Annotated in this window: 57 protein-coding genes, 1 tRNA gene and 1 pseudogene (2 of these 59 only partly in view); 27 read left to right on the forward strand and 32 right to left on the reverse strand. The window is 62.1% G+C overall.

Translation table 11 applies throughout. The features are described from left to right. The 3 genes in view from aroB to ACFPWW_RS20585 are tightly spaced (at most 59 nt apart) and all read left to right on the forward strand, a layout consistent with a single transcriptional unit that may run on beyond the window. Positions 1 to 163, forward strand: partial view of a 3-dehydroquinate synthase gene (gene aroB / locus ACFPWW_RS20575; RefSeq protein WP_112571799.1) — the final stretch only. 968 nt of this gene lie to the left of the window's left edge; the window shows 163 of its 1,131 coding nt (coding positions 969-1,131); the start codon falls outside the window, past its left edge; the stop codon is at positions 161 to 163. Further along, on the forward strand, positions 163 to 1,473 hold the full coding sequence (locus ACFPWW_RS20580) for an HlyC/CorC family transporter (protein ID WP_377313094.1): 1,311 nt from the start codon (positions 163 to 165) through the stop codon (positions 1,471 to 1,473). Before aroB ends, ACFPWW_RS20580 begins: the two co-directional genes overlap by 1 nt. Positions 1,474 to 1,532: 59 nt before the next feature. Further along, a complete protein-coding gene (locus ACFPWW_RS20585) occupies positions 1,533 to 2,012 on the forward strand; it encodes a DUF2938 domain-containing protein (protein ID WP_112571795.1) in 480 nt (159 codons plus the stop codon). A 3-nt stretch (positions 2,013 to 2,015) separates the two neighbouring features. On the opposite strand, the gene ACFPWW_RS20590 is transcribed toward ACFPWW_RS20585, so the two are convergent. Continuing rightward, complete coding sequence (locus ACFPWW_RS20590) at positions 2,016 to 2,297, reverse strand: BolA family protein (RefSeq protein WP_112571792.1); 282 nt, start codon at positions 2,295 to 2,297, stop codon at positions 2,016 to 2,018. Positions 2,298 to 2,402: 105 nt separating this feature from the next. Here ACFPWW_RS20590 and ACFPWW_RS20595 point away from each other — a divergent pair, with 105 nt between their 5' ends. The 5 genes from ACFPWW_RS20595 to ACFPWW_RS20615 all read left to right on the forward strand — a co-directional run bounded on the left by ACFPWW_RS20595 (position 2,403) and on the right by ACFPWW_RS20615 (position 7,900). Then, complete coding sequence (locus ACFPWW_RS20595; protein WP_112571790.1) at positions 2,403 to 3,023, forward strand: J domain-containing protein; 621 nt, start codon at positions 2,403 to 2,405, stop codon at positions 3,021 to 3,023. Positions 3,024 to 3,334: 311 nt separating this feature from the next. After that, complete coding sequence (gene cobS / locus ACFPWW_RS20600) at positions 3,335 to 4,327, forward strand: cobaltochelatase subunit CobS (protein ID WP_112571788.1); 993 nt, start codon at positions 3,335 to 3,337, stop codon at positions 4,325 to 4,327. 12 nt (positions 4,328 to 4,339) lie between these two features. Then, positions 4,340 to 6,241 carry a cobaltochelatase subunit CobT gene (cobT, locus tag ACFPWW_RS20605; protein WP_112571786.1) on the forward strand — a complete coding sequence of 634 codons (1,902 nt, stop codon included), beginning with the start codon at positions 4,340 to 4,342 and terminating at the stop codon, positions 6,239 to 6,241. Positions 6,242 to 6,266: 25 nt separating this feature from the next. Beyond that, entirely contained in the window at positions 6,267 to 7,265 is a 999-nt protein-coding gene (locus tag ACFPWW_RS20610) for an esterase-like activity of phytase family protein (RefSeq protein WP_377313095.1), read from the forward strand. Between the two features lie 71 nt (positions 7,266 to 7,336). Continuing rightward, positions 7,337 to 7,900, forward strand: coding sequence for an AAA family ATPase (locus tag ACFPWW_RS20615; protein WP_112705816.1), 564 nt, complete (start codon positions 7,337 to 7,339; stop codon positions 7,898 to 7,900). A gap of 183 nt (positions 7,901 to 8,083) precedes the next feature. Here the strand turns inward: ACFPWW_RS20615 and ACFPWW_RS20620 are convergent, their stop codons facing one another. Continuing rightward, entirely contained in the window at positions 8,084 to 8,719 is a 636-nt protein-coding gene (locus tag ACFPWW_RS20620) for a VUT family protein (protein ID WP_377313096.1), read from the reverse strand. 126 nt (positions 8,720 to 8,845) lie between these two features. Then, positions 8,846 to 9,142, reverse strand: a complete 297-nt coding sequence (rpmB, locus tag ACFPWW_RS20625; RefSeq protein WP_112571780.1) for a 50S ribosomal protein L28 — start codon at positions 9,140 to 9,142, stop codon at positions 8,846 to 8,848. Between the two features lie 241 nt (positions 9,143 to 9,383). Between rpmB and ACFPWW_RS20630 the strand changes: the two genes are divergently transcribed. Both ACFPWW_RS20630 and ACFPWW_RS20635 read left to right on the forward strand, forming a co-directional pair. Further along, positions 9,384 to 10,166 (forward strand): DUF3108 domain-containing protein, encoded by a 783-nt coding sequence (locus ACFPWW_RS20630; RefSeq protein WP_112757149.1) that lies wholly within the window; start codon positions 9,384 to 9,386, stop codon positions 10,164 to 10,166. A 33-nt stretch (positions 10,167 to 10,199) separates the two neighbouring features. After that, a complete protein-coding gene (locus ACFPWW_RS20635; protein ID WP_112757151.1) occupies positions 10,200 to 11,087 on the forward strand; it encodes a DMT family transporter in 888 nt (295 codons plus the stop codon). 2 nt (positions 11,088 to 11,089) lie between these two features. Here ACFPWW_RS20635 and ACFPWW_RS20640 read toward each other — a convergent pair whose 3' ends face one another. Both ACFPWW_RS20640 and gloB read right to left on the reverse strand, forming a co-directional pair. Then, positions 11,090 to 11,527, reverse strand: a complete 438-nt coding sequence (locus ACFPWW_RS20640) for a cupin domain-containing protein (RefSeq protein WP_112571775.1) — start codon at positions 11,525 to 11,527, stop codon at positions 11,090 to 11,092. Positions 11,528 to 11,530: 3 nt separating this feature from the next. Further along, positions 11,531 to 12,301, reverse strand: coding sequence for a hydroxyacylglutathione hydrolase (gene gloB / locus ACFPWW_RS20645; protein WP_377313097.1), 771 nt, complete (start codon positions 12,299 to 12,301; stop codon positions 11,531 to 11,533). 54 nt (positions 12,302 to 12,355) lie between these two features. Between gloB and ACFPWW_RS20650 the strand changes: the two genes are divergently transcribed. The 4 genes from ACFPWW_RS20650 (at position 12,356) to ACFPWW_RS20665 (ending at position 15,673) form a co-directional block, all read left to right on the forward strand. Then, on the forward strand, positions 12,356 to 13,132 hold the full coding sequence (locus ACFPWW_RS20650) for a class I SAM-dependent methyltransferase (RefSeq protein WP_112571771.1): 777 nt from the start codon (positions 12,356 to 12,358) through the stop codon (positions 13,130 to 13,132). A 98-nt stretch (positions 13,133 to 13,230) separates the two neighbouring features. Continuing rightward, a complete protein-coding gene (gene hisC / locus ACFPWW_RS20655; RefSeq protein ID WP_377313120.1) occupies positions 13,231 to 14,328 on the forward strand; it encodes a histidinol-phosphate transaminase in 1,098 nt (365 codons plus the stop codon). Continuing rightward, positions 14,325 to 15,251: a prephenate/arogenate dehydrogenase family protein gene (locus ACFPWW_RS20660; RefSeq protein WP_112756597.1), complete on the forward strand. Its 927-nt coding sequence runs from the start codon at positions 14,325 to 14,327 to the stop codon at positions 15,249 to 15,251. Before hisC ends, ACFPWW_RS20660 begins: the two co-directional genes overlap by 4 nt. A gap of 2 nt (positions 15,252 to 15,253) precedes the next feature. Next, entirely contained in the window at positions 15,254 to 15,673 is a 420-nt protein-coding gene (locus ACFPWW_RS20665) for a GNAT family N-acetyltransferase (protein WP_112571765.1), read from the forward strand. On the opposite strand, the gene ACFPWW_RS20670 is transcribed toward ACFPWW_RS20665, so the two are convergent. Next, positions 15,670 to 16,686, reverse strand: coding sequence for a DUF2125 domain-containing protein (locus tag ACFPWW_RS20670; RefSeq protein ID WP_112571763.1), 1,017 nt, complete (start codon positions 16,684 to 16,686; stop codon positions 15,670 to 15,672). The two genes, ACFPWW_RS20665 and ACFPWW_RS20670, sit on opposite strands and share 4 nt — an antisense overlap. Before the next feature lie 50 nt (positions 16,687 to 16,736). Here ACFPWW_RS20670 and ACFPWW_RS20675 point away from each other — a divergent pair, with 50 nt between their 5' ends. Then, a complete protein-coding gene (locus ACFPWW_RS20675; RefSeq protein ID WP_112571761.1) occupies positions 16,737 to 17,270 on the forward strand; it encodes a gamma-glutamylcyclotransferase in 534 nt (177 codons plus the stop codon). Between the two features lie 39 nt (positions 17,271 to 17,309). Here the strand turns inward: ACFPWW_RS20675 and ACFPWW_RS20680 are convergent, their stop codons facing one another. From ACFPWW_RS20680 to ftsE, 4 genes are all read right to left on the reverse strand, one after another. Next, complete coding sequence (locus tag ACFPWW_RS20680) at positions 17,310 to 18,107, reverse strand: lysophospholipid acyltransferase family protein (protein WP_113500663.1); 798 nt, start codon at positions 18,105 to 18,107, stop codon at positions 17,310 to 17,312. A gap of 91 nt (positions 18,108 to 18,198) precedes the next feature. Further along, positions 18,199 to 18,912: a YdcF family protein gene (locus ACFPWW_RS20685; protein ID WP_377313098.1), complete on the reverse strand. Its 714-nt coding sequence runs from the start codon at positions 18,910 to 18,912 to the stop codon at positions 18,199 to 18,201. 67 nt (positions 18,913 to 18,979) lie between these two features. Then, the gene (locus ACFPWW_RS20690) at positions 18,980 to 19,927 is read right to left on the reverse strand and encodes a cell division protein FtsX (protein WP_377313121.1); all 948 of its coding nucleotides are present in this window, start codon (positions 19,925 to 19,927) and stop codon (positions 18,980 to 18,982) included. Between the two features lie 67 nt (positions 19,928 to 19,994). Beyond that, positions 19,995 to 20,654 (reverse strand): cell division ATP-binding protein FtsE, encoded by a 660-nt coding sequence (gene ftsE / locus ACFPWW_RS20695; protein ID WP_007825071.1) that lies wholly within the window; start codon positions 20,652 to 20,654, stop codon positions 19,995 to 19,997. Between the two features lie 205 nt (positions 20,655 to 20,859). On the opposite strand from ftsE, the gene ACFPWW_RS20700 reads away from it, so the two are divergent. From ACFPWW_RS20700 to ACFPWW_RS20710, 3 genes are all read left to right on the forward strand, one after another. Continuing rightward, on the forward strand, positions 20,860 to 21,519 hold the full coding sequence (locus tag ACFPWW_RS20700) for a hypothetical protein (RefSeq protein ID WP_377313099.1): 660 nt from the start codon (positions 20,860 to 20,862) through the stop codon (positions 21,517 to 21,519). Positions 21,520 to 21,629: 110 nt separating this feature from the next. Beyond that, the gene (gene hpt, locus ACFPWW_RS20705) at positions 21,630 to 22,172 is read left to right on the forward strand and encodes a hypoxanthine phosphoribosyltransferase (protein ID WP_112571753.1); all 543 of its coding nucleotides are present in this window, start codon (positions 21,630 to 21,632) and stop codon (positions 22,170 to 22,172) included. Between the two features lie 119 nt (positions 22,173 to 22,291). Further along, the gene (locus tag ACFPWW_RS20710; RefSeq protein ID WP_112545534.1) at positions 22,292 to 22,651 is read left to right on the forward strand and encodes a response regulator; all 360 of its coding nucleotides are present in this window, start codon (positions 22,292 to 22,294) and stop codon (positions 22,649 to 22,651) included. Positions 22,652 to 22,704: 53 nt separating this feature from the next. On the opposite strand, the gene ACFPWW_RS20715 is transcribed toward ACFPWW_RS20710, so the two are convergent. The 4 genes from ACFPWW_RS20715 to argH form a co-directional block, all read right to left on the reverse strand. Continuing rightward, positions 22,705 to 25,329, reverse strand: a complete 2,625-nt coding sequence (locus ACFPWW_RS20715) for a TIGR02302 family protein (RefSeq protein ID WP_377313100.1) — start codon at positions 25,327 to 25,329, stop codon at positions 22,705 to 22,707. A gap of 168 nt (positions 25,330 to 25,497) precedes the next feature. Further along, positions 25,498 to 26,766 (reverse strand): diaminopimelate decarboxylase, encoded by a 1,269-nt coding sequence (lysA, locus tag ACFPWW_RS20720; protein ID WP_112571747.1) that lies wholly within the window; start codon positions 26,764 to 26,766, stop codon positions 25,498 to 25,500. A 12-nt stretch (positions 26,767 to 26,778) separates the two neighbouring features. Continuing rightward, a complete protein-coding gene (lptM, locus tag ACFPWW_RS20725) occupies positions 26,779 to 26,973 on the reverse strand; it encodes an LPS translocon maturation chaperone LptM (protein WP_112571745.1) in 195 nt (64 codons plus the stop codon). 127 nt (positions 26,974 to 27,100) lie between these two features. Next, positions 27,101 to 28,504 carry an argininosuccinate lyase gene (gene argH, locus ACFPWW_RS20730; RefSeq protein ID WP_377313101.1) on the reverse strand — a complete coding sequence of 468 codons (1,404 nt, stop codon included), beginning with the start codon at positions 28,502 to 28,504 and terminating at the stop codon, positions 27,101 to 27,103. Positions 28,505 to 28,530: 26 nt separating this feature from the next. Between argH and tlpA the strand changes: the two genes are divergently transcribed. Beyond that, positions 28,531 to 29,193, forward strand: a complete 663-nt coding sequence (tlpA, locus tag ACFPWW_RS20735; RefSeq protein WP_112705829.1) for a thiol:disulfide interchange protein TlpA — start codon at positions 28,531 to 28,533, stop codon at positions 29,191 to 29,193. Between the two features lie 179 nt (positions 29,194 to 29,372). Here tlpA and ACFPWW_RS20740 read toward each other — a convergent pair whose 3' ends face one another. The 7 genes from ACFPWW_RS20740 to ACFPWW_RS20770 all read right to left on the reverse strand — a co-directional run bounded on the left by ACFPWW_RS20740 (position 29,373) and on the right by ACFPWW_RS20770 (position 34,757). Continuing rightward, complete coding sequence (locus ACFPWW_RS20740) at positions 29,373 to 30,254, reverse strand: 3-hydroxybutyryl-CoA dehydrogenase (RefSeq protein WP_112571741.1); 882 nt, start codon at positions 30,252 to 30,254, stop codon at positions 29,373 to 29,375. A 147-nt stretch (positions 30,255 to 30,401) separates the two neighbouring features. Continuing rightward, the gene (locus ACFPWW_RS20745; RefSeq protein ID WP_112756612.1) at positions 30,402 to 31,331 is read right to left on the reverse strand and encodes an electron transfer flavoprotein subunit alpha/FixB family protein; all 930 of its coding nucleotides are present in this window, start codon (positions 31,329 to 31,331) and stop codon (positions 30,402 to 30,404) included. A gap of 22 nt (positions 31,332 to 31,353) precedes the next feature. Next, entirely contained in the window at positions 31,354 to 32,103 is a 750-nt protein-coding gene (locus ACFPWW_RS20750) for an electron transfer flavoprotein subunit beta/FixA family protein (RefSeq protein ID WP_112571737.1), read from the reverse strand. Between the two features lie 183 nt (positions 32,104 to 32,286). Continuing rightward, entirely contained in the window at positions 32,287 to 33,072 is a 786-nt protein-coding gene (locus tag ACFPWW_RS20755) for a rhomboid family intramembrane serine protease (RefSeq protein ID WP_112705832.1), read from the reverse strand. A gap of 37 nt (positions 33,073 to 33,109) precedes the next feature. Then, positions 33,110 to 33,688, reverse strand: coding sequence for a cob(I)yrinic acid a,c-diamide adenosyltransferase (locus ACFPWW_RS20760; RefSeq protein ID WP_377313102.1), 579 nt, complete (start codon positions 33,686 to 33,688; stop codon positions 33,110 to 33,112). A gap of 14 nt (positions 33,689 to 33,702) precedes the next feature. Beyond that, the gene (locus tag ACFPWW_RS20765) at positions 33,703 to 33,906 is read right to left on the reverse strand and encodes a twin transmembrane helix small protein (protein ID WP_112571731.1); all 204 of its coding nucleotides are present in this window, start codon (positions 33,904 to 33,906) and stop codon (positions 33,703 to 33,705) included. A 17-nt stretch (positions 33,907 to 33,923) separates the two neighbouring features. After that, a complete protein-coding gene (locus tag ACFPWW_RS20770) occupies positions 33,924 to 34,757 on the reverse strand; it encodes an SDR family oxidoreductase (protein ID WP_377313103.1) in 834 nt (277 codons plus the stop codon). A 68-nt stretch (positions 34,758 to 34,825) separates the two neighbouring features. Between ACFPWW_RS20770 and ACFPWW_RS20775 the strand changes: the two genes are divergently transcribed. Further along, the gene (locus ACFPWW_RS20775) at positions 34,826 to 35,812 is read left to right on the forward strand and encodes a YihY/virulence factor BrkB family protein (RefSeq protein ID WP_112571728.1); all 987 of its coding nucleotides are present in this window, start codon (positions 34,826 to 34,828) and stop codon (positions 35,810 to 35,812) included. Here ACFPWW_RS20775 and gluQRS read toward each other — a convergent pair. Beyond that, on the reverse strand, positions 35,777 to 36,658 hold the full coding sequence (gene gluQRS / locus ACFPWW_RS20780; RefSeq protein WP_112571726.1) for a tRNA glutamyl-Q(34) synthetase GluQRS: 882 nt from the start codon (positions 36,656 to 36,658) through the stop codon (positions 35,777 to 35,779). The genes ACFPWW_RS20775 and gluQRS overlap by 36 nt on opposite strands. Here gluQRS and ACFPWW_RS20785 point away from each other — a divergent pair. Beyond that, a complete protein-coding gene (locus ACFPWW_RS20785; protein WP_112756622.1) occupies positions 36,657 to 37,343 on the forward strand; it encodes a DNA-3-methyladenine glycosylase family protein in 687 nt (228 codons plus the stop codon). The genes gluQRS and ACFPWW_RS20785 overlap by 2 nt on opposite strands. A 112-nt stretch (positions 37,344 to 37,455) precedes the next feature. Further along, positions 37,456 to 38,013 carry an HNH endonuclease gene (locus tag ACFPWW_RS20790; RefSeq protein WP_112571722.1) on the forward strand — a complete coding sequence of 186 codons (558 nt, stop codon included), beginning with the start codon at positions 37,456 to 37,458 and terminating at the stop codon, positions 38,011 to 38,013. Between the two features lie 9 nt (positions 38,014 to 38,022). On the opposite strand, the gene ACFPWW_RS20795 is transcribed toward ACFPWW_RS20790, so the two are convergent. Continuing rightward, positions 38,023 to 38,538: a disulfide bond formation protein B gene (locus ACFPWW_RS20795; protein ID WP_112571720.1), complete on the reverse strand. Its 516-nt coding sequence runs from the start codon at positions 38,536 to 38,538 to the stop codon at positions 38,023 to 38,025. Between the two features lie 22 nt (positions 38,539 to 38,560). Next, positions 38,561 to 39,151, reverse strand: a complete 591-nt coding sequence (locus ACFPWW_RS20800; protein WP_377313104.1) for a YqaA family protein — start codon at positions 39,149 to 39,151, stop codon at positions 38,561 to 38,563. Positions 39,152 to 39,348: 197 nt separating this feature from the next. On the opposite strand from ACFPWW_RS20800, the gene ACFPWW_RS20805 reads away from it, so the two are divergent. Continuing rightward, a complete protein-coding gene (locus tag ACFPWW_RS20805; protein ID WP_377313105.1) occupies positions 39,349 to 39,651 on the forward strand; it encodes a hypothetical protein in 303 nt (100 codons plus the stop codon). A gap of 55 nt (positions 39,652 to 39,706) precedes the next feature. Here ACFPWW_RS20805 and ACFPWW_RS20810 read toward each other — a convergent pair whose 3' ends face one another. Beyond that, positions 39,707 to 41,452: a cation:proton antiporter gene (locus tag ACFPWW_RS20810; RefSeq protein WP_112571714.1), complete on the reverse strand. Its 1,746-nt coding sequence runs from the start codon at positions 41,450 to 41,452 to the stop codon at positions 39,707 to 39,709. Positions 41,453 to 41,607: 155 nt separating this feature from the next. Between ACFPWW_RS20810 and ACFPWW_RS20815 the strand changes: the two are divergent. Further along, positions 41,608 to 41,903: pseudogene (locus ACFPWW_RS20815) on the forward strand (hypothetical protein). Positions 41,904 to 42,019: 116 nt separating this feature from the next. On the opposite strand, the gene ACFPWW_RS20820 reads toward ACFPWW_RS20815, so the two are convergent. Further along, positions 42,020 to 42,104: transfer RNA gene (locus tag ACFPWW_RS20820), tRNA-Leu, on the reverse strand. An 85-nt stretch (positions 42,105 to 42,189) separates the two neighbouring features. Continuing rightward, the gene (locus ACFPWW_RS20825) at positions 42,190 to 43,485 is read right to left on the reverse strand and encodes an MFS transporter (RefSeq protein WP_112571710.1); all 1,296 of its coding nucleotides are present in this window, start codon (positions 43,483 to 43,485) and stop codon (positions 42,190 to 42,192) included. Between the two features lie 124 nt (positions 43,486 to 43,609). Here ACFPWW_RS20825 and ACFPWW_RS20830 point away from each other — a divergent pair, with 124 nt between their 5' ends. Further along, positions 43,610 to 44,188, forward strand: coding sequence for a TetR/AcrR family transcriptional regulator (locus ACFPWW_RS20830; RefSeq protein ID WP_377313106.1), 579 nt, complete (start codon positions 43,610 to 43,612; stop codon positions 44,186 to 44,188). A 27-nt stretch (positions 44,189 to 44,215) separates the two neighbouring features. Here the strand turns inward: ACFPWW_RS20830 and ACFPWW_RS20835 are convergent, their stop codons facing one another. After that, on the reverse strand, positions 44,216 to 45,010 hold the full coding sequence (locus ACFPWW_RS20835) for a class I SAM-dependent methyltransferase (protein WP_377313107.1): 795 nt from the start codon (positions 45,008 to 45,010) through the stop codon (positions 44,216 to 44,218). A 275-nt stretch (positions 45,011 to 45,285) separates the two neighbouring features. Next, the gene (locus ACFPWW_RS20840; RefSeq protein WP_377313108.1) at positions 45,286 to 46,266 is read right to left on the reverse strand and encodes an aldo/keto reductase; all 981 of its coding nucleotides are present in this window, start codon (positions 46,264 to 46,266) and stop codon (positions 45,286 to 45,288) included. A 223-nt stretch (positions 46,267 to 46,489) separates the two neighbouring features. Between ACFPWW_RS20840 and ACFPWW_RS20845 the strand changes: the two genes are divergently transcribed. Next, entirely contained in the window at positions 46,490 to 48,121 is a 1,632-nt protein-coding gene (locus ACFPWW_RS20845; RefSeq protein ID WP_377313109.1) for an AMP-binding protein, read from the forward strand. Here ACFPWW_RS20845 and ACFPWW_RS20850 read toward each other — a convergent pair. The 3 genes from ACFPWW_RS20850 to secA all read right to left on the reverse strand — a co-directional run bounded on the left by ACFPWW_RS20850 (position 48,118) and on the right by secA (position 53,688). Next, positions 48,118 to 49,395, reverse strand: a complete 1,278-nt coding sequence (locus ACFPWW_RS20850; protein WP_112705845.1) for a GNAT family N-acetyltransferase — start codon at positions 49,393 to 49,395, stop codon at positions 48,118 to 48,120. The genes ACFPWW_RS20845 and ACFPWW_RS20850 overlap by 4 nt on opposite strands. Further along, positions 49,396 to 50,811 (reverse strand): oligosaccharide flippase family protein, encoded by a 1,416-nt coding sequence (locus ACFPWW_RS20855; RefSeq protein WP_377313110.1) that lies wholly within the window; start codon positions 50,809 to 50,811, stop codon positions 49,396 to 49,398. It lies immediately after the preceding gene. 159 nt (positions 50,812 to 50,970) lie between these two features. Continuing rightward, the gene (secA, locus tag ACFPWW_RS20860; protein ID WP_112705847.1) at positions 50,971 to 53,688 is read right to left on the reverse strand and encodes a preprotein translocase subunit SecA; all 2,718 of its coding nucleotides are present in this window, start codon (positions 53,686 to 53,688) and stop codon (positions 50,971 to 50,973) included. Between the two features lie 248 nt (positions 53,689 to 53,936). Here secA and ACFPWW_RS20865 point away from each other — a divergent pair, with 248 nt between their 5' ends. Next, positions 53,937 to 54,604, forward strand: partial view of a peptidylprolyl isomerase gene (locus ACFPWW_RS20865; protein ID WP_377313111.1) — the 5' portion only. Its footprint extends 217 nt past the window's final position; only the first 668 of its 885 coding nucleotides appear in the window; it begins with the start codon at positions 53,937 to 53,939; its stop codon lies beyond the right edge, outside the window.

Consider the following 54,604-nt stretch of genomic DNA (forward strand, 5'->3'; position numbering starts at 1 on the left):
CCTGCCGCCGGCCGAGGTGCTGATGGATGCGATCGCGCAGGACAAGAAGGTCAAGGGCGGCAAGCTTACCTTCATCCTCACGCGCGGCATCGGCCAGTCCTTCGTCGCCGATGACGTGCCGGCTTCCGAAGTAATCAGCTTTCTCAAGGAAAAACATCCCTGATGTCACTCGAGGGCACCCTGGCGTTTTTGTCGGTCTACTGGCCGGAGATCGTTTCGATCGTGGCCCTTGTTTTGATGTCCGCCTTCTTTTCGGGGTCCGAAACGGCGCTGACCGCCGTTTCGAGAAGCCGGATCCATACGCTGGAAGCCAATGGCGACGAGCGTGCCGGACTGGTGCGAACGCTGATCGAGCGCCGCGACCGGCTGATCGGCGCGCTTTTGATCGGCAACAATCTCGCCAACATCCTGTCCTCGTCGCTGGCGACGAGCGTGTTTCTGGCTATTTTCGGCAATTCCGGCGTGGCGCTGGCGACGCTCGCCATGACCGTCATCCTCGTCATCTTCGCGGAAGTCCTGCCGAAGAGCTGGGCGATCTCGACGCCGGAGCGTTTTGCGCTCAACGTTGCCATACCGACGCGGCTTTTCGTTGCTGTGGTCGGTCCGATTTCCTCCTTCGTCAATGCGATCGTGCGCCGGATCCTTGGGCTCTTCGGCATCAACCTGTCGCGCGAGGTTTCGATGCTGTCTGCGCATGAGGAATTGCGCGGCGCGGTCGACCTGCTGCATCGCGAAGGTTCGGTCGTGAAGGCCGATCGCGACCGGCTGGGCGGCGTGCTCGATCTCGGCGAGCTCGAGCTTTCCGACATCATGGTCCACCGCACGGCGATGCGGGCGATCAATGCCGACGATCCGCCCGAGGCCGTCGTCCGGGCGATCCTCGAAAGCCCCTATACGCGCATGCCGCTGTGGCGCGGCACGATCGACAACATTATCGGCGTCGTGCACGCCAAGGACCTGCTGAGGGCGCTGGCCGAACCGAACATGGAGCCGCAGCAGCTCGATATCGTCAAGATTGCCCAGAAGCCCTGGTTCGTGCCCGACAGCACCAATCTCGAAGACCAGCTCAACGCCTTCCTGCGCCGCAAGCAGCATTTCGCCGTCGTCGTCGACGAATATGGCGAAGTGCAGGGCATTGTGACGCTCGAGGATATTCTGGAAGAGATCGTCGGCGATATCTCGGACGAGCACGATATCGACATGCAGGGCGTGCGCCAGGAAGCCGACGGCTCCATCGTCGTCGATGGCGGCGTGCCGATCCGCGATCTCAACCGCGCGCTGGACTGGAACCTGCCGGATGAGGAAGCCACGACGATTGCCGGTCTCGTCATCCATGAATCGATGACCATTCCGGAAGAACGGCAGGCCTTCACCTTCTACGGCAAGCGCTTCGTCGTCATGAAGCGGGAGAAAAACCGCATCACCAAGCTGCGCATCCGTCCCGCCGACGAAGACGAGACGAAACCCGCCTGATTATGACCTTCACGCCGGCAGGGACAGCCCCCATGCCGGCTCATTCCACGGGATCTGACATGTTCGACATCATCTGGCGCTCCGTCGCCATCGGCATCGGCGCAACCGCCCTCATGGATATCTGGGCGATCCTTCTCGCAAGGCTTGGCGTGACGCCATCGCCGAACTGGGCGCCGGCCGGCCGCTGGTTCTGGCATCTCGGCAAGGGCAAGGTCTTTCACGACAATATCGGCGATGCCGAACCCTATGCCAACGAACTGGCGCTTGGGTGGATCGGCCATTACGCGGTCGGAATCCTCTATGGCATCCTGCTGGCTGTCTTCGTCGGCCCGGCCTGGTTTGCCGCGCCGAGCTTTCTGCCGGCCTGGATTCTCGGCATCGTCACCGTCGGTGCGGGCTGGTTCCTGATGCAGCCGGGTCTCGGCCTCGGCTGGGCGGCCTCGAAGACGCCGAACCCGACGAAGGCGCGGGTGCTCAATCTGCTGGCGCACACCGTTTTCGGTTTCGGGCTCTACGCCACGGCGCTGCTTATCCGCTGATCGCTACCAGCGAACGGGCTCGCCGGGGGCGGCCGGCTCGACGGCCAGTGCGTGAAGCCCGGCATCGAGTTCGGGCTTCAGCAGGTCGGTGATCGCCCTGTGACGCTGCAGGCGCGACATGCCGGTAAACTTTTCCGAGACGATGCGAATACGCAAATGCGTTTCGCCGGTGCCCGTCATGCCCGGCTGGTGGCCGGCATGCAGATGGCTTTCGTTGATGACGGAAAGGCGTTCGGGCGCGAAGGTCGCCTTGAGCTTTTCTTCGATGCTGGTCTGGAGTGTCATCGCCGGGTCTTCTGAGTTCACGAAAAAGGTTCCCACCAAGCCAGCAACATTCCCGTTTGTCAATTCTTGTTGTGATCCGTCAGCAGCCCCATAATTAGCGCCGTCATGAGACTTGATTCCAAATATTTCGATCGCATCCGCACGCGCCGCAGGCGAGAGCAGGAGCCCGAACAGGCGCCTCCGAGCTGTCAGTGGGACGGCTGCGACAAAAAAGGCACGCATCGCGCTCCTGTGGGACGCAATGCGGAAGGCCAGTTCTTTTTGTTCTGTTTCGAACACGTCAAGGACTACAACAAGGGCTACAATTATTTCTCCGGCCTCTCGGACGGCGAAATCGCCCGTTACCAGAAGGAGGCGATCACCGGCCATCGCCCCACCTGGACGGTGGGCGTCAACAAGGATGCGAAGAACAGCCCGCTGCATGCCGAAATTCGCTCCGGCGCCTATTCGCGCGTGCGTGATCCGTTCGGTTTCGTCAAGGAAGGTGGCGGCAAGGGCAGTGGACCGCGTTTCCCGCAGGCGCGCAAGCTGAAATCGCTGGAAGCCAAGGCTTTCGACACGATGGGACTTGCAGCGAACGCCACCTCGGCGGAGATCAAGAGCAAGTACAAGGAACTGGTCAAGAAGCACCACCCTGATGCGAATGGCGGGGATCGCGGCTCGGAAGAGCGTTTCCGCGCGGTCATCCAGGCCTATCAATTATTGAAGCAGAACGGTTTTTGTTAATTCCCGTCCTTGCTCTTGAGCTTCAATCGGGTATGGTCCACATCGGCTGAGGCCGCAGGCAACCGCGGCATATATATTTGTGCGTTTCCCGACACCGCCTCTGCCGACCTTCCGGACGCGGCGTTTCTTGTCCGGGACTCTTTCAAGAATGCTCGCCAGCGGTCATCATCCCGCCGAGGTTTCGTTTCAGTCCCGGAGAAGTATCGCCGACGTTCCGACCCTGGAGAGCGCGGAACACAGGCTGCGGCACCATGGTTGCGCAATGGCTGAGATAGTGTGGCCGGGTGACCGTCACCCGCCTTGGAGACATGATGAGCAAGATTGACCTTGATATTTCCGAACTGCCCGACACCACCGTTTCGGTCCGGGAGGTCTTCGGCATCGATTCCGACATCCGCGTTCCTGCCTACAGCAAGGGCGATGCCTATGTTCCGGATCTCGATCCCGACTATCTCTTCGACCGCGAGACGACGCTCGCGATCCTCGCCGGCTTCGCCCATAACCGACGCGTGATGATTTCCGGCTACCACGGCACGGGCAAGTCTTCGCATATCGAGCAGGTCGCCGCTCGCCTCAACTGGCCCTGCGTGCGTATCAACCTCGACAGCCATGTCAGCCGTATCGATCTCGTCGGCAAGGATGCCATCGTCGTCAAGGACGGGCTGCAGGTCACCGAATTCAAGGACGGCATCCTGCCCTGGGCCTACCAGCACAATGTCGCGCTCGTCTTCGACGAATATGATGCCGGCCGCCCGGACGTGATGTTCGTCATCCAGCGCGTGCTGGAATCGTCAGGCCGCCTGACGCTGCTCGACCAGAGCCGCGTCATCCGTCCTCACCCGGCCTTCCGCCTGTTTGCGACCGCCAACACGATCGGCCTCGGCGACACGACCGGCCTCTATCACGGCACGCAGCAGATCAACCAGGCGCAGATGGACCGCTGGTCGATCGTCTCGACGCTGAACTACCTGCCGCACGACCACGAAGTGAACATCATCGCCGCCAAGGTGAAGAGCTTCGGCAAGGACAAGGAAGGCCGCGAGACGGTTTCCAAGATGGTCCGCGTCGCCGACCTGACGCGCGCATCGTTCATGAACGGCGATCTTTCGACCGTCATGAGCCCGCGTACCGTCATCACCTGGGCCGAGAATGCCGAGATCTTCGGCGATATCGCCTTCGCCTTCCGCGTCACCTTCCTCAACAAGTGCGACGAGCTGGAGCGCCCGCTGGTGGCCGAACACTATCAGCGCGCCTTCGGCGTGGAACTGAAGGAAAGCGCTGCCAACATCGTGCTGGGGGCGTAAGGCCCGTCGATCATGGCATCTCGTGGTGACAATTCGAAAGCAAAGCCCGGCGCGCCTGTCGATGTCGAGCCGTTGCGGCGCGCGATAACCGGTTGCGTGCGCGCCATTGCCGGCGACGATCAGGTCGAGGTGGCTTTTGCCAATGAGCGCCCCGGCATGACGGGCGAACGCATTCGCCTGCCGGAGCTTTCCAAGCGGCCGACGGCGCACGAGCTGGCGGTCACGCGCGGCCTTGGCGATTCCATGGCGCTGCGCATCGCCTGTCACGACGAGAAGGTCCATTCCAGCATGGCGCCGCAGGGTTCCGACGCCCGGGCGATTTTCGATGCCGTCGAGCAGGCGCGCGTGGAATCGATCGGTTCGCTGCGCATGGAGGGCATGGCCGCAAACCTGCGCTCCATGACGGAAGAGAAATACGCCAAGGCGAATTTCACCGGCATCGAGCGGCAGGAGGACGCGCCGATCGGCGAGGCCGTTGCCATGATGGTGCGCGAGAAGCTCACCGGCCAGAAGCCGCCGGCTTCGGCCGGCAAGGTTCTCGATCTCTGGCGCTCCTTCATCGAGGAGAAGGCCGGCAGCGAACTCGACAATCTCTCCGGTGTCATCAACGACCAGCAGGCCTTCTCGAAGGTCATCCGCAATATGCTGTCGGCGATGGAAATGGCCGAGGAATATGGAGACGACGACAGCGACCCGGATTCCGACGATCAGTCCAACGAGGACGATCAGCCGACGGGCGACGAGCAGAACGAGGACGAGGTCGACGAGGATGCCGGCAGCGATGCCGCCCCCGTCGAGGACAGCGAAGTCTCCGACGAGCAGATGGAGGACGGCGAGACCGAAGGCGCCGAAATCTCCGACGACGACATGATGGAAGAGGGCGAGGACGATTCGGAAACGCCGGGTGAAACCCGCCGTCCGAACACGCCCTTTGCCGATTTCAACGAGAAGGTCGATTACCACGTCTATACGGAGGAGTTCGACGAGGTCATCACGGCCGAAGAGCTGTGCGATGCCTCCGAACTCGAGCGTCTGCGCGCCTTCCTCGACAAGCAGCTCGCGCATCTGCAAGGTGCTGTCGGCCGTCTTGCCAACCGCCTGCAGCGCAAGCTGATGGCGCAGCAGAACCGCTCCTGGGATTTCGATCTCGAAGAAGGTTATCTCGATACGGCCCGCCTGCAGCGCATCATCATCGATCCGACGCAGCCGCTCTCCTTCAAGATGGAGCGCGACACGCAGTTCCGCGATACGGTCGTGACGCTCCTGATCGACAATTCCGGCTCCATGCGCGGCCGGCCGATCACGGTTGCCGCCACTTGCGCCGATATTCTGGCGCGCACGCTGGAGCGCTGCGGCGTCAAGGTGGAGATCCTCGGCTTCACGACCAAGGCCTGGAAGGGCGGCCAGGCGCGCGAGAACTGGCTTGCGAACGGCAAGCCGCAGACGCCGGGCCGCCTCAACGACCTGCGCCACATCGTCTACAAGTCGGCCGACGCCCCGTGGCGGCGTGCGCGCACCAATCTCGGCCTGATGATGCGCGAAGGGCTGCTCAAGGAAAACATCGACGGCGAGGCGCTGATCTGGGCGCATAACCGGCTTCTGGCCCGGCGCGAGCAGCGCCGCATCCTGATGATGATTTCGGATGGTGCGCCGGTCGACGATTCCACGCTGTCGGTCAATCCCGGCAACTACCTGGAGCGGCACCTGCGCGCCGTGATCGAACAGATCGAGACGCGTTCTCCGGTCGAGCTTCTGGCGATCGGCATCGGCCATGACGTGACGCGCTATTATCGCCGCGCCGTGACGATCGTCGATGCGGACGAGCTTGCCGGCGCTATGACCGAACAGCTTGCTGCGCTTTTCGAGGATCATGCCGGGCAACCGCACGGCGGTCGCCTGCGCCGTGCCGGCTGATAACGGTTTCGGGGAAACGGTTCGCATGGCGTTTGAAAACCTGTCTCGCGCGGCTCTGGTTGTCCTTGGCCTCGCGACAGGTTTCTCAGGCGCTCATGCAGGCGAACCCGCGAAGATCATCAGCCGGAAGATTGCGGATTTCCATATCGGCCGCGACGAAACCCGTTTCGGCCCTTTACAGTTTATCGGCGGGCTGGAGATGGTGTCGGACAATTCCCTGTTCGGCTCGCTCTCGTCCATCCGCATGCGTGCCGATGGCAGGAGTTTCGTCGGCGTACTCGATACCGGGCACTGGCTGACGGGCAGCATCGAACGCGATGCCAAGGGCAGGCTGTCCGGCCTTTCCGATGTCGAAATCACGCCGATGCGGGATCGTGTTGGCCGCACCTATGAGGGCAAGGGGCGCATGGATGCCGAGGGCCTCGCGCTGGATGGCGACCGGATTCTGGTCTCCTTCGAGCAGGACCATCGCGTCGATGTCTATCCGGACCCCGGCTTCCTCGGCTCGCGATCCCTGTCGACGGTCGGGATCCTCATTCCCACCGACGAGATGCGGGCAAACCGGGGAATTGAAACCGTTGTCGTCGCTCCTGCCTCAAGCCCGCTGAAAGGCGCACCCGTGATCGTGACGGAGCGCAGTCTCGACGAGGACGGCAACCGGCTTGCGGCAATTCTGGACGGGCCTCTGAAGGGGCAGTTTACGGTCGAGAGGGACGGCAGCTTCGATGTCACCGACGGCGCCTTCCTGCCTGGTGGCGATCTGCTTCTCCTGGAGCGGCGCTTCAATATGGCCGAGGGCATCGGCATGCGCATTCGCCGCATCAAGGCAGGCGACATCAAACCCGGTGCCGTCGTGAATGGCGAACTGCTTGTCGAGGGCAATTTCAACTACAATATCGACAATATGGAAGGGCTCGATGCGTTCCAGGCCGCCGACGGCACGACGCATGTCATCCTGGTGTCGGACGACAACCACTCCATTCTTCAGCGCAATCTGATGCTGGAATTCCGGCTCGTCGATTGAGCGGCGGTTGAACGGCTGTCATAAGTCTGCGTTATGCGGACATTCCTTTCGCTATCAGCTTTCGAGACCGTATGATGCGCATCCATATCACGGGAGCCTCGGGCTCCGGCACGACCACGCTCGGCCTGGCGCTGGCCGAAACGCTCGGCATCCGTCATCTCGATACCGATCATTTCTTCTGGATGCCGACCGATCCGCCCTTCACGACGCAGCGCGAGGTCGGCGCGCGTATCGCGATGCTCAGGCAGGAGGCGCAGCCCGATGGCAGCTGGGTGCTTTCCGGCTCGGCGCTGAAATGGGGCGCGGAATTCGAGCCGCTTTACGATCTGGTGGTCTTTCTGAGGATCGTTCCGGCCCTGCGCATGGAGCGCATCCGCAGGCGCGAGGAGCAGCGTTACGGCGAGAGGATCAGGCCGGGTGGCGACATGGCGGTTCAGAGCCGCGCCTTCATGGAATGGGCCGAGAGCTACGATACGGCCGGGCCGGAACGGCGCAGTCTCGTCGGGCACGAGGAGTGGCTGGGAACGCTGACGAGGCCGATCCTGCGGCTCGACTCGTCACGGCCTGTCGGCGATCTCGTCGCGGCAGTGCTGGACCATCCGGCGGTCATTGCGCGGCGCCCTCGATCCTCGTGATATCTGCGCGTGGTGGTGCCGTTGGCGGGCGTGGGCTGGCCGCAAAGTCTGCAACCAGCCCCTCCGGCATTCATGACCAAGCGTTTTCCTGGGACGCTCGATCACGAATGATCTTCATGCAAAGCGGGGAGCAAAGGCGGGGGTGCGAATATCCCGATCCGCCGCCCGATTGCGGGCCGGCGCTTACCGTGCCGTCATGGGCTGCATCGGGCGCAGCACGTTCATCAGTGCGCCATAGGGCAGCAGCATGACGAGGCCGACAAGCATCTTCACCAGGAAATCGCCGAGCGCCCAGGAGATCCAGCGCGGGGCCTCCGTCGAGAGGATGCCGAGGATCGGTGCGCTCTCCAGCGCGAAGGGCTCGTTCGGGCCAAGGAAGACGAAGAAGGCGGCGAAGGACAGCGAGAAGAACATCACCGTATCCAGCGCCGAACCGATCAGCGAGCCGATAAGCGGCGCGCGCCACCAGGCCTGACGGCGCAGGCGGTTGAAGACGGCTATGTCGAGAAGCTGGCCGGCGAGATAGGCCGAGCCGGAGGCGATCGCGATACGCGGAACCGAAGTGAAGAAGGACAATGCCACACCGACGACAAAGCCGGCGAAAACCACCTTGCGTGCGGCCTGCGTGCCGAACTGGCGGTTCGTCAGGTCGGTGATCAGGAAGGCGATCGGATAGGAGAAGGCGCCCCAGGTGAGAATGTCGGCGAGATTGATGCCGGCAATCGTGGCGTTCAGCGGAAACTGGACGAGGAAGTTGGAGGCGACGACGACGAGCGTCATCAGGGCGACATAGGCAAGCGTATAGCGGGTCTTCAGCATTTTTTTATCCTGGGTGATGCCACCAGTTCGCATGAAATTTAAGCCGAAAGGCTCTCAAAGCAAAAGGCTTGTCCGGATATTATCCGTGCAAGCCTTCTAAAGCTTTGGAAAGACGTGGACCGACGCTTAGGCAGCGGCGGTTTCAGCCGTCTTCTTGACGATCTGACGACGCAGCAGACGGGCGCGCATCGAAAGTTCGCCTTCGTTTGCCTTCAGCAGGAAGGCGTCAAGGCCGCCACGATGCTCGACGGAACGAAGAGCAGCAGCCGAAACGCGAAGACGGTAACGCTGGCCGAGCGCGTCGGAGATCAGCGTAACCTGGCACAGGTTCGGGAGGAACCGGCGCTTGGTCTTGTTGTTGGCATGGCTGACATTGTTACCAGTCAGGACTGCCTTGCCGGTCAATTCGCACATGCGGGACATGGAACACCTATTCTTGTTTTTCTCGAGCCATTGGGTGACAATCCGGCAACAACCGGCTGCGCAATCCAACAGGCCATGATTGGAAAGTTGCGGTTCTATAGTCAGACAGGTCGCGCGCGTCAAGCCAAACCTTGGCCTTTCCCGCAATTCTGTCAAAAAGCTGCTGTTTTCTTCGGAATGCGGCAGGAGTATAGACCGCAATGCAAGGGCGCAAGCGACCCGGCAAGACAAGGCTCTCACTATGGCTCATCCTGGCAGACGGATATTGGTTTCGGCATTCGCGGCGCTCCTGGCCTTGCCGGCCGGCGCGAGCGAGATTCAGCACCGCACGGAATACAAGGTGGCCCTTGCCGGCCTGACGATCGCGCGGGCGGCCTTCGTCACCAAAATCGAAGACGACCATAGCTACAATATTGACGGCGACATCAAGTCGGCCGGTCTCGCCGACCTCGTGACCGATATCCTGGCCAAGACCAGCGTGACCGGCGTGGTTCGCAACGACCGGCTGCAGGCGGCGAAATACGTTCTCTATTACAAGACCGGCAAGAAGGCGCGGACCTACGAGGTCAGCTATCGCAACGGCAATATCGTTTCGGCCACGACCACGCCTGAGCCGCGCCGGCCGAAGAACTGGATTCCGGTAACGCAGGGCGACATGCGATCGGTGCTCGACCCGATCTCGGGCCTGATCTTTACCGGCGATACCAACGTCTGTGCGCAGAAGCTGCCGATCTTCGACGGCGAGACACGCATGGATCTCGTGCTTTCGCCGAAGGGCGACGAGGATTTCTCCACCGATGGCTTCAAGGGCAAGGCGACCGTTTGCGGCGTGCGCTTCATTCCGCGCTCGGGCTACAAGAAGGGGCGCAAGGACCTCGTCTACCTCAGCAAGAGCAACCGGATGGAAATCTGGTTTGCCAAGGCAGAGGCTGCAAATGTATATGCACCAGTCTATGTCCGTATTCCCACCGAATACGGAACGGTGACGATTACGGCTGTGAAATACAGCAGCGTGAATAGCTGACGGAGGCTCCTCAGGTCTCCGTAAGGGGGACGGGTGAAACTTCGGGCAACGTTGATCGGTTTTGCGGCCATCTTGATGTGGTCGTTTCTGGCGCTCTTTACCAAGGCATCCGGCAAGATGCCGCCGTTGCAGCTTTCGGCCATCTGTTTTGCCATCGGCAGCATCCCCGGCATTCTCGTGCTCGTCTCCAACCCGTCGCGGATGGCACTTTTGAAGCAGCCGGCAAAGGTCTGGATCACCGGAATTGCCGGTCTGTTCGGTTATCACTTCCTCTATTTCACGGCCTTGAGAAACGCGCCGGCGGTCGAGGCGGGGCTGATTGCCTATCTCTGGCCGCTGCTGATCGTCGTCGGTTCGGCGCTGCTGCCGGGCGAGAGACTGCGCTGGTATCACATCGTCGGCGCTCTGGCCGGTCTGTGCGGCACCTTCCTGATCGTCGGGAGCAACGGTATCGATTTCGATGGTGCCTATGCTGTCGGTTATGGCGCGGCCTTCCTCTGCGCCTTCACGTGGTCGGGCTATTCATTGCTGACGCGGCGCTTCGATGCCGTCTCGACCGATGTCGTCACCGGCTTCTGCCTTGCGACATCGGTACTTTCGCTGATTTGCCATGTGATGCTCGAGACGACCGTCTGGCCGGCGAGCGGCTTCGAGTGGCTTGCCGTCGTCGGCCTCGGTCTGTTTCCTGTCGGTGCGGCCTTCTATGCCTGGGATCACGGGGTCAAGAACGGTGATATCCAGATCCTGGGTGCGGCAAGCTATGCCACGCCTCTGCTTTCGACGCTGATCCTGACGATCTTCGGAATTGCCGAGCCGAGCTGGCGCATTGCGTTTGCCTGCCTGCTGATCACGGGCGGGGCGGTGCTGGCCGCACAGGAGATGTTGCGCCGCAAGCCGCAGATGCAGCCGGCGGCGGAATAGGCTTAATCGCCGGGTTTCCAGTCGGGCGGCGCCATCTCGAATTTGGAAAATTCGAAGCCGGGCGCCACCGTGCAGCCGACCAGCGTATAGTCTCCGAGCGTTTCGGCCGATTGCCACCAGTTGGCGGGAATGATGGCCTGCGGCCGTTCACCGCCGGCGATATCCATGCCGAGCGTCAGCGTCTGGCTGCCGGTACCGTCTTCGGAGCGATGCAGCGCGAGCGGCGCGCCGGCATAGTAGTGCCAGACCTCGGCTGCGTCGTGCACGCGGTGCCAGTGCGAGCGCTGGCCCCTGGCAAGCAGATAGTAGATCGCCGTCGAATGGCCGCGCTCGCCGCCGTTGCCGTCGCGGAAGGTTTGCACGTACCAGCCGCCTTCGGGATGCGGCTGCATGCCGAGTTCGCGGATAATGTCCTCGGGAGTGAGGTCCCTGCCCGCCATGTCCTAGAAGTTGTCCTTGCGTTTGCGGATTTCGGCGAAGACTTCTTCATTGGTCTTGCCTTCCATCAGCAGGTTGCGGCGGATGGCAGGATCGGCGGCACGCAGGAAGGGATTGGTTTCCTTCTCCAGCGCCAGGGTCGTCGGGATGGTGAACCTGCCTTCGGCCCGCAGCGCTTCGATTTCGGCCGCACGGCTCTTCAGGCGCGCGTTGTCCGGGTCGATCGTGAGCGCAAAGCGGGCGTTGGAGAGCGTGTATTCGTGGCCGAAATAGACGGCGGTCTCATCCGGCAGGACGGCAAGCTTCTGCAGCGAATGCCACATGTCGGTTGCCGGACGCTCGAACAGGCGGCCGCAGCCGAGCGCAAAGAGCGTATCGGCGGCAAAGAGCAGCTTGTCGTCGGCAAAGTGGTAACAGATATGGCCCGCCGTATGGCCGGGCGTTTCAATGACGTTGACCGTATGGTCGCCGAACAGGAAGCTGTCGCCGTCGCCCATCGTCTTGTCGAGGCCGGGAATGGCCACGGCCTCGTTGATCGGCCCGATGATTTCAAGGCCGTACTGTTCCTTCAGCGCCAGATTGCCTTCCACGTGGTCGATATGATGATGGGTGGTAAAGATATGGGTGATATTCCAGCCGCGGCGTGCGGCGGCAGCTTCGACGGCTGCCGCATCGGGGGCGTCGATCGAGGCAGTCTGGCCGGTCTCGGTGTCATGGACCAGCACGCCGAAATTATCGCTGCGGCAGAGAAAAACGTCTAATTCCAAAGGTTTCATCGCTCAAACAATCCCTTATCCCTCGAACTGACCGGGAATGTAGAGGTTCCGGCCTTGAAGTCCAACCGGTCATTGATAACATTTGGGATAATGCACGCCGATATCGTCGATCTTCGCCAATTCTATCATTCCGAGCTTGGACGCATGGCCGAGCAGTCGATTGCCATGGCATTGTCGTCGCTTTGGGTGCGGCTGCCGCAGGAGCGGCTGGTGGGCATTGGCTATTCCGTGCCCTTCCTCGACCGGTTCCAGGCCGATACGGAACGCACTTTCGCCTTCATGCCGGCCGGGCAGGGGGCCGTGAACTGGCCGGTGGGTTCGCTTTCCTCCACGGCGCTGATCTTCGATGAGGAATTGCCGCTGCCGGATTCCTCGATCGACCGGGTGCTGATGGTGCACTCGCTGGAATTTGCCGAAAGCCCGCGTGAAACCCTGAAGGAACTCTGGCGGGTGCTGGCTCCGGGCGGGCGGCTCGTCATCGTCGTGCCCAACCGCCGCGGTGTCTGGGCGCGCATGGAGCACACGCCTTTCGGTTCGGGCCGGCCCTATTCGCGCGGCCAGCTGACCCATCTGCTGCGAGAGACCAATTTCACGCCGGGCGCTACGGCGGAGGCGCTGTTCTTCCCGCCGTCGAAACTGCGCGCCGTGCTGCGCCTGCGCCGCGGCTTCGAGCGGATCGGCCGCACGCTCTGGCCGGCTTTTTCCGGCGTCATCATCGTGGAAGCGCAGAAACGGCTCTACCAGGGCCTGCCGGTTGCCGCTCGCGCCTCGCGGCGCGTCTTCGTGCCCGTGCTTGCGCCGCATGGCGTGCCGACCACACGCAGCCGCTAGGCTTGCGGCCCTCGACAAAATTGCCGTTCCGTTCTAATTGCACTCAAGTCTTTCGCCGGCTTTCCGGCAGTTCCCAAGGTCGATCCATGAGCGTTGAGATGATGAAGCCCGTTCCGCGTCCCGGTATTCTGGATATTGCAGCCTATGTGCCGGGCAAGGAGCATGCACCGGGTGTGGCCCGCGTCTACAAGCTCTCCTCCAACGAGACGCCGCTTGGCGCAAGCCCGAAGGCGATCGAGGCGTTCAAGGCAGCCGCGGGCAATCTCGAGCGCTACCCGGACGGCCAGGCGCACGAGCTGCGCGAGGCGATCGCTTCCGTGCACGGCCTCAACCCGGCAAACATCCTGTGCGGCAACGGCTCCGACGAACTGCTCGGCCTGCTCTGCCACGTCTATCTCGGGGCCGGCGACGAAGGCATCATCACCGAGCACGGCTTCCTCGTCTACAAGATCCAGATCATGGGCGCGGGCGCCACGCCGGTTGTGGTCAAGGAAAAGGACCATACGGTCGATGTGGATGCGATCCTGGCTGCCGTGACGGACAAGACGAAGATCGTCTTCATCGCCAATCCCGGCAATCCGACCGGCACCTATATTCCCGTCACCGAGATCCGTCGCCTGCAGGCCGGCCTGCCGAAACATGTCGTCCTCGTGCTCGATGCGGCCTATGCGGAATATGTTCGGCGCAACGACTACGAAGCGGGCATCGAGGTCGTCTCCTCGAACGCCAATGTCGTCATGACCCGCACCTTCTCGAAGGTCTACGGGCTGGCGGCGCTGCGTGTCGGCTGGATGTATGCGCCGGCCGAGATCATCGATGCGCTGAACCGCGTGCGCGGACCCTTCAACATGAATGCGCCGGCAATCGCTGCCGGTGCCGCGGCGATCCGCGACCAGTCCTTTGTTCAGCAGGCGGTATCCTTTAACCAGATGTGGATCGAGAAGCTGACGAGCGCCCTCGAGGCCATCGGGCTGAAGGTCACGCCGTCGGTCGCCAACTTCGTTCTCATTCACTTCCCGGATACCGACGGCAGGCGGGCGGCGGATGCCGATGAATTCCTGACGAGCCGCGGTTATATCCTGCGCGCAGTGCGCGGCTACGGCTTCCCGAATTCGCTGCGCATGAGCGTCGGGCCGGAAGAGGCCAACCGCGGCGTCATCGAGGCGCTCGGCGAATTCATGGGACGCAAGGCATGACCGCGCAATTCAACCGCATCACCCTGATCGGCATCGGCCTGATCGGCTCTTCGCTTGCCCATGACATCAAGCGTTTGGGCCTTGCCAAGGAAGTCGTCGTCGCAACGCGCAGCGCCGAGACGCTGAAGCGTGCCGAGGAGCTCAAGCTCGGCGATCGTTATACGACCTCCTCGGCCGAGGCGGTGAAGGATGCCGATCTCGTGATCGTGTCGGTGCCGGTCGGTGCCTCCGAAAGTGTCGCGAAAGAGATTGCCGGCAGCCTGAAACCGGGGGCGATCGTCACGGATGTCGGATCGACCAAGGCGTCCGTGATTGCCCAGATGCAGCCGCATATGCCGAGCCATGTGCATTTCATTGCCGGCCATCCGATCGCGGGCACGGAAAAATCCGGCCCGGATGCGGGCTTCCCCGGCCTGTTCCAGGGACGCTGGTGCATCCTGACGCCGCTGGAAGGAACCGACGCGACGGCGCTGAAAACACTGCGCAGTTTCTGGGAAGCGCTCGGCTCCAGGGTTGACGAAATGGACGCCCAGCACCACGACAAGGTGCTCGCCATCGTTTCGCACCTGCCGCATCTCATCGCCTACAATATTGTCGGAACGGCTGACGATCTGGAGACGGTGACGGAATCGGAAGTCATCAAATATTCCGCCTCCGGCTTCCGTGATTTCACCCGCCTCGCCGCATCCGACCCAACAATGTGGCGCGACGTCTGCCTGCATAATCGTGATGCGATCCTGGAAATGCTGGCGCGCTTCTCGGAAGACCTCGCCTATCTGCAGCGGGCGATCCGCTGGGGCGAGGGCGACAAGATTTTCGAACTCTTTACCCGCACCCGCGCCATCCGCCGCTCGATCGTCCAGGCAGGTCAGGACGTGGACACGCCCGATTTCGGCCGCCCGCATCCGCTGGAACAGAAATAGAGATGGCGGAGATCGCGAAGCCAGTCCGGACGGATAGGGAATGGCTGCTTCGCGAAGATCATCATGTCGGCGAGGCCTGGATTTCGCGCTGCATCGATCTCGGCGAATATCTGATCGCCCGCGAGCAGGGCGAGATTGTCGGCTTCCTGCGCTTCTCCCGCTTCTGGGGCAGAATTCCCTATATGGAAATGATCCGCGTGCTGGAGGGTCATCGCCGGTCCGGCGTCGGCACGGCGCTGTTTCTCGCCTGGGAGAAGGACATGCGCGACAGTGGCGCGCGACTGCTGATGACCTCGAGCGAGTGCGATGAAAGCCGTCCGCAGGATTGGCATCGCCGCAACGGCTTTTTTGAAACCGGATCGATCGGGCTGCCCGGCATCCAGGCGGTGCCGGAAGTCTTCTTCCTCAAGAGGCTTGATTAGACCGGCGGGATCTTGCCGAGCGGAATGAAGCCGCTCACCGTGGCGTTGCCGTGATCGACGATGAGATCGACCGAAACCTTGTCGCCGCCGCCGGCAAGCGCCTTCAACAGCTTGGTTGCGGTATCGACCGTCGAGGCAATGTCGGGGAAGGCCTCCTTGATGCTTTTGCCCCACGGGCCGAGCTGTTCGATCTCCAGCTTGAACTTGCCGGACAGGAAGCCGTTTTCGTCGAAGGCGAAGGGGCCGGAGACGGTCATCACCTTGCCATCGCCGATATCGGCCACGATGCGGCGAAGCTCGCCCTGAGAACCGTGAAGGCCCTGCTCGTCCGTGCCGTCGATCATTCCGGCCTTGCCGATCAGCGTCAGGTCGGCGCTCGCGGAGAATTTCGGGAAGACCTGCGGCCAGTCCTTGATAACAGCGTTGGAATTTTCGACCGAAATCGCGCCGTCAAGGTCCGCCCCGTTCTGCCGCAGGTGGATTTCGGTGCGGGCGGCATTGAAATTGATGGTCTGGCCGGTAAAGGAGGAGATGGCGACGGCCTTCAGCCCGTCGATGACGGTCGATGTGCGGTCGATGCCCTGCGCCTTGGTGACGAGGCTCGATTGCAGATTGTCCCATTGGGCATTGATGGTCAGGCCCTGCGCGGTGCGGATTTCGGCCGGGGAGTCGAGTTCCCAGACGATATGGCCGGGAGCGTAGACCTGGGCGGCAGACCGCAGCGCGCCGAAGGTGGCGGAGATGCCGTTCACATTGTCGTCCACGTCCACCTTGGAGCAGAAAAGGCCGATCCGGAAAGGAAAGCCGCGGAATTCGATATCGGCGCACTCGCCGCTCACACCGGTGTCGGCGCGGGGAGCAATTGCGGTCAGCACCGTCTGTTTCAGCGCGGAGGCTGCATAGAACCAGCCGCCCGTGTAGAGAGCGATCACCAGAAGGATGGCGCCGCCCAGCAACCAGAATTTCCTGCCGCTGCTATATTGGCCGCTGCCGGATTGGCTTGACGCTGCCATGATGTTCTCCAATGGTGAGAGCGAAATCTGATTTTGATCTGGCGTGCGATATGGACGAATTTTGGGTATTTGGCTACGGCTCGTTGATGTGGAATCCGGGCTTCGAATTCGTCGAGCGATCGCAAGCCCTGGTTTATGGCTACCGGCGTTCGCTCTGCGTGCGCTCCTTCGTCCATCGCGGCAGCCGCGAAAATCCCGGGCTCGTCCTCGGTCTCGACAGGGGCGGCGCCTGCCGTGGCATGGCCTTTCGGGTCGCAGCGGAGAAATGGGACGAAGTGATCGACTATCTGCGCGCCCGAGAACTCGTCACCAATGTCTATCTGGAACGACACCTGCCGCTGCAGCTGCAGGACGGCCGCAGCGCGCGGGCCATCGCCTATGTGGTCGATCGCGCCCATGAGCAATATGCCGGCGCGCTCGATGCCACTGCTGCGGCGCGCATCGTCAACGTCTCTGTCGGCCAGTCAGGCCCGAACGACGCCTATGTCTTCAACACGCTCGCGCATCTCAAGGAGATGGGCATTCGCGACCAGTGGCTCGAGCAGGTGGTCGAGGAAATCACGCGGCTGCGGGCTGCGGCATAGATCCCGTCCCAGAGGGTCCACGTCTTCGGTTTCACGCAATTACGCCGTGGCGGCCTTTGCCTTGCGCAACTCGGCCAGCCGCTCCACGGCCGTCGGCGGCAGCGGCACATGCGGGTTGCGTTCGACCGTGTCGATCAGAAGCTGATCGCTGGCGCTTTCCGTCACGTCGATCAGGTGGGCGAAGAAGGCGTCAGGGTCCATGCCGGGCATGATAGGCGGCAGGATCTGTACCTTGAAATGACCAGGATAGCGCATGGTGCTGCGGCGCGGCCAGAACAGGCCGGGATGCATGACGATGGGCACGACCGGCAGCTTCAGGTCGCGATACATGCGGGCGATGCCATATTTGTAGACCGGCTCGGCACCCGGCGGGCGGCGCGTGCCCTCGGGATAGATGATGAGCTGGCGGCCGGTGGCAAGCTCTTCCCTGGTGCGCTTCAGCACCTCGACCATCACCTTGCCTCTTGCGCCGCGATCGACCGGGATCATGCGCTGCTTCTTGGCGTACCAGCCGAAGAGCGGGATCCACATCAGTTCGCGCTTGAGGATGTAGACGGGATCGTCGAGCTCGGGCAGCAGCGCATAAGTATCCCAGAAGGATTGATGCTTCGGCGAAATGATGAAGCTGCCCTCCGGCAGGTTCTCCAGGCCCTCGACCTCGAATGTGGTGCCGACAATCACCCGCATCAGCCAATGGTTCGAACGCGCCCAGTTCTTGGGAACGCTGTAGGCGAGCTTGCGCGGGATGATGAAGTAGATGGGGGAGAGCACGATCATCCGCAGGATGAGGTTGGCATAGAAGATCGTGTTGAACAGAACGGAACGCAGGGCGATCATGAAACTTTCCCGAGGCATGGTCACGCCGACCGGCCTACACGATATTGCCGGCCAGAAAAAGCGTCTGATTGCCGGGGCCCAAGCAAAAGCCTCAGTTCTGGCCCGCCAGGCTGGCGGAACGCAGGCCGGTATGGCGCAGGCCGACGAGGTTGCGGGCGCCTGCCAGCAGCACCTTGGCATATTCGGCCAGCATGACGCGCAAGGCGTTCGGGTCGGTGAACCAGTCGCGCGTCTTCAGATCGGAATTGACGACAGGATAGGGGATGAACTCGATCTCCGGATCCACATAGGCAAGTTCGGCCAGGCTGCGCGGCATGTGGTAGTTGTTGGTGACGACGAGGATGCTCTTATAGCCCCTGGCATGAATCCAGTTGGAGGCTTCCTCGGCATTGCCGATCGTATCGAGCGCGTCGTAGCCGATGTCGACACAGCAGGAGAAAAGATCGGCCGATCCTTGTGTCGTCCTGCGAATCTGCGTCGGCGTGGTGGAGGGATGCGCGCCTGAGATCAACAGCCGCTTGCCGGCGCCCTTCTGCAGGAGTTCGACGGCCTGATCGATACGCTGGTAGCCGCCGGTCAGCACGATGATGGCGTCCGCCCGCGGCTCGGCGGGCGGTTTCAGGGTCGTCACCGAATCTGCGAAGCGCAAAAAACCGCCGAAAATCAGTGCTGCGATCAATATGCAGGAAAAGCCCATCCAGCGCAGAATGCGACGGATCGGGCCACGCCGCGGCGAGACACTCTCGGGGCGTTCAAGCTCCGGGTCCGGGCGAATCGGATTGCGTGTCGTATGGCCCATCGTCATGAGTCGTGATTATACGCTGATTGCGGCGCGGAACAGACGCTTTCATGGCAAAACGGCATGGCTGTGATTAATTCACGATGCCGTCGGCCCGCGTCGGATCGGAACGCAACGTGTCGATCTCATAGATCGTACGCATGACCGTCAGCCGCGCCGTCAGCGTCGTCAGCAGGGCGATCACGATCATCGTCGCGAAGATGCCGAGATAGCCCAAGGCGCCGACCGAAAAAGTGCCGAAGAGGGCCGTTGCCTGATCGGTCTCGGGCGTGGCGATCGTCCTGGCCTGCAAGAAACCGGCGCCGGCGAAGAAGAGGGCAGCCAAAGCGCTGCCGATCGCCGAACCCTTGAGGCTGATCTTCAGGAAATGTTTCTGGAATTCGGTGGCGACGAAAGAACTTTCAGCGCCAACGAAATGCAGGACTTCCACGATGTGGCGGTTGCCCGACAGCACGCCGCGCGTGGCAAAGACCACCGTCAGCACCATGGCGGTGAAAACGAGAAGCAGGATGCCGGTGCCGATCATCACCGTCGTGCGGGCCATGGCAACCAGCCGGTCGACCCAGGTACGGTGATCGTCAAGGAAGGCTTGCGGAATGCTTTCCTTCAGAAGGTCGCGCATTGCCGCAAAGTCGGGCGGGTGGCTCTCGTCGATGGTGACGATGACGAGGCGCGGCACGGGAAGTTCCTTGATGTCGAGCCCGCTGCCGAGCCACGGCTCGAGAAGACGGGCGGTGGCGGCTTCGTCGACGATCTGGCCGCTCTTCGTGCCGACGAAGGTCAGCGCTATGTCGCGGGCCTGAACGAGCGCCTTTTCCATGTCGAGGTTGTCGTCCGGCTTGATCTGGATGGTGACTTCCCGGGAGATCTGGCTCTCCCAGCTTGCCGCCGTCGAGCGGACCATGCTGACGCCGCCGAGCGTCAGGCAGGCAAGGAAGGCCATGATGGCGATGACCACCATCAGCGCATTGCCCTGAATGTTCGAGGGCGGCAAGATCGGCGCCGTCGGGCGCACGCGCATTTCCGGCCGCTTGGGCTGCTGGGCGGGGGCAGCGGCGGGCGCCTTTGCGCGGGTCCTGGTGGGCGTCTTAGTCATAAATATCGAGATGCCCTTCCGAGAGGATCATGCGGCGGGCCTCCACCTGGTCCATCAGCGAGAGATCGTGGGTGGCGATCACCACTGCTGTGCCGAGGCGGTTGAGTTCCATGAAGAGGTTCAGCAGGCGCTTGGCCATCGGCGGGTCTACATTGCCGGTCGGCTCGTCGGCAAGCAGCACTTCCGGCCGATCCATCAACGCGCGGGCGATTGCTGCGCGCTGCTTCTCGCCGCCGGAAAGCACCGGCGGCAGAACGTTGATGCGTTCGCCGAGCCCGACCCATTTCAGAAGTTCCAGCACGTCGGTCTTGTACGTGCTTTCATCCTTGCCGCGCACGCGAAGCGGCAGGGCCACATTCTCATAGGTGGTCAGATGGTCGAGAAGACGGAAATCCTGAAAGACGATGCCGACGCGGCGGCGCAGCAGCGGCAGTTCCGGCCGCGGGATCTCGGATATGTCGCGCCCGAACATGCGGATCAGGCCGCGGGTCGGCTGCAGCGACATGAAGAGCAGGCGCAGCAGCGTCGTCTTGCCGGCGCCGGACGGACCGGTCAGAAACTGGAAGGACTTTTTCGGGATGTCGAAAGTCAGGTCCCGGAGGATTTCCGGCCCCATGCCATATCGCAAACCGACATTTTCGAAGTGGATCAACGGGCAGCTCAGTCTCTCGTGGTTTCACCGCATGACTTGTTAACCAACACCGTTAACAGCGGGTAAATTTTGCCGGAAAAACGCCCGTTTGATGGCGATCTTTGCGAAGCATTAACCATTGAAATTTACGACTGGGCTGGATTCGTTTCAATGCCAAGATTGTCTTGGGCAGCGAAACCATGTGGACATCCGAGAGGTCGCCACCATGGAAGCATCCTCCTTCAGACGACAGGCCGCCGGACGGGCCTATGATTTTCTGCCGCCAGAGCGGGCTATCCGCCAACCCCGCCGCATGCCGCGCAGGGACGATGTTGCAGATGCCGAGTTCGTTGTCGTCGGCAAGCTGCGGCCACAGCGCGCGTCTGCCGGTCCCCGCGATCATAACGACAACCGCCGTCGTGGCGTCCCGCCCGCGACCCGGCCTCCGGTCCTGCTTGCCATGGCGGCCGCGGTCGTTCGTGGCGCGGAGGCCTGGTTGCAGCAGGCTTCGCTGCGGAGCTTTGCGGCGCTGGTTCTTTCGCTTTTCGTGCTGGTCTTCGGGCTTGCCGGCGGATTTTCGGGATTTTCGGGGGGCGGAGCCTCACCGGCCGCTGCGCTGCACTTCTCGCATGTGACGATTACGCCGCGCGACGCCAACGGCATGCGCATCCTGCTGATCAACGGCATCATCGAGAATGACAGCGGCGTCACGCAATCTGTGCGGCCCATTCGCGCCGATCTCATTGCCGACGAGCGGCTGACTGCGAGCATCGTCATCGCGCCGCCGACGGATGCCATTTATGCGGGCCAGAGCCGCGGTTTTTCGGCGCGCCTGCAGCATGCCGGCGGCAAGGTGCCGGAGGTCCGGCTTTCCTTCATGCCTTGAGCGTCAGGAGACGTTTTTAGGTGGGCGGCCGGAAAAACCGGTCCTTCCGGGGTGTTTCGCCGGGATTAATGTGCTAACGGCTACCCTTCATTTTTACGGAGCAAGCCCTTATGCCTGTCGTGCGCGGAAAAAACATCGAGCCGCTCTTTACTGCCGAGCAGATCGCCGAGCGCAACCATTCCATGGCGCAGCAGATCGCGGCCGGCCCGACGAAGGACCTGCTGGTCATTGCCGTGCTCAAGGGCTCCTTCATCTTTGCGGCCGACCTGCTGCGCGCCCTGCACGATACGGGCCTTGCCCCCGAGGTGGAGTTCATCACGCTCTCGAGCTATGGCACGGGCACGGTTTCGCAGGGCGTGCGCATCGTCAAGGATATCGACAGCGACGTGAAGGACCGCGATGTCCTGCTGATCGACGACATCCTCGAATCCGGCCGTACGCTGCGGTTTGCCAAGGAGCTGCTCTACGAGCGCGGCGCGCGCAACGTGACGATCGCCGTGCTGCTCGACAAGCGCGTCAAGCGCAAGGAGGCACTGGAAGCGGATTATGTCGGCTTCGAATGCCCCGATTATTTCGTCGTCGGCTACGGCATGGACGTCGCCTATGCCTTCCGCGAACTGCCCTTCGTCGGCGTGGTTACCGGCGACGCCTGAGGCGTGCTGCTTCAAGACGGCTTGTTAACCATTCCGTCGATCGGCCCGACATGTTTACCGATCGCTAGGGAACCGCATGCGATCTCCGTCGCGGGGCATGACGACGGAGCAATGCACAGATGGCAAAAATTCTGATCACGGAAGACGAGGATTCCCTTCGTACTTTCGTAGCCCGGGCACTACGCCTTGACGGTCATGAGACCGATGAAGCCGCCGATGGGGCGGAAGGGCTGGAAAAGCTGAAGGGCGGCAGCTACGACCTGCTGCTTTCCGATATCCGCATGCCGGTCATGGACGGCATCGAGCTGGCGCATCAGGCGAAAGACGCCTTTCCGGCGCTGAAAATCCTGCTGATGACAGGCTATGCCGAACAGCGCGAACGGGCCGACGACCTCGCTGAAAAGATCATCGATGTCGTGCCGAAACCGTTTGCTCTGCCGGATATCCGCAAGGCCGTGGCGAGAGCGCTGGTCGCCTGACATTGTGGCGCGGCGTGCCTCAAGGCACGCCAGCTGCCCAGTTTCCCTCGATATCACTGAATATCCAGCAGCCGTTCGAGATACTGACGCTCGATCGCCTGGGTCGGATTGTTGCCGAGCTTTTCACGGATCGCGTCCAGGATCTCCCGGGCGCGCTGAACATCGATCTCGTCGGGTATTTTCACATCGTTGTTCATGTCAGCCCCGTCGGTCTGACGCAGGCGGCCGAGCGGATCGCGGCCGTTCTGGTTGCCCTGGCCAAGCTGGCCGTTCGGGCCTTGCTGTCCCTGCTGGCCCTGTTGGGCCTGCATCATCTGGTTCATCATGTCACGTGCGCCCTGGCGCAGGGCCTCGAGAGCCCGTCCCTGGCCTTCAACGGCGCTGCTGCCGTTGCCCTGGCCGAGGTCACGGCCGGCGCCTTCCATTTCGCGCTGTGCCTGACCGAAGCCCTCGCCCGGCTTCATGCCCATGTCGCCAAGGCTTTTCTGCAGTTCCTGCAACTGCTTGCCGAGCGCATCCTGCTGGCCACGAAGCTGTTTCAGCGCTTTGCGCAGTTGCTCGGCCGTCATCTGGTCGCCGGGCTGCTGGCCTTGCTCCTGCTGGCCCTGCTGTTGCTGCTGGCCATCCTCGCCCGGCATCATGTCGTCCATGCCGGGGTCGCCGCGCTGCATGCGGTCGCGAAGCTGCTGGTCGAGGCGGAACGTCTCGTCCATCAGTTTCTGCTGGTCGCGCAGGATCTGGCCGAGCTTGTTCATCTGCTGCGTGAGCTGGCTGTTTTCCTGCTGCTGCTGGCCGCGTTGCGGGCGCGCCGTCTGCAGGTTGTTCATCAGCCTCTGGAGTTCGGAGAGCATCTGCTGGGCGGCATCGCGATTGCCCGACCGGGCCAGGTTTTCAATCTGGTCCATCATGCGCTGCAGATCCTGCTGGCGCAGGAAATTCTGAGCGTTCTGGTTCGGCTGCATCGGCATGTTCTGCAGGCGCTCCGCAAGCTCGTTCATATAGTCCTGCATCGCCTTGCGCAGCTCGTCCATCAGCTTCTTGATTTCGGCATCCGAAGCATTGCGGTTCAAGGCATCGGCGAGGTTCTGCTGAGCGTCGCGCAGCCGCCGTTCGGCAAGCGAAAGATCGCCCTCCTCAATGCCGAGGGCGATTTCCCAGAGATATTGGGCCGTATCCTTGAGCTGCTCATCGGCCTTGGCGAGCTTCATTCGCGCGAGTGCGGATTCGATCAGCAGGTAGTGGGTGGTGTTGGGGATCGTCTCCTCGGGCCGGATCGTCACGGCTTCGTTGAGCGCAATGGCCTCGGGCATCCTGCGGGTATCGAGAGCAAAGGTCTGGCGCTCCTCGGCGACAGCTGCCGCCAGCGGCTCGCTGAAGGGGCGTGACGGCATGACCATCTCATAAGGCGGACTGCGGCCCGTCTGTCCCGCGGCATCCTTGGCGACCAGGGTGATGCGCACACGCTTGCCGGCCAGCGGATGTTCGGTCAGGTTCTTGCTCGTCAGGCCCTTGCCGTCACGCGCGTTGCGGCGCGGAATGTCCAGCCTGAAATCCGGCAGAGGATAGAGCGGCGTTGCGGCGGGATCGGATTCGACCGGCATGATCTCGGCATGGGCCTCCTGCACGCCGTAATCGTCCTTCACCGTGAAGCCGATTTCCAGAGCGCCGTTGACGGCGCGGCGGGGCATGCCGTCGAAGGCAATTTCCGGCGCCTTGTCGGGCAGCACCTCAAAATTCCAGGTGCGGCCGTTTGCCTGCAGTGCGCCATTCTCCTCGAGCTTCATGATGTGCGTCTGCGCCGTCGGCTGCGGTGCGGCCGGAGTGCCCGAAGCCTGTTCGGTATTAGTAGCCGTCGCCTGCTGCGGCCGGGCGTCGTCCTGCACCGCGATTTCCTGGCTCTCGCCACTGGCCTTCCTGAACAGCACCTTCTCGGCCGACTGGCCGCCGCTGACACGCACCGTCAGGCTGGAAAACTGCGGAACGCCGATCGGCGCCTGTTCGCTGCCGTCGGCTGTCAGATAGATCGGCGCGCGGCCGGTATAGGCCGGTGGCGTCACCCATGCATCGACGCGTACGGACGGATTGCTCGTAACCTGTGCGGGCGCGGGCTGAAACGCATCGGCGAGCGTGCCGCCGTTGATCGACAGCGAATAGGCGAAAGCCGTGACGACAAGCAGCGCCGGAACGGCACGCAAGGCGAAGCGGTCGTGCCGGGCGATATCGGGGCGCGGCAGGCCGGCATCCAATGTCGCGATCTTCTGCGCCATGCGCATCTGGTGTTCGCGCCACAGGGCGCGGGAGAAGGGCGTATCGAAGGCGGGCTCATCTTCCTGCACCATGACCGGCTGATGCGCCAGGCCGTTGCGCTCTTCCAGCATACGGTCGGCATCGGCCACCTGTGGCCAGCGAAGATTGCGGAACGGCAGCAGGCAAACAAGGAAGCCGGCGGCAAAGGCGACCAGGAGGATGACGCGCAGCCAGTCAGGCACGATGCGGAAGAAACCGAACCAGGAAACCGAGAGATAAATCGCGATGACGGAAAGGGCAGGCACCAGCAGCGGAAGAACCTGCTCGGCAAACAGCACGATCCGGGCCAGGAAACGTTTTGCCGCCACCAGCCGCGCCAGAGAGGGTTGAAGCGCGAATGCGCCTTTCTTCTGCTTTGCGGGGCTTGTCATCAATCCGGTCTCCGCGATCTGGCGTTCAGGGAACAGAGGGCGCTTCCGGCGATTGCTGGGCAATACGCTCACGAAAGAAAAGGATAACACTCTTTGTGGCGAAGGCGAGGGCGAGCACCGGTCAATACCGGTTTTTCGTGTGTGGTCGCCAAAAAGTGATTGCGACTTTTAGTCCAGCCAGGCCGGGAGGGAATCGAGACCGATCAGCTCGGAATAGGTGCGGCGGGGCCGGATCACATGGAATTCGTCGCCCTTGACCAGGACTTCGGGCACCAGCAGGCGGCTATTGTAGGTGCCGGCCTGGACCGCGCCATAGGCGCCTGCGGTGCCGACTGCCAGAAGATCGCCCGGTTTCGGGGTCGCCATTTCGCGGTCGAGCGCGAGATAGTCGCCCGTTTCGCAGACGGGGCCGACGACATCGGCACGGATGCGCGGCGCGCTGGCGGCCGAAATCACGACCGGGCGGATCTCATGATAGGCCTCATACAGTGTCGGGCGGATGAGGTCGTTCATCGCGCCGTCGACGATCACAAAGGTCTTTTCGCCACCATCCTTCACGTAGATGACCTCGGTCACGAGAATACCGGCATTGCCGACGATCAGGCGGCCCGGCTCGGTAACGATCGTGCAGTTGAGGGCGCGAAGCTGGTTCTTGACGACCGCGGCATAGGCGTCCGGCAAGGGCGGCGGGTCGTTGTCGTCTCTGTAGGGGATGCCGAGGCCGCCGCCGATATCGACATGGTGGATGGAGTGGCCGTCGGCACGCAGCGTGTTGACGAGATCGTGCAACAGCTTGAAGGCATCGTCGAAGGGCTGCAGCTCGGTGATCTGGCTGCCGATATGCATGTCGATGCCGGTCACTTCGATGCCGGGCAGGCTGGCGGCGCGGGCATAGATGGCGCGGGCGCGCTCCCAGGAGATGCCGAACTTGTTTTCCTTCTTGCCCGTCGAAATTTTCGCGTGGGTGCGGGCATCGACATCGGGATTGATGCGGAAGGAAACAGGCGCCTTTTTGCCGGCGCGCACGGCGCGCTGGTTGAGGACTTCGAGTTCCGGTTCGGATTCGACGTTGAAGCAGTAGATGCCGGCTTCCAGCGCATAGTCCATCTCGTGCGGCGTCTTGCCGACGCCGGAAAACATGATGCGGTTGGCGGGAACGCCCGCGGCAAGCGCGCGGCGCAGCTCGCCTTCGGAAACCACGTCGATGCCGGCGCCGAGCCGGCCGAGCGTCTTCAGCACGGCCTGGTTCGAATTCGCCTTCATCGCGTAACAGACCATGGAATCGACATCGCCGAAGGCTTCGGCGAAGACCCGGTAGTGGCGTTCGAGCGTGGCTGTCGAATAGACGTAGAAGGGCGTGCCCACGGCCTTGGCAATCTCGGGAACGGGAACGTTCTCGGCGTAGAGAATGCCGTCACGATACTCAAAGTGGTTCACGGATGTCGCGCCTTAGAGAAGGGGATCGAGAACGAAAGGCTTGTCGACGGTACCCGGCTGTTTCGTCGGCTTGGAAATGTCGCCGCCCTTCGTGGCGTTGGCGCTCGGCGGGTCGAGATCACCCTTGCGGCCGCATCCGGCAACGGCAAGGCCGATGACGGCAAAAACCACCGTAAGGCGGATGAAATGCGGCAAGCTCGTCTGCATGGATATCCTCATATCGGGCACTGGGCGGGCACTGACTGGCACTTTCATAGCGAAGTTTATCAGCCTTGTGCACCCCGATTGTTGAAGCCTGGTCCCCGGCGCATTTGCTGTCCGCCGGGGAAATGCGTCAGTTGCGGGCGCGCCAATAGGCGATCTGCTTCCTGACTTCGGAAGGCGCCGTTCCGCCGAAGCTCTTGCGGCTTGCAACCGAAGCCTCGACCGTCAGCACGTCATAGACCTTCTCGGTGATGGCCGGGTTGATCGCCTGAAGATCGGCAAGCGGAAGTTCGGCGAGATCGCAGCCCCTGCTTTCGGCAAGGGCCACGGCGCGGCCCGTCACATGGTGCGCGTCGCGGAAGGGAAGCCCTGCCTTGCGTACCAGCCAGTCGGCGAGATCGGTCGCGGTCGAATAGCCGGAGCCGGCCGCCGCCTTCATTTTCGTCGTGTTGACCGTCATGTCGCGGACCATGCCGGTCATGGCAGCAATTGCCAGTTCCAGGCTTTCGGCGGCGTCGAAGACCTGTTCCTTGTCTTCCTGCATGTCCTTGGAATAGGCGAGCGGCAGGCCCTTCATGATCGTCAAAAGGGCGATCAGCGAGCCGTTGATACGGCCGGTCTTGGCGCGCACCAGTTCGGCCGCGTCCGGGTTTTTCTTCTGCGGCATGATGGAGGAGCCGGTCGAGAAGGCGTCGGAAAGGCGCACGAAGCCGAATTGCGGCGTCGACCAGATGACGATCTCTTCTGCCAGGCGCGACAGGTGCACGGCGCAGATCGCGGCAATTGCCAGGAATTCGATCGCGAAGTCGCGATCCGAGACCGTGTCGATCGAATTGCGGGTCGGCTCGCGGAAGCCGAGCGCCTTGGCCGTCATGTGGCGGTCGATCGGATAGCCGGTGCCGGCGAGTGCGGCCGCACCGATCGGGCTTTCGTCCAGATGTTCGATCGCATGGCGCACGCGCGAGCGGTCACGGCCGAACATTTCCACATAGGCCATGCAATGATGGCCGAAAGTGACCGGCTGGGCGGTCTGCAGATGGGTGAAGCCGGGCATGACGCTGTCTGCATGTTCCTCGGCGCGATCGAGGAAAGCCGCGATCAGGTCCGTCAGCATGGCCTCGGTCTTCTGCAGTTCTTCCTTGACCCAGAGGCGGAAGTCGAGCGCCACCTGATCGTTGCGCGAGCGGGCGGTGTGGAGACGACCGGCCGCCGGGCCGATCAGGGTCGCCAGCCGGGCTTCGACATTCATATGGATGTCTTCGAGCTGGCGGGAAAATTCGAAATTGCCGCTTTCGATTTCTGACAGGATCGTGTTTAGCCCGTGAACGATCTTGTCCTTATCGTCTGCTGAAATGATGCCCTGATGGGCGAGCATCGTGGCATGCGCGATCGAGCCGCGGATATCCTGGGCAAACAGCTTCTTGTCGAAACCGATCGAGGCATTTATCTCCTCCATGATCGCATCGGGGCCGGAGGCGAAACGTCCGCCCCACATCTGGTTGGAGGATTTGGTGTCCGTCTTGTCCTCGGCCATGGAAGATGCCCGTCCTGGAGAATGAAATGACGACGAAAAAACCTTTCGGCCTGCCGTCCGTGAAACTGATCGCAATCGCCGCCGTTGCAGGCGTTGTTGCCGGTGCGGCAGCGGTATACGTGAAGGAGACGGGCATTGGCAATGGCGTCGGTGATACGGCCTCGGCCGAATGCCCGCTGACGAAGGAGCGCGCCGCCAATCTGAGCCCGCTCATGAAGGGCCAGGTTGCCGCCATGGTCGCCGCCAGCCAGCCGAAGAAACTTCAGACCGTCGCCTTCAACGGTCCGGACGGCCAGCCGATGACGCTCGATCATTTTGCGGGCAAGACCGTGCTTCTCAATCTCTGGGCCACATGGTGCGTGCCCTGCCGCGAGGAGATGCCGGCGCTCAACGCATTGGAGAAGGAGATGGGCAGCGACAGGTTCCAGGTCGTGCCCGTCAATATCGATAGTGGCGACGACGAGAAGCCGAAAGCCTTCCTCAGCGAAATCGGGGTCGATGCCCTGCAGCTCTACCGAGACAATACGATCGGTGTCTTCAACAGCCTGAAGAAAGAGGGCCTTGCCTTCGGCCTTCCAGTGACGCTGCTGCTCGATGACAAGGGCTGCCTGATCTCGGCCATGAACGGCCCCGCCGCCTGGGACAGCGAAGACGCCAAGGCGCTGATCAAGGGTGCCGTAGGCTCTTGAGAGCGGCGGTCAGGAATCGCCGGCGCCGCGAATGAGGAAGATGCCTGCAAGCCCGATCAGGACGCAGCATTGCAGCACGAACATCGGCAATTCGCTCGACATGGGATTTTCCTTCCGTTGATCGCAAGGAAAGCATGTCGCGGACATTTGTTCCATTCGCCTTTTCAGGCGATCATCCCTCAGCGGGTCGGAACCGGGGTTTCGCCGCGATAATCGTAGAAGCCGCGGCCGGATTTGCGGCCGAGCCAGCCAGCTTCGACATATTTCACCAGCAGCGGGCAGGGGCGGTACTTGCTGTCGGCAAGGCCGTCGTGCAGCACCTGCATGATCGACAGGCAGGTGTCGAGGCCAATGAAATCTGCAAGCTGTAGCGGTCCCATCGGGTGGTTGGCGCCAAGTCTCATGGCCGTGTCGATGGCATCGACCGTGCCGACGCCTTCATAGAGCGTATAGATCGCTTCGTTGATCATCGGCAGCAGGATGCGGTTGACGATGAAGGCCGGGAAATCCTCGGCCACCGTCACCGTCTTTTCCAGCGATGCGACGAATTCCTTGGCGGCGGAGAAGGTCGTTTCTTCGGTGGCAATGCCGCGCACCAGTTCCACGAGTTTCATGACCGGCACCGGATTCATGAAATGGATGCCCATGAAGCGCTCGGCACGGTCGGTCGCAGCCGCCAGTCGGGTGATCGACAGCGAGGACGTGTTGGTGGCAAGGATCGCTTCCGGTTTCAGAACCGGACAGACCTGCGCATAGATCTTGCGCTTGACGCTTTCATCCTCGGTCGCCGCTTCGATGACGAGGTCGGAGGGGGCAAGGTCGTTGATGTCAGCCGAACCGGTGATGCGCGAAAGCGCCGCGCTGCGCTCTGCATCGGTCATCTTGCCGTTCGTCACCTGCCGGGCAAAATTGCCGTTGATGGTGGCAAGGCCGGACTCGATGCGATCCTGCGACAGATCGTAAATGTGAACCTTGTATCCTGCGGCGGCCGAAACATGCGCGATGCCACAGCCCATCTGGCCCGCACCGATGATACCAATATTCTTCAACACCGCGCTCATCTCCAACCCCCGCCCGGCATACGCCCCCGCGCTGCCGGTATTTTTATATGAAATTGCCGGACGAAAGATCGCCCGGCAAAAGTAGTAGACCGATAGAAGACAATTTTCCAGTCATTCGCAAGTGCGAAAAGAAGGCAATATGCCCGATCAGAGGGCTTTTTCGAGCTCCGGCAGCACGTCGAAGAGATCGGCGACAAGTCCATAGTCGGCAATCTGGAATATCGGTGCTTCCTCGTCCTTGTTGATGGCGACGATGACCTTCGAATCCTTCATGCCGGCGAGATGCTGGATGGCGCCGGAGATGCCGCAGGCGATGTAGAGCTGCGGTGCGACGACCTTGCCGGTCTGGCCGACCTGCCAGTCGTTCGGGGCGTAACCGGCATCGACGGCGGCGCGGGAAGCGCCGACGGCGGCGCCGAGCTTGTCGGCGACCGGCAGAATGACTTCCTTGAACTTTTCGGCCGAGCCGAGCGCACGGCCGCCGGAAATGATGATCCTGGCGGAGGTCAGTTCCGGCCGTTCGGAGGCCGACAACGCGTCGGAAACGAAGGTCGAAAGGCCGGGATTGGAGGTGGCCGCAACAGGCTCGACAGCGGCAGAGCCGCCCTCGGCAGCAGAGGCGAAGGAGGCGGTGCGTACGGTGATGACCTTCTTGGCGTCGGTTGCCTGCACCGTCTGGATGGCGTTGCCGGCGTAGATCGGGCGCTTGAAGGTGTCGGGCGAAACCACTTCGACGATTTCGGAGATCTGGGCGATATCGAGGAGGGCTGCGACGCGCGGCATGACGTTCTTGCCGGTCGATGTGGCGGCAGCGACGATCGTGTCATAGCTGCCGGCCAGCGAGACGATCAGGTCGGCCAGCGGTTCGGCAAGGTTGTTGGCGAGGTCGTCGCTTTCGGCGAGCAGCACCTTGGAAACGCCTGACAGTTTCGCAGCCGCGTCGGCGGCAGCCTTGGCACCCTTGCCGGCGACGAGAACGTGGATGTCGCCGCCGATCCCGGCGGCCGCCGTCAGGGCCTTGGCGGTCTGGTCGGAAAGGCTCGCATTGTCGTGGTCAGCCAGAAGAAGAATGGCCATATTCGTAATCCTTTCTCGAACCTTAGAGGACGCCGGCTTCGTTCTTGAGCTTGTCGACAAGCTCGGCGACCGATTTTACCTTGACGCCCGCCTTGCGGCCGGACGGCTCCTCCGTCTTCAAAACCTTGAGGCGCGGGGTGGTGGAAACGCCGAAATCGGCCGGGCTCTTCTTGTCGAGCGGCTTCTTCTTCGCCTTCATGATGTTGGGCAGCGTGGCGTAACGCGGCTCGTTGAGGCGCAGGTCGGTCGTCACGACGGCCGGAAGCTTGACCTTGATCGTCTGCAGGCCGCCGTCGATTTCGCGCGTGACGGTCGCGCTGTCGCCGTCGATCTCGACCTTGGAGGCGAAGGTTGCCTGCGCCGAGCCGAGAAGGGCTGCGAGCATCTGGCCGGTCTGGTTGGAATCGTCGTCGATCGCCTGTTTGCCGACGATGATGAGACCCGGCTTTTCGGCATCGGCGACGCCCTTGAGGATCTTGGCGACGGCGAGCGGTTCGACCGCGTCGTCGGTCTCGACGAGGATGGCGCGATCGGCGCCCATGGCGAGCGCGGTGCGCAGCGTTTCCTCTGCCTTGGCCGGGCCGATCGAGACGACGACGACCTCTTCGGCCTTGCCGGCCTCCTTCAGGCGAAGGGCTTCCTCAACGGAAATCTCGTCGAACGGGTTCATCGACATCTTGACGTTGGCGAGGTCGACGCCCGATCCATCCGGCTTGACGCGGATCTTCACGTTGTAATCGACAACGCGCTTGACTGGGACGAGAATTTTCATGGGGTCCTTCCTTCGAACAGAGATGGGCCTTCAACAGAGACTTCTGGGAAAATGCGCGCTCGGGCGCCGCTCCGATTGTCGAATGGCGACATGGATACGCGTTTTTCCTCCAAATACAACGCTTGCCTGACGCTGCCGGTCGATTTGAATCGCAATATATTAACGTTTACGTTCACGTCAATATTAAAGCTTGTCCCGCCCCCAGGGCAGGCGCGGCGGTGCGGGCATGCCCGAAGCGGTAACGCGGATGGGGATCGGCCGATCCTGGACGGCACGCGGCGTGACGATCTGCCGGTCGAAAAGCGGCACGCCAGGCCGGCGCAAAATGAAAACGAGCAGGGCACCCGCTATGATGCCGCCGACATGCGCGCCCCAGGAGACATTGCCGTTGGCATCGGCCAGCAGCATGAAAAACTGCTGACCGACCCAGAAGAGGAGCGGAATGAAGGCCGGCAGCGGCAGGGGCACGCGGAAGAAGACCAATACCCAGACGCGTACGCGCGGATGCAGCATGAGATAGGCGGCGACGACGCCGGAAATCGCACCCGACGCGCCGACGAGCGGCGCCTCCGACGCCGTCGACAGCAGGCCGTGGCAGAGGGCGCCGGCCGCAGCGCAGGCGAGGTAAAAGACGAGGAAGCGCAAATGCCCCATCGCATCCTCGACATTGTCGCCGAAGACCCAGAGGAAGATCATGTTGCCGGCAAGATGCCAGAAACCCGTATGAATGAAGGAATAGGTAATGTAGGTCGCCGCCTCCGGCACGATCTCCAGCCCCGGCGCCAGTTCGGCGTGGCCGAAGATGATAGCCGGGATATAACCGAGGCCGATGGTTGCGGCTTGGGCGACCTGCTCGCTTTCGACTGTCGTGAAGATCCAGGCGGCGATGTTTGCCGCCATCAGGCCAAGCGTGACCCACTGGACCTTGATATGCTTCAGCGTATTGGCATCGTGCAGCGGTATGAACATGAAGGCCTGCCCCCGGGCGATCGTGATGGCTGCGACCCTACCTGTTTTTTCCGGGAGCCCAAAGCACATCCGCCTTGCCGCCGTCATTGGCGTGGCGGGCGGCGACGAACAGGAAGTCGGAGAGGCGGTTGACATATTTGAGCGCTGCGGCGCTGACCGCTTCTCCCTCGCTGCGGGCAAGGGCGACCATCAGCCGTTCGGCGCGGCGCGCAACCGTCCGGGCAAGGTGCAGATGGGCGGCGGCAGGGCTGCCCGCGGGCAGCACGAAGGATTTCAGCGGCGCCAGATCGGCATTCAGCCTGTCGATATCCTGCTCCAGCCTGTCAACCTGGCTTTCGACGATGCGAAGAGGCTCATAGGCCGGTGGCTCGTCTGTCTCCGGAGTGGCGAGGTCGGCGCCGAGGTCGAACAGGTCGTTCTGGATCAGCACCAGCATGGCGTCGAGCTGGTGCAGGCCTGCCGTGTGCAGTCTCGCAACGCCGATTGCCGAATTGGTTTCGTCGATCGTTCCGTAGGCTTCGACGCGCAGATCGTGTTTGACGCGGCGCGGGCCGGAAACCAGCGCCGTGGTGCCGTCGTCTCCGGTTCTGGTATAGATCTTGTTGAGCTTGACCATTGCCGGTTCTCGGATCAGCTCGGGCGTCCGCCGCCGGTCAGCCACAGCGTCAGCATGATCAGGACGACGGCGATCGCCTGCAGGAGCACGCGAAGCTGCATCAGCTTGTTGGAAAGGTTCGCATCGCCACCCTTCATCATGTTGAACAGGCCGCGGATCAGGACAAGGGCGACGAGGCCCATGACGATGATCGCGATGACGTAGGTGACCGTGGACATGGCAGTCTCTTTTCTCTTCAGTCCGTCCAGCGCATCAGGCGGTAGAAAAGGTCGGCCGGAAGCAGCCTCTTCAATATCATACCCTGTTTCGCCGGAGTCGTTACCGGATAATGTGGCTTCGGTTTTTTCGAGTTCAATGCATGCGTCAATACCGCATAGACCGCCTCGGGACCAAGCTTGTGCCTGTTGATCGGACCCGAGCCTTCGAGACGGGCAAGCTGCCGCCGGTATTCGATCGCGTGCGGAGAGTTTTCAACGTCGATATGCTCACGGATCTTCGCCAAAGCATTGGCCGTGAAACGGCTGGCGATCGGTCCAGGCTCGATCAGGCTCACGTGAATGCCGCTTCCCTGCAGTTCCATGCGCAAGGTGACGCTCAGGCCTTCCAAGGCGAATTTCGAGGCGGTGTAGGCGCCGCGATAGCGATAAGGCACAAGGCCGAGGATCGAGGAACATTGCACGATGCGGCCTTCACCGCGCCGGCGCATGAGGGGAATGACCTGCCGGGTGAGTTCATGCCAGCCGAAGACATTCGTCTCGAACTGGTCGCGCAGCGCCTGGGTGGGGAGATCCTCGACCGCGCCCGGCTGCCCGTAGGCGCCGTTGTTGAACATCGCATCGATTCGCCCGCCGCTGCGTTCGGCCACTGTCCTCACCAGAGCCGAGATCGTCTCCGGCTGAGTATAGTCCATCAGCAGGGCTTCGATGCCGTCTGTTTCCAGCGACGGCATATCCTCGGTTTTGCGGACTGTGGCGAAGACCCGCCAGCCATCCGCTCTCAAGGCGCGGGCGCAATAGGCGCCGATGCCGGAAGAGCATCCGGTGACGACGATGGTGCGCGACTCCGCCATTCAATGATTCCTGTACAAAGTAGGACTCGTTTCCCATATTCGCGGGAAGGATACAATTGGGAAGCCGAATGCAGAAAGTCCTGCGCACCCTCTATGATGTGGTCTACGACGCCATCTGCCACCTCATCGACGATGACGGTTTTGCCATGGCGAGCCATGTGGCACTCTCCAGCCTGCTTGCGGTCTTTCCCTTCCTGATCTTCGGCACGGCGCTTGCCAATTTTCTCGGCGCAGATCAATTTTCGAACTACGCGATCCATTTCATCTTCGACACCTGGCCGGCGGCTATCGCCAAGCCGCTTTCTGACCAGCTCGTCGAGGTTCTGACAATCCCGCGTGGCGGTCTTCTCACCATCTCGGTGCTTGCGGCGGCATACTTTGCTTCAAATGGCGTGGAAGCCCTGCGCATCTCGCTCAACCGCGCCTATCGCGTGCAGGAAACCAGGCCATGGTACCTGACGCGCCTTTTCAGTCTCGGCTACGTGCTTGTCGCGGTCATTATCGTCGCGGCCATCAGCATCCTGCTTGTTGCCGTCCCCGTCGGCCTCGATTACGCGCGCGACTGGCTGTTGCATACCGATACTCTCGAACTGCTTCCGGAAATCGTAAGGCAATGGCTGCCAACGGCGGTCGATACGCTCGAAATCGTCTTCGGCTGGCGAATCTACGGCACTCTGCTGCTTCTGACGCTCGGTCTGCTGGTTGTGCATCTATGGTTGCCCGCCGGCAAGCGCCGCGTCTTCGATGTTGTTCCCGGCGTTCTTCTCACCTTGCTGCTTTGGCTCGCGGGTGCCTTGATCTTTGCCTACTACCTCGCGACCTTCGCCAATTACACCGCCACCTATGCCGGTCTGGCATCCGTGATGATCGTGCTGATTTTCCTCTACATGGTGGGCGTCATTTTCATCGTCGGCGCAGAGATCAATGCGGCGCTGATGAAGTTTCGGGTGCTGCGCAATTTCTCGCGCACGTTTTCCGTGGTCGGCCGCGATCATGTTGCCAAATCAAAGCCCGACAAGTCAAAGCCCGACAAGACGGCGAATATCGGCAGCTGACAGGCCTCTTGCGCGCAGTTCCGCAAGGCCGGTGTCGCCCTGGCTCTTGGAGAGCTTGCGACCCTCTCCGTCCGCAATCAGGCGGTGATGGTGGTAGACGGGCTGCGGCAGGTCCAGCAGCGTCTGCAGCAGCCGGTGGACCGAGGTGGCGTGAAAGAGGTCGAGGCCACGCACGACATGGGTCACGCCCTGCAGCGCGTCGTCGATGACGACGGAGAGATGGTAGCTGGAGGGAGCATCCGAGCGCGAGAGAACGATATCGCCCCAGGCGGCCGGCTCGGCGAGGATGTCGCCCTTTCGTTCGTCGCCGGTTTCGGTCCAGAACAGCGGCTCGGCGAGCAGGTCCATCGCTCTATGCATGTCGAGGCGCCAGGCATGTTTCAGGCCGGAGGCCAGCAGGGCCTCGCGCTCTTCCTCGCTCCGGTCACGATCATCGGCCGGATAATGCGGCGTGCCGTCGGGATCGCGCGGCCAGGGACCGTTCACGCGCTCGTAGGCCGCAACGCGGGTCTTGACCTCGCCACGTGTCAGGAACGACGGATAGACCAGCCTGCGTTCGATCAGAGAGCGGAGGGCGGCCTGGTATTCGGAAAAATGTTCGGACTGGCGGCGTACCGGCTGCTCCCATTCTATCCCGAGCCAAGTGAGATCGGCATAGATGCCGGCTTCGAATTCGGGTGTGCAGCGTGTCAGGTCGATGTCTTCAATGCGCAGCAGCAACCGGCCTTCCGCCGCTTTCGCCATGTCTTCGTTCAGGAAGGCCGACAGCGCGTGGCCGAGGTGCAGTGGCCCGTTGGGGCTCGGGGCGAAACGGAAGACGGGTTTTTGACGCGGAGTCGTGATCATGCTTTCTTCTGGCACGGATTTGAAGCGATCGCGAGGCAAGGTGCGGGTCATCAGCAATGAAAAGGATATTGAAGAGGGGCTTGCCGCTCTTCTCGTTCTCGATCCCCGGCTCGTGGCGATCGCCAGGGAGGCCGGCCCGGTCCCGCTGCGGCTGCGCGAGCCGGGTTTTGCGGGGCTTGCCCACATCATCGTTTCGCAAATGGTATCGCGCGCCAGCGCCGAAGCGATCTGGCGGCGGATGCAGCCCGAAAGCGGATTGCTGAGCGCGGAAACTTACATATTGCTTCACCCCGATGCCTGGCGCGAATTCGGGCTTTCGCGCGCCAAGGCCGACACGCTGACGCGGATTGCGCAGGCGGTGGCTTCCGGGCGAATCAATCTGCAGGCGCTGGCGCAAAAACCGCCTGCCGAAGCGCTCGCTGAGCTCACGGCGCAGAAGGGAATCGGACCGTGGACGGCCGAGGTCTATCTGATGTTCTGCGGCGGCCATGTGGATGTGTTTCCGGCGGGCGACGTGGCGCTGCAGGCGGCAGTCGCTGCGGCATTCGGTCTCGCTGAACGCCCGCAAGCCAAAGCCCTTGCAGGGCTTGCGGAAATCTGGTCGCCCTGGCGCTCCGTGGCAGCCCGGCTTTTCTGGGCATATTACGCCGCAAAAATGCGTCGCGACGTGTTGCCGATCGGCTGACGGACGCCATCCGTCTATTCGCCTTTATCCCCTGAATTTATTGGACTTCACAATCCTGTAACAACCGGCCTAATATACAGGTGCAGATGCCGAATCGATCCAGGAGGGCTCCTTGACGATTGCAGTCTCACCACAGGCCCTGCCAGCGCTCGTCCTGAACGCTGACTACCGGCCGCTGAGTTATTACCCCTTGTCGCTCTGGTCCTGGCAGGACGCGATCAAGGCGGTATTTCTCGACCGTGTGAACATTATCGCGGAATATGAGCACGAGGTTTCCTCACCGAGCTTCTCGATGCGGCTGCCGAGTGTCGTGTGCCTCAAGACTTACGTTCAGCCGTCCCGCAATCCCGCCTTCACCCGCTTCAACGTCTTCCTGCGCGACAGGTTCGAGTGCCAGTATTGCGGCGCTCATGACGATCTGACTTTCGACCATGTCATCCCCCGTGCCCACGGCGGCGAGACGACCTGGGAGAATGTCGTGGCAGCCTGTTCGCCCTGCAACCTTCGCAAGGGCAGCAAGCTTCCGAAGCAGGCGGGCATGTTCCCGGCGCAGAAGCCGTACCAGCCGACCGTGCAGGATCTGCACAATAACGGCCGGCTCTTCCCGCCGAACTATCTGCACGACAGCTGGCTCGATTACCTCTACTGGGATACCGAGCTGCAGCCCTGATCGAAGCTCTTACGCAGTCTTCTTCACGCTCCAGAAGGCGAAGGCTGCGAGGATGAGGCTTGCGATCACATTCCAGCCCGCAAAGGACAGGCCGAGAACGCGCAGCGCCGCGTCCGTGCAGGACGGGCCCTTGATCGAGTTCAGCTCGCCCAGGAGATCGCCGGCATTGGTGGTCATGCTGCTGGCGGTGGTCGAGCAGGTGGCCGGACCCGGCCAGAAGTGCCACTCGACGCCGGCGTGGTAGACGCCCATGCCAGCGCTGACGAGCATCAGGATGCCGACGGCGAGAATGATGGCGCGCGTCATCCAGTTCGGCAGGCCAACGAGCGCCGTGACTGCGCCGACGATCGCAATCGGAATGCCATAATAATAGGGCTGGCGCTGCAGCAGGCAGAGCGCGCAGGGAATATAGCCGCCGATATACTGGAAGCCGAGAGCCGTTCCGACGACTGCCGCCATCGCGATGGCAAGCAGCAACGGCAAGACGACACCCGGGCGGGCAAGCGGCGAGGTGGTGGCATTCATGGCGGAACTCCGCGAAGTTGGCTCAGTGGGCAAAATATCGGTAGGCGATGTATAGCACGATCACGGCCGTCGCGCCGATGCTGACGATCTGGCCGAGGCGCTTCTCGATGAAATGGCGGATCGGTTCGCCGTAGCGGCGCAACAGCCAGGCAAGGAAGAGAAAACGGGCGCCGCGGGCGACGATTGCCGAAACGATGAAAAGCGGCAGGCCGACATGGATGACGCCAGACAGGATCGTCACGACCTTGATCGGGGGCAGGTGGGCCAGACCCGAGGTGACGAGCAGCAGCAGGATCGTCTCGTAGGTGACGTAGGATTTCATCTGCTCGAACTGGTCGAGCTTTCCGTAGAATTCCAGGATCGGGCGCGCAATGGTTTCATAGGCGTAGTAGCCGAGCGCCCAACCGGCGATGCCACCCAGCACCGAGGCGACGGTGGCGACGATCGCGTAGCGGTAGGAACGTTCGGGTCTGGCAAGTGACATCGGCAGGAAGAGCACGTCAGCGGGAACCAGAAAGACGGAGCTTTCGACGAAGGCGATGACGGCGAGCCAGACTTCGGCCGATTTCTTCGAGGCCAGAGACATGGTCCAGTCGTAAAGTCTGCGGAGCATCCGTTTCCTTTCTCTGTTGCGACGCACAAAGCATTAGGGGGCGATCATGACGCTGTAAATGCTCGGCCGCCGGCTTCCCGCTCTTGGCATTGAAAATTTTCGTGATCTGTCGCCGTTTGCCCTCCCAAGATTTAGCAGGATGGCAAGGCGGCCGATCTGCGGCAATTTATGGGAGGGTAGATACGCGATGGCATGTCATGCGACTGAAGGTCATAGAGGGCGGGCTCAGTACCGCCAGGGAACGGGACGACGGAGCGGAGAGCGGCTGGCCAAACCGTGAGGATGTCCGGCGCGAGGCCAAGCGACGCCTTGGCGCCAGCGGCTATCACCGGTCGCGCGCCATGGAACATGCGGCAGGCGTGCCGATGCCATCTTCGCTCAGATATCTTGCCATGCAGATCGAATTTGCCGCCGAGGCAATCTGCCGTCTCGATCGTATTCCGGCCGATTTCCATTCGGATCTCTACTGGCCGAAACTGGATGACGTCACAACAGGCTGACCGGGTTTGCGACGACTGTTCGATTTGCGTGAACGACGGGCCCGACGCGGCGCCTTCACGACAGATCCATGGATTTTTCCCACTGCTGGCGCATGACGTTCATCTCCGTGCGTTTCTGCGCCATTTCGCTGACGATGGCGCGAAGGTTCGGGTGGCGCGACATGAACATGTTGAAGTCGCGCCGCTCCAGAACCTCGAACTGGCAGAAATCGACGGCGATGACATCGGCTGTGCGGCGTCCGCCGCTGAGCAGCGCCATTTCGCCGAAGAAGGCACCGGGCTCTAGCCGTACCGCGCCGCTTGCCAGGCGCACCTCGACCGCGCCGGAGGAGATGAAATACATGCTGTCGCCGCGGTCGCCGCGGCGGATGACGCGCTCGCCGGGCGAGGCGAGTTTGGGGTTGAACAGCAGGAGCAGTTCCTCAAGCGCATCCTCGCCGACTTCGGAAAAAAGCGGGAAGGTTTCGACCAGCTGCTGGATGCGCAGATGGTGCTGGCGCGCGCGCTCCTCGCCGAGCGCCCTGATCTTTTCCAGCTCGCCTGCCAGAACGTTCTGGTTCTTCCGGCCGTAACTTTCGTAGACGCGCGGCCACGTTACCTTGATGTAGCGGTTCAGCTTCTCCGCCGCGAAGATGACGAGCGGGTTCAGCGTGATGGAAAGGATTGCGGCGGCGAGGATCAGATCCTGTCCTTCATGCGGCAACAGCCCGAGCGAAACGCCGAGGCCGGCAAGGATGAAGGAGAATTCGCCGATCTGGGCAAGACCGCCGGCCGCCGTCAGGCCCATGCCGATCGGATAGCGCAGCAGCGTGACGATGCTAAAGGAAATGATCGCCTTACCGAGGATGATCAGCGCCAGCGCGCCGATGATGTCGAGAGGCTGACGCACGATAATCGACGGGTCGAACAGCATGCCGACCGAGACGAAGAACAATACCGAGAAGGCATTCTGCAGCGGCAGGGAATCGGCCGCCGCGCGATGGCTAAGATGGGATTCGCTCATGACGACGCCGGCAAAGAAGGCGCCGAGCGCGAAGGAAACGCCGAAAATTGCCGCCGAGCCGAAGGCAATGCCGAGCGCGATGGCGAGCACGGCGAGGGTGAAGAGCTCGCGCGAGCCGGTGCGGGCAATCAAGGTCAGAAGCCAGGGCACGATGCGGGGGCCGAGGAAGATCGCCATGGCCGTGAAGGCTGCGACCTTCAGCAAGGTGAGAGCGATGGTGGCCGCAAGCGGCAGGTCGAGGCCATGCGAGGCAGCATCGCTCGCATGGCCGCCCAGAAGCTCGGCAAGGGCCGGCAGCAGCACGAGCGCCAGAACCATGGCGAGATCCTCGACGATAAGCCAGCCGACGGCGACACGTCCGCCTGCAGTATTGACGAGGTTGCGCTCTTCCAGCGCTTTCAGGAGCACGACAGTGCTGGCGACCGAAAGGCTGAGGCCGAAGACGATGCCGGCGCCGAGGCTCCAGCCCCAGAGTTCGCCGAGGCCGACGCCGAGCAGGGTGGCCAGCAGGATCTGGGCGATGGCGCCCGGCACGGCGATGCCGCGCACGGCCAACAGGTCGGATGCGGAGAAGTGCAGGCCGACGCCGAACATCAGCAGGATCACGCCCATTTCGGCGAGCTGGCTCGCAAGCTCCGTGTCGGCGACAAAGCCCGGCGTGAACGGTCCCATGAGAATGCCGGCGAAGAGATAGCCGACCAGCGGCGGCAACCGCAGCCTGTCGGCGCAGTAGCCAAGAACCACCGCAAAGACGAAGCTTATGGCTACCGTCGCGATTAAACCCGCTTCCTGATGCATCAGCCCTCTCAAAATGCCTGGAGGCCGGCACTTTAGGATGAAGCGCCGCCAAATTTAAAGAGTTGATTTGAAAGGATCGGGCTTAAACCGCCGGCTTTTTTGGCGGAACCACTAGTCTCCTGTGTCGTTGCCCATACATCACAAGGAGAAGAGATATGCGAAAGATCATCATCAATTGTGCAATCGCTGCCCTTGCCCTGGCTCGGCTCCAGTACCTGCAATGGCAGACAGCGTAACGGTGACGCGCGAGCGTTCCTATGACGGCTACGACCGTTACGACCATGACCGGGTGCGCCCCGGCATTACCATCAGTGATCGTGGCGTTACGTTTGGTGCGGTGCGCGAACGTGACCGCTGGCACGATCGGGACCGTGAGCGATGCGTCACCCGGAGCGTGACCCGCCAGACCGACGAAGGCGCCGTCACACAAACGGTCCGCCGTTGCAATTAAAGATCGGACCGAAGGCCCGGCATTCCGCTGCGGACTTCGGCCTTGGCCGCCAAGGTTCATGCCCTCGCCCTTCGGGGCGCGGGTGCAAGCTCAAATCCAATCATTTCAGGGATATTTGGTGCCCCATGCCGGGGTCGAACCAGCACTTCTTTCGAAACTCGATTTTGAGTCGAGCGCGTCTACCAATTCCGCCAATGGGGCAGCGAAATACGAGGCGGCTGTCTAACATGCGTTCGCCCGCGCGTGCAAGACGGCGGGCGAAGTTTCGCTCTTGCGAAAGCTGCCTTTAGTGGGCGACCGCTTCGCTCGGGCCGGTGAGGCCGGACTTCTTCAACGTGATGGCCAGGATCGACGCCAGCAGGCAGAAGGCGCCGGCGACGAAGAAGGCGGGCAGGTAGCTTTCCAGCGCCGTGCGGGACAGGCCGGCGCCATAGGCGGCGGTGGCGGCGCCAAGCTGGTGGCCGGCGAAGACCCAGCCGAAGACGAGACCGGCCTTTTCGCGGCCGAAACGGTCGGCGGCGATCTTGACGGTCGGCGGCACGGTGGCGATCCAGTCGAGGCCGTAGAAGACGGCAAAGATCGAGAGGCCATAGAAAGAGAAATCGCTGAACGGCAGGAAGAGCAGCGAGAGACCGCGCAGGCCATAATACCAGAAGAGCAGCCAGCGATTGTCGAAGCGGTCGGAGAGCCAGCCGGAGCCGATCGTGCCGAAGAAGTCGAAAATACCCATGACGGCAAGAACGCTGGCGGCTGCGACCGGCATGATGCCGAAATCGCCGCAGAGCGTGACGAAATGCGTCTGGATGAGACCGTTGGTGCTGAGCCCGCAGATGAAGAAGGTGGCAAACAGGATCCAGAAGGTCGACGTCGTTGAAATTTCGCGGAGAACCGTGATCGGCGTTGCGAGCGCTGCGCCGAGCGTGCCGCGGGAAGGGGCCGGCGTCACCTGGGTTTCGCCGACCGAGGGCAGGTTCACGTCCGAGGGGCGGTCACGCATGAAGAGCAGCACCATAAGCGCCGCGGCCATGATCATGGCGCAGACGAAGAAGACCGTGGCGCGCCAGCCGTAGCGCTCGGTCAGCTCCGCCATCAGCGGCAGGAAGACGAGCTGGCCGGTTGCCGAACTTGCCGAGAGCATGCCGACGACGAGACCGCGATGCTTGACGAACCAGCGTGTGGACACCGTGGCTGCCAGCACCATGGCCGTCAGGCCGGTGCCGAAGCCGACGACGATGCCCCAGAGCGCCAGGAGATGCCAGAGCTTGGTCATGAAGAGCGAGCCGACGAAGCCCGCGCCGATCAGGGCCAACGCAAAGACGATGACCTTGCGGACGCCGAAATAGTTCATGAAGGCGGCCGCAAAGGGTCCCATCAGGCCGAAGAGGATCAGGCGAATGGCGAGCGCGGAGGAAATCTGGGAGGTTTCCCAGCCGAATTCGTCCTGCAACGGTTTGATAAGCACGCCCGGCGCGCCCATGGCGCCGGCAGTTACCAGCATGGTCAGGAAGGTGGCGGCGACGACGACCCATCCGTAGTGGATGTTTCGCCGGGCAAGGGATGATGCAAGGACTGCAGAGACCATGGGCAAATTCCGTTTGAGACGTGGGGACCATACAGGACCGTTTTACATGACGGCCATCATATTTGTTGCGTATTGATGATGGACATCATATAATTTGTCAAGCGACCATTTCCGGAGACGAAAAATGCGGGTCAGCCGCGAGAAATTTGCAGAAAACCGCGAAAAGATCCTGACGGCGGCCAGTGTGCTTTTTCGCGAAAACGGGTTCGACGGTGTCGGCGTGGCCGATATCATGAAGGCCGCAGGCCTTACGCATGGCGGCTTTTACGGCCATTTCGAATCGAAGGACGATCTTGCGCTCGAGGTCAGCCGCAAGCTGATCGAGCGTGTGGAAGAGCGCTGGCGCGAACTGATCGCCGGTGCGCCGGGCCGGCCGCTTCAGGCGCTGCTCGATCATTACATCCATTGGCGTACTGTCGACGACCCGGGGAGAAGCTGCGTCTTCGCCTCGCTTATCCAGGAAGTCAGCCGCAGCGAAGGTGCGGTTCGGGCGACCTTCAGCGAGGGATTGTCGACGCTGGTCGATGTGCTGGAGGAGGTTGTACCGGGTGCGACGCAAGAAGAGCGTCGCGCCAATGCGACGACGACGCTTTCATCGATGATGGGCGCCGTCATTCTTGCCCGCGCGGTCGAGGATCGGGCGCTCGCCGAGCAGTTTCTCGTCACGATGCGCCGCAAGCTCGATCCGACGCAGCAATCCTGAAGCAATCGCGCAATTGCCGGAATGGCTTTAATCGCGGAAGGCGATCAGGGCATGACCTTCGACGATTTCGGTAAAAGTGCCGTCCGGTGACAAGGCGGCGAGTTCGCTGCGGAATGCCGCTTCGAATTCTTCCGTCCTGTCGCCCAGCGCCTGTGGAGACGTGACCGACATGGAGAAGGTGCGGCCGACAATATCCTCCGTCCCGATGACCCGTTCGTTGACGATGCCGATGCGTTCGAGATTGCGGAAGGGGGAGCGCAGCAGGACCGTTTCATGCGGGCCGAATTCCGGCGCACGACGCAGCTGGCGCTCGGCGCTTTTTTCCGGCGAATAGGTCTGCGAGAGCTGCTGCAGCGCATCGCGCCAATCCGGTGTTGCGGCAATATGCCTGTCGGAGAAGAGAACGACAGCGCCGCCCGGAGCGATGATCTCGTCGAGTGCCGCAAGCGTTGCCGGGCGATCCATCCAGTGGAAGGAGCGGCCCATGACGGCAAGCTTCAACGGCGCCAGATCCGGACCGAGATCGTAGGAGGAACCCTGGACGAGGCTGATGCTGACGCCGGCTGCGGCGGCATTCTCACGGGCGGCATCCAGCATTTCCGGCTCGGGATCGATTCCGGTGACGTCAGCGCCGGCCAGACGCGCGAAGGCGACGGCGAGCGGTCCCGGCCCGCAGCCGAGATCGAGCACGCGGTCGCCGGACCTCAGCCCGGTTCGTTCGGTGACGCGTTCGATCAGCCTGTCCGGATAAGGGATACGATAGCGACTATAATAGGCAGCGGTGGTGCGGAAGCGACGAGCTTCGAAGGGAACGATGGTCATGCGGACGGCCCTCTGTTTGCCGCAAGCGCTAAGGCCTAAGTGTGACCGGCTCGTGATGGTTTTTCGGCTTGTGTTCGGGACGCCTCGAAGGAGGCCACGTTTTCGGCCACCCAGCGCCAGAGCGGCACGATATGCTTCAACAGGCCGCGACCGGCGGAGGCAATTCATATCCATCGATATTGGCACTTCCGGGCAGGGCATGCGCAGTGCCTGCCCGTCATGGAAGCGGAATGTGCCTCCCTCCGGCGATGCGGAGGGAGGGAGGGCGCACGGGTTTATTTGAAGCCGGCGACGTTGTGCGGGATGTATGGGGCTTCGAGTGCCGCGATATCCTCGGCGCTCAGCTTTACCGTCAGCGCACCGACGGCATCCGTCAGATGCTGCGGCTTGGACGCGCCGATGATCGGGGCGGTGACGGCGCTCTTCTGCAGGATCCAGGCGGTTGCGACCTGGGCGCGCGAGACCCCGTGAGCCCTGGCGATCTCGGCGACCTTCTCGACGATCTTGCGGTCGGCGTCTTCGGCCTGCTTGTAGAGCGTCTTGCCGAATTCGTCGGTCTCGCTGCGATTGGTCTTCTCGTCCCAGTCGCGGGTCAGGCGGCCGCGGGCAAGCGGGCTCCAGGGGATGACGGCGATCTTCTGGTCCTCGCAGAGCGGCAGCATTTCCCGCTCTTCCTCGCGGTAGAGCAGGTTGAGGTGATCCTGCATGCTGACGAATTCCGTCCAGCCATGGAGGCGGGAGGTGTAGAGCGCCCTGGCGAATTGCCAGGAATACATGGAAGAGGCGCCGATATAGCGAGCCTTGCCCGCCTTGACCACGTCATGGAGGGCTTCCAGCGTTTCCTCGATCGGCGTCGTGTAGTCCCAGCGGTGGATCTGGTAGAGATCGACATAGTCGGTGCCGAGACGGCGCAGGCTGTTGTCGATCTCGTCGAAGATTGCCTTGCGCGACAGGCCGGCGCCGTTCGGGCCGGGGCGCATGCGGTTGAACACCTTGGTGGCGAGCACGATGTCCTCGCGTTTGGCGAAATCCTTGATGGCGCGGCCGACGATTTCCTCCGACGACCCGTTGGAGTAGGTGTTGGCCGTATCCAGGAAATTGATGCCGAGATCGATCGCCTGCTTGAGCAGGGCGCGGCTTTCCTCTTCCGGCAGGCTCCAGGCGTGATTTCCGCGGTTCGGATCGCCATAGGTCATGCAGCCGAGGCAGATCTTCGAGACTTCGAGACCGGTCTTCCCGAGTTTCACATATTCCATGAAAGTGCTCCGTGATGAATTTCAGCGACTCCCCAGGCGCATGCGCATGATGTAGCGCAGAAATCGCCGAAGTCTCAGCAAGCCTAGCGGAGAATGTGTTCTGCAGTTAGCGCAATAATACGTGATGGGCGGGCGCAATGTCGCCCTATCCTTGCGGATTACACCGCTTGCGTGCGCGGCCGGTGAGGTGTTAGCTGGTGCAGCATTTACCGGATCAATGCCCATGAACCTGCCGCCCGGCGATCGATATGACGCGCTCTACCGCGATTTCTCCTGGCAGATCCCCGAGGATTTCAATATCGGCCGCGCCGTCAGCGACGATTGGGCCGCGCGTGATCCGGATCGCGTCTGCCTCGAACATTTCAGTCCTGACGGCCACCATTTGTCCTTGACCTATGGCGAGCTTGCCGGTCGCTCCTCCGCCTTCGCCAATGCGCTTTCGGCGCTTGGCATCGGCAGAGGAGATCGTGTGGCGCTGCTTCTGCCGCAATCCTTCGAGACGGTCATTTCGCATGTGGCAATCTACAAGATGGGCGCGATCGCGCTGCCGCTTGCGCTGCTTTTTGGGGTCGAGGCGCTGGAATACCGGCTGAAGGCTGCGGGTGCGACAGCCGTCGTCACCAACGGCTTCGGGCTTGAGCGCATCAGCCAGATCCGCGATCGCCTGCCCGACGTCCGGCATGTCATCAGTATCGAAGGGGCCTCGGCCGGTATACTCGGCTTTGCCGACCTGGTTTCGGCCCATCCGCCCGTCTTCGATATTGCGCAATCGGGGCCGGACGAGCCGGCGCTGATGATCTTCACGTCGGGCACGACGGGGCCGCCGAAAGGCGCGCTGCACGGCCATCGGGTCTTGGCCGGCCATATTCCCGGCATGCAATTTGCCCACGAAGGCTTTCCGCAGGCCGGCGACAGGATGTGGACACCGTCGGACTGGGCGTGGGCCGGCGGCCTGCTCAACGCTCTGCTGCCGAGCCTGCTGCTCGGCGTGCCTGTCGTGTCATCGCCGGCACAGAAGTTCGATGCCGACATGGCCTATCGCATCATGGCCGAAATGAGGGTGCGCAATGCCTTCATCCCGCCAACGGCGCTGCGGCTTCTGAAATCCGTCGAGGATCCGCGCTCGAAATATGATCTCGTGCTGCGCACCATCGGTTCGGCAGGTGAATCGCTGGGGCGGGAGACCTATGAATGGGTGCGCCGGACCCTCGGCATTACCGTCAATGAATTTTACGGGCAGACGGAGTGCAATTTCGTGCTGTCTTCGAGCGCCGCCTTCGGCGTGACGAAGGCCGGCGCGATCGGGCGCGCGTCGCCCGGCCACAGGGTGGCGATCGTCGACGATGAAGGCGAGGAGCTGCCGGTCGGCGCGCAGGGGCAGATCGCCATTGCCAGCCCCGATCCGGTGATGTTCCTCGGTTACTGGAACGATCCCGAAGCGACGGAGCGGAAATATGCCAGGGGCTGGCTGCTGACTGGCGATATTGGCTGGCAGGATGCTGAGGGCTACATCACGTTCGCGGGCCGCGACGACGACGTCATCACCTCATCGGGATACCGCATCGGCCCGGCGGAGATCGAAGACTGCCTGCTCGGCCATCCGGCCGTCCAGCTCGCCGCTGCCGTCGGCAAACCCGATCCGCTCAGAACCGAAATCGTCAAGGCCTATATCGTGCTTGCGCCGGGCCATGCCGCCGGCGCGGAGCTTGCCGCAGAAATCAGGGACTGGGTGAAAACGCGGCTTTCGATGCACGAATATCCGCGCGAGGTGGAATTCGTCGATGCCCTGCCGCTGACGACAACGGGCAAGGTCATTCGCCGCTTGCTGCGAGAGAAGGCTGCGGCCGAGATCTAGCCGCGGCCGGCGAGCGACATGATCTTCTCGCGCAGCATCTTCGCCATGTTGCGGGTGCTGCGGTACATGTGCAGCTGGGCGGCGACCTGGCGCATGTCGCGGTCGCCATTCTGGGTAAGACCGATCACCAGCGTGCCCATTTCCTCGCGCTCCTGCCAGAAGCGGCTCATGATCGGATGATCGGAGACTGCGCAGGAATCCGAGCGCACGACGTTGGCATCGTCGAGATGCCATTCGGTCAGTTCGCTCATCAGGAGCTTGCCGGGCGAATAGCGGGAATAGCTTTCGTCATAGGCGGTCTTCCAGGTATAGGCTTCGCCTCCCATCATCAGCACAACCACGGCGGCGATCGCCTTGCCGTTGATGTCGATCGTATGGATGCGCACCGCATCGATTTCCGCCAGATTGGACACGGCCTCGCGGGCGAAGGCGGTGTGGTAGCGGTCGGTCACCAGTGCGCTGCGGCGTTTGCCCTTCCAGCCGCCGGCTTCCAGCGCCAGGAATTCCTCGAAGCGCATATGGATTTCACGCGGCTGGCGGGCGACGGTGTGGACGACGTTGCCGAGTTCTTCGAGAAGCCGCCACTGGCGGCGCATTTCGCGCAGGTGCGAGGACGATACGGTGCGGCCGAGATAGACCATGGCGTCGTCATCGCTCTGCAGCATCGGCCGCTCATAGGGATTGGCGACGGTCAGCGGCAGGTTGCGGCTCAGCGCCACCGCCTTTGCCATGCGCACGAAGATGCCGTTCAGCCGCACGTCCGGAAGGACCAGGGTGCCCGGCAGGCCGAGATCCTGAGTGACAAGACCTTCGAAGAGATTGTCCAGCGTCTCCGCCGCATCCTCGGCATCGACCAGGGGAGTGCCCAGCGGACCGAAGCTGTTTGCCCAGCCGCGGATGATTGACGGGCCGACGGCAAAGCCGGGCTTGTCGACCGAGAAGGGCATGAGCAGGCGCATGCGGCTGCGCTTCTCGTTGTGGTCTCTGATGATGGCGAAATTGACCTGCCGGTCTTCCAGCCGCGGCATGGCCGGCGCCAGGAAACGGCCGCTGAAGAAGACGTTCGGCTCCATCGCGCGATTGGAGAGGAAGTCCAGTTCTTCCTGCAGATCGTAACCCAGCCTGCCGGGATACAGGCAGAGCTCACGACCCGGCCGGCCGATTTCGATCCGTGCCTCAGCCTGCGGCGCTTCGAACTTGAGCGCGGCAAGATCGTGAACCATGCGGTTCGCGTTGCTGTCGGTGCTCTCGGTGATGGGTGGTACACGTACCATCTATCGGGCTCTCATGTCTGGCGTTGCGGCGGAAGGGGTTGCGAAGGCGAACAGCGTGAAGCCGAGGGCTCGACGCACGAAGACATGCAGCAGGAGCGCTTCCACGGCCATGGCGGAGGCCGTGGCGATCGCCGTTCCGACGATGCCGTAGTGCGGGATCAAGAGGAGATTGAGGCCGACATTGGCGGCGAGCGCGCCGGCATAGAGGGCCACGCAGAGATTCTGCTGGCCTGCCATCATCAGCAGCGTCTCGGCGGGGCCGACCAGCGCCTTGGCAAGGATACCGGCCAGCAGGATCGCCATCAGCACATAACCGGCCGTAAAGGCGCCGCCGAAGAGCGACAGCAGCAGATGGCCGGCAGCCAGCACCGCAAGACCGGCACCAAGCGCGGGCCAGAACGTCCAGCGGGCGGCATCGATGGCCGCAATCTCAAGATCGCTCCGGTTCCCCTCGGCGATGATCGAGGAAAAACGCGGACCTGCCGCGGCTTTCACCGAGAAATTGATGAAATGGACCAGCGCCATGGTCTTGGCGGCTGCGAAATAGATCGCGACGTCATGCGGCTCCAGGAAGATGCCGACGACGACGACATCGGAATTGGTCAGCAGGAAGCTCACGCCCTCGATGAGGAAGATCGGGAAGGCGACGCCAAGCCATTCCAGGAAATCCACCTTGCGGGGACCGGCATCATAATGCTTGCGCATCCGATAAAGCGTGGCGGCATATTGGCCGAGCGCGGTGACGAAGGTCGCCGCGAGTGCTGCCTGCATGGCGGTGACGGCCGTATGCGGCGCGCCGAAGAAGATGGCGGCCAGCATGAAGAGGATGATGAGGACCGGCCTGACGATATAGACCGGGCTCAGCGCCATGACGGGCCAGTGATTGGCTCGCGAGGTGCCCTCGAGAATGTCGCCGAGGGCGATCATCGGCATGGCCATGAGACCGAGGAAGATCGGCACCAGATAATAGTTCTCGATCCTGTCGCCGAAGAAATGCAGACCGAGCATGCCGGCAATGAGAACGGTCGTGCCCGAGAGCATGGCAAAGACGCGCGCCGTCCCCGTCAGGCCGCGGATTTCGGCAAAGGCGCCGGCCGCGCGATATTGCGGCAGGAAGCGGACGATGGCGGTGTGGAAACCGAGGCAGGACAGATCGCCGCAGAGGACGACCAGCACCCACACGAAGACGAAGATGCCGTATTCGTATTCACCCATCAGCCGGGCGAGCACGATCTGCGACAGGAAGGCGAGGGCTGCGCTCAGGATGCGGATCGAAAAGGCGATCAGCGCCATGCGCTGGGCGGCGGCCTTGTCACCCCGTTCGGTGAGAACAGCGCCCGCCATGCGCAACGCCCGGCCGGCGATCGGCCGCAGCCCCGCGGGCAGCATCTTTTCCGCTGTTTCTATGACCGCCATTCTGAACACGCAAAACTCTAGGGGCAGGGCATTCGCACGGCCAAGTCTTGCCAGATCAGCGTTAAGAAAGGGTATGCCCAATCAGGCGGTATCGGCTGCTGCGCTGATCCATAATTGGGCGGAAATTACCCAGGACAATGGCGCCCGAAGGCGCCATTGTCAGACCTGTTCGAACGCACCGTGGCAGTGCTTGTATTTCTTGCCCGAGCCGCAGGGGCAGGCCTCGTTGCGGCCGACCTTGCCCCAGGTCGATGGATCGTTGGGGTTGCGGTTTTCCGGCGGGACAGCGACTTCAAGCGCCTGATAGGTCGTGTTGGTGAATTCGTCCTCACCCGTCATCGGGTCCAGATGATGCGCCTGCATGACCGGCGGTTCCGGCTGCGGCGGGGCCTGCTGGACAAGTTCCACACGCATCAGCTGTGCGGTGACGGCCTGACGCAGGTTGTTGAGCAGCGACTGGAAGAGCTCGAAGGCTTCCGACTTGTATTCCTGCAGCGGATCGCGCTGGGCGTAGCCGCGGAAACCGATGACGGAGCGCAGATGGTCGAGGTTGACGATGTGCTCGCGCCAGAGATGGTCGAGCGTCTGCATGACGACCTGGCGCTCGACATAGTGCATGATATCGGGACCGAAGCGCTCGACCTTCTCGTTGAAGGCGGCGTTGGCGGCTTCCATCAGGCGTTCGCGGATATCGTCTTCGCCGATACCTTCTTCCTTTACCCAGTCCTCGATCGGCAGGTCGAGGTTGAGGATGTTGGCAGCCTGCGTCTTCAGGCCAGCGGCATCCCACTGTTCGGCATAGGCCCGTTCCGGGATGTGGGTCGCGACCAGATCGTCCACCACTTCGCGACGCATGTCGGACACGGTCTCGGAAATGTTCGGCGCTTCCATCATCTCGACGCGCTGTTCGAAGATGACCTTGCGCTGGTCGTTCAGAACGTCGTCATATTTCAGGAGATTCTTGCGGATGTCGAAGTTGCGGGCTTCGACCTTCTTCTGGGCGCGTTCCAGAGCCTTGTTGATCCAGGGATGGACGATCGCCTCGCCTTCCTTGAGACCGAGTTTCTGAAGCATGCCGTCCATGCGGTCGGAGCCGAAAATGCGCATCAGGTCGTCCTGAAGCGACAGGTAGAATTTCGAGCGGCCGGGGTCGCCCTGACGGCCGGAACGACCACGCAGCTGATTGTCGATACGGCGGCTTTCATGGCGCTCGGTTGCAATGACGTAAAGACCGCCGGCGGCAAGCGCCTTTTCCTTGAGCTGCTTGATCTCGTCGCGGATCGCCTCGATCCTGGCGTCACGCTCGGGACCCGGTTCGACTTCGCCGAGTTCGCGCTCGACACGCATGTCGAGGTTGCCGCCGAGCTGGATGTCGGTACCGCGGCCGGCCATGTTGGTGGCGATCGTGACGGCACCCGGTACACCGGCCTGGGCGACGATATAGGCTTCCTGCTCATGGTAGCGGGCGTTCAGAACCTGGAAGTTCGAGAAGCCCTGCTTGCGCATCAGGTCGGCGAGGAATTCGGACTTTTCGATCGAGGTGGTGCCGACGAGCACCGGCTGGCCGCGCTTGTGGGCGTCCAGGATCTCGGTGATGATCGCCTTGTACTTCTCTTCGACCGTCCGGTAGACCTCGTCGTCTTCGTCGATACGCTTGATCGGCAGGTTGGTCGGAACCTCGATGACATCGAGATTGTAGATGTTGCCGAATTCTTCCGCTTCCGTCTGGGCCGTGCCGGTCATGCCGGCCAGCTTGTCGTACATGCGGAAATAGTTCTGGAAAGTGATCGAGGCCAGCGTCTGGTTTTCCGGCTGGATCTGCACTTTTTCCTTGGCTTCCAGCGCCTGGTGCTGGCCTTCCGAATAGCGGCGGCCCGGCATCATGCGGCCGGTGAATTCGTCGATGATGACGATTTCGCCATTGCGGACGATGTAGTCCTTGTCGCGCTGGAAGAGCTTGTGGGCCTTCAGCGCATTGTTGATGTGGTGAACGATCGCGACATTCTCGATGTCGTAGAGCGAGGCACCCTTCAGCAGGCCGGCCTGCTTCAGAAGGTTCTCCAGCTTCTCGGTTCCCACTTCGGAGAAGTTCGCCGAGCGCTGCTTTTCATCGATCTCGTAATCTTCCGGGGTCAGCAGCGGAATGAAGGTGTCGATCGTGTTGTAGAGATCGGAGCGGTCGTCGAGCGGACCGGAGATGATCAGCGGCGTGCGGGCTTCGTCGACGAGGATCGAGTCCACTTCGTCGACGATCGCGAAATTGTGGCCGCGCTGGACCATCTGGTTCTTCTCGTACTTCATGTTATCGCGCAGATAGTCGAAGCCGAGTTCGTTGTTGGTCGCGTAGGTGATGTCGCAATTGTAGGCGTCGCGGCGCTCTTCGTCGGACAGGCCGTGGACGATGACGCCCGTGGTCATGCCGAGGAAGCCGTAAAGACGGCCCATGGTGGCGGCGTCGCGCTGTGCGAGATAGTCGTTGACGGTGACGACGTGCACGCCCTTGCCGGAGAGCGCGTTCAGATAGACCGGCAGCGTGGCGACCAGCGTCTTGCCTTCACCGGTCTTCATCTCGGCGATGGCGTTGGAATGCAGGATCATGCCGCCGACGAGCTGTACGTCAAAAGGTCGCATGCCGAGCACGCGGCGGGAGGCTTCGCGAACGACCGCGAAGGCCGGGATCAGGATGTCGTCCAGCGTCTTGCCTTCCGCCAGAAGAGCGCGAAACTCCGCCGTCTTGGCGGCAAGCTGCTCGTCCGTCAGCGCCTTGGTCTTCTCTTCGATAGAGTTGATTGCGGCGACGTTCGGCTGGAAGGACCGCACGCGGCGATCGTTGGCTGAGCCAAATAACTTGCGGGCAATACCGCCAAAGCTGACCATATGACTGGTCCTTTCTGAATATTCTTCCCCGACGTTTCTTATTCGCTACCCAGCCGAAAAACAGGCGCACGCTTGAAAACGCCCGGAAACTGTTCTGGACGCGAGGTTGCGTGACAGATAAGAGGGGGGGCAAATGATGTCAACGGATTTGGCTGATATAGAAAGGCCACATTCCGGTGTTGAAGCCTGTTTTCGGGCTGGATTCACGAGAGCTGGAGCCGGCGGGTATAATTGTGAAGGGTTATTTGATGTTGAGCACCAACAAACTTGCTGCGCTGGCGTTTACGGCCTTCGTCGCCTTCCAGGCTCCGGCCTATGCCGACGATGCCGTTGTCGCCAAGGTCGGCAATCTGGAAATCCACCAGTCGGAACTCGATCTGGCGATCGCCAATCTCGACCCGCAGCTTGCGCAGCTTCCCGACGACCAGAAGAAGATCGCCGGACTCTCCGCCGCGATTAACGTGAAGCTCCTGGCCGCCGACGCCACCGCCGAGAAGCTCGACCAGACGGACGATTTCAAGAAGCGCATGCAGTACCTCGCCGACCGCGAGCTTCACAACGCCTACTTCAAGAAGCATGTCGTCGACACCGTGACCGATGCGGATGTGAAGGCCCGCTACGACAAGGAAGTCGCAGCTATTCCGAAGCAGGAAGAGGTCCACGCCCGCCACATCCTCGTCAAGACCGAGGACGAGGCCAAGGACGTCATCAAGCAGCTCGACGCCGGCAAGGATTTTGCCGAGCTTGCCAAGGAAAAGTCCACCGATCCGAACAAGGATGACGGCGGCGACCTCGGCTATTTCACGCGCGGCCGCATGGTCAAGGAATTCGAGGATGCCGCTTTCGCCCTCGAAAAGGGTACCTACTCCAAGACCCCTGTGAAGACCGACTTCGGCTATCACGTCATCAAGGTCGA

The organism is Rhizobium sp. GCM10022189 (genome assembly GCF_042656325.1).
Lineage (GTDB): Bacteria > Pseudomonadota > Alphaproteobacteria > Rhizobiales > Rhizobiaceae > Rhizobium.

Coding starts and splice junctions, on each gene's coding strand:
- ACFPWW_RS20700 (WP_377313099.1), top strand. CDS start 20,860: ATGGAAGCATCCTCCTTCAGACGACAGGCCGCCGGACGGGCCTATGAT.
- ACFPWW_RS20715 (WP_377313100.1), bottom strand. CDS start 25,329: ATGACAAGCCCCGCAAAGCAGAAGAAAGGCGCATTCGCGCTTCAACCC.
- ACFPWW_RS20680 (WP_113500663.1), bottom strand. CDS start 18,107: ATGATCGCCCTGCGTTCCGTTCTGTTCAACACGATCTTCTATGCCAAC.
- lptM (WP_112571745.1), bottom strand. CDS start 26,973: ATGCAGACGAGCTTGCCGCATTTCATCCGCCTTACGGTGGTTTTTGCC.
- ACFPWW_RS20685 (WP_377313098.1), bottom strand. CDS start 18,912: ATGACGATGGGCCATACGACACGCAATCCGATTCGCCCGGACCCGGAG.
- ACFPWW_RS20770 (WP_377313103.1), bottom strand. CDS start 34,757: ATGGCGGAGTCGCGCACCATCGTCGTCACCGGATGCTCTTCCGGCATC.
- ACFPWW_RS20690 (WP_377313121.1), bottom strand. CDS start 19,927: ATGCGCGTGCGCCCGACGGCGCCGATCTTGCCGCCCTCGAACATTCAG.
- ACFPWW_RS20755 (WP_112705832.1), bottom strand. CDS start 33,072: ATGTTCATACCGCTGCACGATGCCAATACGCTGAAGCATATCAAGGTC.
- ACFPWW_RS20750 (WP_112571737.1), bottom strand. CDS start 32,103: ATGAAAATTCTCGTCCCAGTCAAGCGCGTTGTCGATTACAACGTGAAG.
- gluQRS (WP_112571726.1), bottom strand. CDS start 36,658: ATGATCACGACTCCGCGTCAAAAACCCGTCTTCCGTTTCGCCCCGAGC.
- ACFPWW_RS20620 (WP_377313096.1), bottom strand. CDS start 8,719: ATGCTGAAGACCCGCTATACGCTTGCCTATGTCGCCCTGATGACGCTC.
- ACFPWW_RS20745 (WP_112756612.1), bottom strand. CDS start 31,331: ATGGCCATTCTTCTTCTGGCTGACCACGACAATGCGAGCCTTTCCGAC.
- ACFPWW_RS20830 (WP_377313106.1), top strand. CDS start 43,610: ATGCGGGTCAGCCGCGAGAAATTTGCAGAAAACCGCGAAAAGATCCTG.
- ACFPWW_RS20850 (WP_112705845.1), bottom strand. CDS start 49,395: ATGGTACGTGTACCACCCATCACCGAGAGCACCGACAGCAACGCGAAC.
- ACFPWW_RS20585 (WP_112571795.1), top strand. CDS start 1,533: ATGTTCGACATCATCTGGCGCTCCGTCGCCATCGGCATCGGCGCAACC.
- ACFPWW_RS20615 (WP_112705816.1), top strand. CDS start 7,337: ATGATGCGCATCCATATCACGGGAGCCTCGGGCTCCGGCACGACCACG.
- ACFPWW_RS20660 (WP_112756597.1), top strand. CDS start 14,325: ATGACCGCGCAATTCAACCGCATCACCCTGATCGGCATCGGCCTGATC.
- hisC (WP_377313120.1), top strand. CDS start 13,231: ATGATGAAGCCCGTTCCGCGTCCCGGTATTCTGGATATTGCAGCCTAT.
- tlpA (WP_112705829.1), top strand. CDS start 28,531: ATGACGACGAAAAAACCTTTCGGCCTGCCGTCCGTGAAACTGATCGCA.
- ACFPWW_RS20805 (WP_377313105.1), top strand. CDS start 39,349: ATGCGACTGAAGGTCATAGAGGGCGGGCTCAGTACCGCCAGGGAACGG.
- ACFPWW_RS20810 (WP_112571714.1), bottom strand. CDS start 41,452: ATGCATCAGGAAGCGGGTTTAATCGCGACGGTAGCCATAAGCTTCGTC.
- gloB (WP_377313097.1), bottom strand. CDS start 12,301: ATGAAACCTTTGGAATTAGACGTTTTTCTCTGCCGCAGCGATAATTTC.
- ACFPWW_RS20675 (WP_112571761.1), top strand. CDS start 16,737: ATGGACGAATTTTGGGTATTTGGCTACGGCTCGTTGATGTGGAATCCG.
- ACFPWW_RS20710 (WP_112545534.1), top strand. CDS start 22,292: ATGGCAAAAATTCTGATCACGGAAGACGAGGATTCCCTTCGTACTTTC.
- ACFPWW_RS20760 (WP_377313102.1), bottom strand. CDS start 33,688: ATGGTCAAGCTCAACAAGATCTATACCAGAACCGGAGACGACGGCACC.
- ACFPWW_RS20835 (WP_377313107.1), bottom strand. CDS start 45,010: ATGACCATCGTTCCCTTCGAAGCTCGTCGCTTCCGCACCACCGCTGCC.
- ACFPWW_RS20740 (WP_112571741.1), bottom strand. CDS start 30,254: ATGAGCGCGGTGTTGAAGAATATTGGTATCATCGGTGCGGGCCAGATG.
- ACFPWW_RS20640 (WP_112571775.1), bottom strand. CDS start 11,527: ATGGCGGGCAGGGACCTCACTCCCGAGGACATTATCCGCGAACTCGGC.
- ACFPWW_RS20775 (WP_112571728.1), top strand. CDS start 34,826: ATGCAGAAAGTCCTGCGCACCCTCTATGATGTGGTCTACGACGCCATC.
- hpt (WP_112571753.1), top strand. CDS start 21,630: ATGCCTGTCGTGCGCGGAAAAAACATCGAGCCGCTCTTTACTGCCGAG.
- rpmB (WP_112571780.1), bottom strand. CDS start 9,142: ATGTCCCGCATGTGCGAATTGACCGGCAAGGCAGTCCTGACTGGTAAC.
- secA (WP_112705847.1), bottom strand. CDS start 53,688: ATGGTCAGCTTTGGCGGTATTGCCCGCAAGTTATTTGGCTCAGCCAAC.
- ACFPWW_RS20665 (WP_112571765.1), top strand. CDS start 15,254: ATGGCGGAGATCGCGAAGCCAGTCCGGACGGATAGGGAATGGCTGCTT.
- ACFPWW_RS20855 (WP_377313110.1), bottom strand. CDS start 50,811: ATGGCGGTCATAGAAACAGCGGAAAAGATGCTGCCCGCGGGGCTGCGG.
- ACFPWW_RS20825 (WP_112571710.1), bottom strand. CDS start 43,485: ATGGTCTCTGCAGTCCTTGCATCATCCCTTGCCCGGCGAAACATCCAC.
- ACFPWW_RS20840 (WP_377313108.1), bottom strand. CDS start 46,266: ATGGAATATGTGAAACTCGGGAAGACCGGTCTCGAAGTCTCGAAGATC.
- ACFPWW_RS20590 (WP_112571792.1), bottom strand. CDS start 2,297: ATGACACTCCAGACCAGCATCGAAGAAAAGCTCAAGGCGACCTTCGCG.
- argH (WP_377313101.1), bottom strand. CDS start 28,504: ATGGCCGAGGACAAGACGGACACCAAATCCTCCAACCAGATGTGGGGC.
- cobT (WP_112571786.1), top strand. CDS start 4,340: ATGGCATCTCGTGGTGACAATTCGAAAGCAAAGCCCGGCGCGCCTGTC.
- cobS (WP_112571788.1), top strand. CDS start 3,335: ATGAGCAAGATTGACCTTGATATTTCCGAACTGCCCGACACCACCGTT.
- ACFPWW_RS20630 (WP_112757149.1), top strand. CDS start 9,384: ATGGCTCATCCTGGCAGACGGATATTGGTTTCGGCATTCGCGGCGCTC.
- ACFPWW_RS20845 (WP_377313109.1), top strand. CDS start 46,490: ATGAACCTGCCGCCCGGCGATCGATATGACGCGCTCTACCGCGATTTC.
- ACFPWW_RS20670 (WP_112571763.1), bottom strand. CDS start 16,686: ATGGCAGCGTCAAGCCAATCCGGCAGCGGCCAATATAGCAGCGGCAGG.
- ACFPWW_RS20765 (WP_112571731.1), bottom strand. CDS start 33,906: ATGTCCACGGTCACCTACGTCATCGCGATCATCGTCATGGGCCTCGTC.
- ACFPWW_RS20800 (WP_377313104.1), bottom strand. CDS start 39,151: ATGCTCCGCAGACTTTACGACTGGACCATGTCTCTGGCCTCGAAGAAA.
- ACFPWW_RS20795 (WP_112571720.1), bottom strand. CDS start 38,538: ATGAATGCCACCACCTCGCCGCTTGCCCGCCCGGGTGTCGTCTTGCCG.
- ACFPWW_RS20580 (WP_377313094.1), top strand. CDS start 163: ATGTCACTCGAGGGCACCCTGGCGTTTTTGTCGGTCTACTGGCCGGAG.
- ACFPWW_RS20610 (WP_377313095.1), top strand. CDS start 6,267: ATGGCGTTTGAAAACCTGTCTCGCGCGGCTCTGGTTGTCCTTGGCCTC.
- ACFPWW_RS20785 (WP_112756622.1), top strand. CDS start 36,657: ATGCTTTCTTCTGGCACGGATTTGAAGCGATCGCGAGGCAAGGTGCGG.
- ACFPWW_RS20595 (WP_112571790.1), top strand. CDS start 2,403: ATGAGACTTGATTCCAAATATTTCGATCGCATCCGCACGCGCCGCAGG.